The sequence below is a fragment of the Erwinia sp. S43 genome, assembly GCF_016624745.1.
GTDB classification, from domain to species: Bacteria; Pseudomonadota; Gammaproteobacteria; order Enterobacterales; family Enterobacteriaceae; genus Erwinia; species Erwinia coffeiphila.
This window is the reverse complement of sequence record NZ_JACVTX010000030.1, coordinates 1-57,671: the sequence shown is the minus strand read 5'-3', so window position 1 is coordinate 57,671 and position 57,671 is coordinate 1. Positions and strand designations below refer to the sequence as shown.

The 57,671-nt window shown below is 55.2% G+C and carries 52 protein-coding genes (1 of these 52 running past the window's edge); 15 read left to right on the top strand and 37 right to left on the bottom strand.

All coding sequences use genetic code 11. From position 1 onward, the window contains the following. The 3 genes in view from narH to IBT47_RS23525 are tightly spaced (at most 37 nt apart) and all read right to left on the bottom strand, a layout consistent with a single transcriptional unit that may run on beyond the window. Positions 1-966, bottom strand: the 5' portion of a protein-coding gene (narH, locus tag IBT47_RS23535; protein WP_200563406.1) for a nitrate reductase subunit beta. It extends 579 nt beyond the left edge of the window; 966 of the gene's 1,545 nt are visible here — the first part of the coding sequence; its start codon is at positions 964-966; its stop codon lies beyond the left edge, outside the window. Further along, on the bottom strand, positions 963-4,724 hold the full coding sequence (locus IBT47_RS23530; protein WP_200563404.1) for a nitrate reductase subunit alpha: 3,762 nt from the start codon (positions 4,722-4,724) through the stop codon (positions 963-965). The genes narH and IBT47_RS23530 overlap by 4 nt, the downstream gene beginning before the upstream one ends. Positions 4,725-4,761: 37 nt before the next feature. Next, positions 4,762-6,150 carry a NarK family nitrate/nitrite MFS transporter gene (locus IBT47_RS23525; RefSeq protein ID WP_200563402.1) on the bottom strand — a complete coding sequence of 463 codons (1,389 nt, stop codon included), beginning with the start codon at positions 6,148-6,150 and terminating at the stop codon, positions 4,762-4,764. Positions 6,151-6,473: 323 nt separating this feature from the next. Here IBT47_RS23525 and narL point away from each other — a divergent pair, with 323 nt between their 5' ends. After that, complete coding sequence (gene narL, locus IBT47_RS23520) at positions 6,474-7,127, top strand: two-component system response regulator NarL (protein WP_105593957.1); 654 nt, start codon at positions 6,474-6,476, stop codon at positions 7,125-7,127. Positions 7,128-7,198: 71 nt separating this feature from the next. On the opposite strand, the gene rpoS is transcribed toward narL, so the two are convergent. From rpoS to cysG, 13 genes are all read right to left on the bottom strand, one after another. Beyond that, entirely contained in the window at positions 7,199-8,191 is a 993-nt protein-coding gene (gene rpoS, locus IBT47_RS23515) for an RNA polymerase sigma factor RpoS (protein WP_105593956.1), read from the bottom strand. Between the two features lie 49 nt (positions 8,192-8,240). Then, on the bottom strand, positions 8,241-9,332 hold the full coding sequence (gene nlpD / locus IBT47_RS23510) for a murein hydrolase activator NlpD (protein ID WP_200563400.1): 1,092 nt from the start codon (positions 9,330-9,332) through the stop codon (positions 8,241-8,243). Positions 9,333-9,488: 156 nt separating this feature from the next. Next, a complete protein-coding gene (locus tag IBT47_RS23505; protein ID WP_200563398.1) occupies positions 9,489-10,118 on the bottom strand; it encodes a protein-L-isoaspartate(D-aspartate) O-methyltransferase in 630 nt (209 codons plus the stop codon). Further along, positions 10,112-10,873 carry a 5'/3'-nucleotidase SurE gene (gene surE, locus IBT47_RS23500; RefSeq protein WP_200547026.1) on the bottom strand — a complete coding sequence of 254 codons (762 nt, stop codon included), beginning with the start codon at positions 10,871-10,873 and terminating at the stop codon, positions 10,112-10,114. Before surE ends, IBT47_RS23505 begins: the two co-directional genes overlap by 7 nt. A 206-nt stretch (positions 10,874-11,079) precedes the next feature. Continuing rightward, the gene (gene truD, locus IBT47_RS23495) at positions 11,080-12,129 is read right to left on the bottom strand and encodes a tRNA pseudouridine(13) synthase TruD (RefSeq protein WP_200563396.1); all 1,050 of its coding nucleotides are present in this window, start codon (positions 12,127-12,129) and stop codon (positions 11,080-11,082) included. 2 nt (positions 12,130-12,131) lie between these two features. Continuing rightward, the gene (gene ispF / locus IBT47_RS23490; RefSeq protein WP_105593951.1) at positions 12,132-12,605 is read right to left on the bottom strand and encodes a 2-C-methyl-D-erythritol 2,4-cyclodiphosphate synthase; all 474 of its coding nucleotides are present in this window, start codon (positions 12,603-12,605) and stop codon (positions 12,132-12,134) included. Beyond that, on the bottom strand, positions 12,605-13,321 hold the full coding sequence (ispD, locus tag IBT47_RS23485; protein WP_105593950.1) for a 2-C-methyl-D-erythritol 4-phosphate cytidylyltransferase: 717 nt from the start codon (positions 13,319-13,321) through the stop codon (positions 12,605-12,607). The genes ispF and ispD overlap by 1 nt, the downstream gene beginning before the upstream one ends. 8 nt (positions 13,322-13,329) lie before the next feature. Beyond that, positions 13,330-13,644: a cell division protein FtsB gene (ftsB, locus tag IBT47_RS23480; protein WP_105593949.1), complete on the bottom strand. Its 315-nt coding sequence runs from the start codon at positions 13,642-13,644 to the stop codon at positions 13,330-13,332. A gap of 193 nt (positions 13,645-13,837) precedes the next feature. Continuing rightward, the gene (locus IBT47_RS23475) at positions 13,838-14,158 is read right to left on the bottom strand and encodes a DUF3561 family protein (RefSeq protein WP_200563394.1); all 321 of its coding nucleotides are present in this window, start codon (positions 14,156-14,158) and stop codon (positions 13,838-13,840) included. A gap of 82 nt (positions 14,159-14,240) precedes the next feature. Continuing rightward, complete coding sequence (cysC, locus tag IBT47_RS23470; RefSeq protein ID WP_200563392.1) at positions 14,241-14,846, bottom strand: adenylyl-sulfate kinase; 606 nt, start codon at positions 14,844-14,846, stop codon at positions 14,241-14,243. Position 14,847: 1 nt separating this feature from the next. Next, the gene (gene cysN / locus IBT47_RS23465) at positions 14,848-16,275 is read right to left on the bottom strand and encodes a sulfate adenylyltransferase subunit CysN (RefSeq protein ID WP_105593946.1); all 1,428 of its coding nucleotides are present in this window, start codon (positions 16,273-16,275) and stop codon (positions 14,848-14,850) included. 9 nt (positions 16,276-16,284) lie between these two features. Continuing rightward, positions 16,285-17,193, bottom strand: a complete 909-nt coding sequence (gene cysD, locus IBT47_RS23460; protein WP_105593945.1) for a sulfate adenylyltransferase subunit CysD — start codon at positions 17,191-17,193, stop codon at positions 16,285-16,287. A gap of 9 nt (positions 17,194-17,202) precedes the next feature. Further along, the gene (cysG, locus tag IBT47_RS23455) at positions 17,203-18,618 is read right to left on the bottom strand and encodes a siroheme synthase CysG (RefSeq protein WP_200563389.1); all 1,416 of its coding nucleotides are present in this window, start codon (positions 18,616-18,618) and stop codon (positions 17,203-17,205) included. A gap of 256 nt (positions 18,619-18,874) precedes the next feature. On the opposite strand from cysG, the gene IBT47_RS23450 reads away from it, so the two are divergent. Both IBT47_RS23450 and IBT47_RS23445 read left to right on the top strand, forming a co-directional pair. Next, on the top strand, positions 18,875-19,864 hold the full coding sequence (locus tag IBT47_RS23450; RefSeq protein ID WP_200563387.1) for an aminopeptidase: 990 nt from the start codon (positions 18,875-18,877) through the stop codon (positions 19,862-19,864). Positions 19,865-19,880: 16 nt separating this feature from the next. Then, a complete protein-coding gene (locus IBT47_RS23445) occupies positions 19,881-20,165 on the top strand; it encodes a YciI family protein (protein WP_105593942.1) in 285 nt (94 codons plus the stop codon). Positions 20,166-20,338: 173 nt separating this feature from the next. On the opposite strand, the gene IBT47_RS23440 is transcribed toward IBT47_RS23445, so the two are convergent. From IBT47_RS23440 to cysJ, 3 genes are read right to left on the bottom strand one after another with little or no spacing between them, the layout of a single operon-like run. Then, positions 20,339-21,070, bottom strand: coding sequence for a phosphoadenylyl-sulfate reductase (locus tag IBT47_RS23440; RefSeq protein ID WP_200563385.1), 732 nt, complete (start codon positions 21,068-21,070; stop codon positions 20,339-20,341). A 12-nt stretch (positions 21,071-21,082) separates the two neighbouring features. Beyond that, positions 21,083-22,798, bottom strand: coding sequence for an assimilatory sulfite reductase (NADPH) hemoprotein subunit (gene cysI / locus IBT47_RS23435; RefSeq protein WP_105593940.1), 1,716 nt, complete (start codon positions 22,796-22,798; stop codon positions 21,083-21,085). Further along, positions 22,798-24,600, bottom strand: a complete 1,803-nt coding sequence (cysJ, locus tag IBT47_RS23430; RefSeq protein WP_200563383.1) for an NADPH-dependent assimilatory sulfite reductase flavoprotein subunit — start codon at positions 24,598-24,600, stop codon at positions 22,798-22,800. Before cysJ ends, cysI begins: the two co-directional genes overlap by 1 nt. A 288-nt stretch (positions 24,601-24,888) precedes the next feature. Here cysJ and queD point away from each other — a divergent pair, with 288 nt between their 5' ends. From queD to IBT47_RS23405, 5 genes are all read left to right on the top strand, one after another. Further along, positions 24,889-25,248, top strand: coding sequence for a 6-carboxytetrahydropterin synthase QueD (gene queD, locus IBT47_RS23425; RefSeq protein WP_105593938.1), 360 nt, complete (start codon positions 24,889-24,891; stop codon positions 25,246-25,248). Positions 25,249-25,663: 415 nt separating this feature from the next. Continuing rightward, positions 25,664-26,362 (top strand): amino acid ABC transporter permease, encoded by a 699-nt coding sequence (locus IBT47_RS23420; RefSeq protein WP_200563381.1) that lies wholly within the window; start codon positions 25,664-25,666, stop codon positions 26,360-26,362. Further along, the gene (locus IBT47_RS23415; RefSeq protein ID WP_200563379.1) at positions 26,340-27,107 is read left to right on the top strand and encodes an amino acid ABC transporter ATP-binding protein; all 768 of its coding nucleotides are present in this window, start codon (positions 26,340-26,342) and stop codon (positions 27,105-27,107) included. The genes IBT47_RS23420 and IBT47_RS23415 overlap by 23 nt, the downstream gene beginning before the upstream one ends. 41 nt (positions 27,108-27,148) lie before the next feature. Next, the gene (locus tag IBT47_RS23410) at positions 27,149-27,922 is read left to right on the top strand and encodes an amino acid ABC transporter substrate-binding protein (RefSeq protein WP_105593935.1); all 774 of its coding nucleotides are present in this window, start codon (positions 27,149-27,151) and stop codon (positions 27,920-27,922) included. Between the two features lie 154 nt (positions 27,923-28,076). Then, the gene (locus IBT47_RS23405) at positions 28,077-28,682 is read left to right on the top strand and encodes an inorganic diphosphatase (protein WP_200563377.1); all 606 of its coding nucleotides are present in this window, start codon (positions 28,077-28,079) and stop codon (positions 28,680-28,682) included. Between the two features lie 43 nt (positions 28,683-28,725). On the opposite strand, the gene queE is transcribed toward IBT47_RS23405, so the two are convergent. Then, positions 28,726-29,397 carry a 7-carboxy-7-deazaguanine synthase QueE gene (gene queE / locus IBT47_RS23400; protein WP_200547037.1) on the bottom strand — a complete coding sequence of 224 codons (672 nt, stop codon included), beginning with the start codon at positions 29,395-29,397 and terminating at the stop codon, positions 28,726-28,728. 106 nt (positions 29,398-29,503) lie between these two features. Then, on the bottom strand, positions 29,504-30,418 hold the full coding sequence (locus tag IBT47_RS23395) for a LysR family transcriptional regulator (protein ID WP_200563412.1): 915 nt from the start codon (positions 30,416-30,418) through the stop codon (positions 29,504-29,506). A gap of 99 nt (positions 30,419-30,517) precedes the next feature. On the opposite strand from IBT47_RS23395, the gene IBT47_RS23390 reads away from it, so the two are divergent. Continuing rightward, positions 30,518-31,390 (top strand): MBL fold metallo-hydrolase, encoded by an 873-nt coding sequence (locus IBT47_RS23390; RefSeq protein WP_200563375.1) that lies wholly within the window; start codon positions 30,518-30,520, stop codon positions 31,388-31,390. Between the two features lie 121 nt (positions 31,391-31,511). Here the strand turns inward: IBT47_RS23390 and eno are convergent, their stop codons facing one another. From eno to rlmD, 5 genes are all read right to left on the bottom strand, one after another. Further along, positions 31,512-32,807 (bottom strand): phosphopyruvate hydratase, encoded by a 1,296-nt coding sequence (eno, locus tag IBT47_RS23385; RefSeq protein WP_105593931.1) that lies wholly within the window; start codon positions 32,805-32,807, stop codon positions 31,512-31,514. An 80-nt stretch (positions 32,808-32,887) separates the two neighbouring features. Beyond that, positions 32,888-34,525 carry a glutamine hydrolyzing CTP synthase gene (gene pyrG / locus IBT47_RS23380; protein WP_105593930.1) on the bottom strand — a complete coding sequence of 546 codons (1,638 nt, stop codon included), beginning with the start codon at positions 34,523-34,525 and terminating at the stop codon, positions 32,888-32,890. A gap of 200 nt (positions 34,526-34,725) precedes the next feature. Continuing rightward, entirely contained in the window at positions 34,726-35,508 is a 783-nt protein-coding gene (gene mazG, locus IBT47_RS23375) for a nucleoside triphosphate pyrophosphohydrolase (protein ID WP_200563373.1), read from the bottom strand. 993 nt (positions 35,509-36,501) lie between these two features. Continuing rightward, the gene (relA, locus tag IBT47_RS23370) at positions 36,502-38,736 is read right to left on the bottom strand and encodes a GTP diphosphokinase (RefSeq protein WP_200563371.1); all 2,235 of its coding nucleotides are present in this window, start codon (positions 38,734-38,736) and stop codon (positions 36,502-36,504) included. 30 nt (positions 38,737-38,766) lie between these two features. Continuing rightward, positions 38,767-40,083 (bottom strand): 23S rRNA (uracil(1939)-C(5))-methyltransferase RlmD, encoded by a 1,317-nt coding sequence (gene rlmD, locus IBT47_RS23365; RefSeq protein ID WP_200563369.1) that lies wholly within the window; start codon positions 40,081-40,083, stop codon positions 38,767-38,769. A 131-nt stretch (positions 40,084-40,214) separates the two neighbouring features. Between rlmD and barA the strand changes: the two genes are divergently transcribed. After that, positions 40,215-42,944: a two-component sensor histidine kinase BarA gene (gene barA / locus IBT47_RS23360; RefSeq protein WP_200563367.1), complete on the top strand. Its 2,730-nt coding sequence runs from the start codon at positions 40,215-40,217 to the stop codon at positions 42,942-42,944. A 42-nt stretch (positions 42,945-42,986) separates the two neighbouring features. On the opposite strand, the gene IBT47_RS23355 is transcribed toward barA, so the two are convergent. From IBT47_RS23355 to syd, 5 genes are all read right to left on the bottom strand, one after another. Then, complete coding sequence (locus IBT47_RS23355; RefSeq protein WP_200563365.1) at positions 42,987-44,135, bottom strand: glycerate kinase; 1,149 nt, start codon at positions 44,133-44,135, stop codon at positions 42,987-42,989. A 61-nt stretch (positions 44,136-44,196) separates the two neighbouring features. After that, entirely contained in the window at positions 44,197-44,646 is a 450-nt protein-coding gene (locus IBT47_RS23350; protein WP_105593924.1) for a flavodoxin, read from the bottom strand. 15 nt (positions 44,647-44,661) lie between these two features. Then, positions 44,662-45,441, bottom strand: a complete 780-nt coding sequence (gene truC, locus IBT47_RS23345; protein WP_200563363.1) for a tRNA pseudouridine(65) synthase TruC — start codon at positions 45,439-45,441, stop codon at positions 44,662-44,664. Further along, entirely contained in the window at positions 45,441-45,767 is a 327-nt protein-coding gene (locus IBT47_RS23340; protein ID WP_200563361.1) for a YqcC family protein, read from the bottom strand. Before IBT47_RS23340 ends, truC begins: the two co-directional genes overlap by 1 nt. Before the next feature lie 647 nt (positions 45,768-46,414). Then, positions 46,415-46,969, bottom strand: coding sequence for a SecY-interacting protein (gene syd / locus IBT47_RS23335; RefSeq protein ID WP_200563360.1), 555 nt, complete (start codon positions 46,967-46,969; stop codon positions 46,415-46,417). A 120-nt stretch (positions 46,970-47,089) separates the two neighbouring features. Between syd and queF the strand changes: the two genes are divergently transcribed. The 3 genes from queF to xni all read left to right on the top strand — a co-directional run bounded on the left by queF (position 47,090) and on the right by xni (position 50,267). Beyond that, entirely contained in the window at positions 47,090-47,935 is an 846-nt protein-coding gene (queF, locus tag IBT47_RS23330; protein WP_200563358.1) for an NADPH-dependent 7-cyano-7-deazaguanine reductase QueF, read from the top strand. Positions 47,936-48,101: 166 nt separating this feature from the next. After that, positions 48,102-49,466, top strand: a complete 1,365-nt coding sequence (gene ppnN / locus IBT47_RS23325) for a nucleotide 5'-monophosphate nucleosidase PpnN (RefSeq protein WP_200563355.1) — start codon at positions 48,102-48,104, stop codon at positions 49,464-49,466. A 39-nt stretch (positions 49,467-49,505) separates the two neighbouring features. Further along, the gene (xni, locus tag IBT47_RS23320; protein WP_200563353.1) at positions 49,506-50,267 is read left to right on the top strand and encodes a flap endonuclease Xni; all 762 of its coding nucleotides are present in this window, start codon (positions 49,506-49,508) and stop codon (positions 50,265-50,267) included. 159 nt (positions 50,268-50,426) lie between these two features. Here the strand turns inward: xni and rlmM are convergent, their stop codons facing one another. The 4 genes from rlmM to IBT47_RS23300 all read right to left on the bottom strand — a co-directional run bounded on the left by rlmM (position 50,427) and on the right by IBT47_RS23300 (position 53,456). Next, positions 50,427-51,527, bottom strand: a complete 1,101-nt coding sequence (rlmM, locus tag IBT47_RS23315) for a 23S rRNA (cytidine(2498)-2'-O)-methyltransferase RlmM (RefSeq protein ID WP_200563351.1) — start codon at positions 51,525-51,527, stop codon at positions 50,427-50,429. Further along, positions 51,520-51,915, bottom strand: coding sequence for a DUF423 domain-containing protein (locus IBT47_RS23310; RefSeq protein ID WP_105593916.1), 396 nt, complete (start codon positions 51,913-51,915; stop codon positions 51,520-51,522). Before IBT47_RS23310 ends, rlmM begins: the two co-directional genes overlap by 8 nt. A gap of 48 nt (positions 51,916-51,963) precedes the next feature. Then, positions 51,964-52,881: a transcriptional regulator GcvA gene (locus tag IBT47_RS23305; protein ID WP_105593915.1), complete on the bottom strand. Its 918-nt coding sequence runs from the start codon at positions 52,879-52,881 to the stop codon at positions 51,964-51,966. Between the two features lie 350 nt (positions 52,882-53,231). Then, positions 53,232-53,456: a YgdI/YgdR family lipoprotein gene (locus IBT47_RS23300; RefSeq protein WP_200547051.1), complete on the bottom strand. Its 225-nt coding sequence runs from the start codon at positions 53,454-53,456 to the stop codon at positions 53,232-53,234. Between the two features lie 225 nt (positions 53,457-53,681). Between IBT47_RS23300 and csdA the strand changes: the two genes are divergently transcribed. Both csdA and csdE read left to right on the top strand, forming a co-directional pair. Further along, positions 53,682-54,887 carry a cysteine desulfurase CsdA gene (gene csdA, locus IBT47_RS23295; protein ID WP_200563349.1) on the top strand — a complete coding sequence of 402 codons (1,206 nt, stop codon included), beginning with the start codon at positions 53,682-53,684 and terminating at the stop codon, positions 54,885-54,887. A 3-nt stretch (positions 54,888-54,890) separates the two neighbouring features. Continuing rightward, positions 54,891-55,331 carry a cysteine desulfurase sulfur acceptor subunit CsdE gene (csdE, locus tag IBT47_RS23290; RefSeq protein ID WP_200563347.1) on the top strand — a complete coding sequence of 147 codons (441 nt, stop codon included), beginning with the start codon at positions 54,891-54,893 and terminating at the stop codon, positions 55,329-55,331. 85 nt (positions 55,332-55,416) lie between these two features. Here the strand turns inward: csdE and tcdA are convergent, their stop codons facing one another. Together tcdA and mltA are read right to left on the bottom strand one after the other, a co-directional pair. Continuing rightward, entirely contained in the window at positions 55,417-56,220 is an 804-nt protein-coding gene (gene tcdA, locus IBT47_RS23285; RefSeq protein ID WP_200547054.1) for a tRNA cyclic N6-threonylcarbamoyladenosine(37) synthase TcdA, read from the bottom strand. Positions 56,221-56,271: 51 nt separating this feature from the next. Beyond that, a complete protein-coding gene (gene mltA, locus IBT47_RS23280) occupies positions 56,272-57,420 on the bottom strand; it encodes a murein transglycosylase A (protein WP_200563345.1) in 1,149 nt (382 codons plus the stop codon). Between the last annotated feature and the right edge of the window lie 251 nt (positions 57,421-57,671).

The window sequence follows — 57,671 nt, the reverse complement described above, 5'->3', positions numbered from 1 at the left end:
GTCGATCACACTCTGCGGCACGCCGTCTTTCAGTGCCTGCTCAATAACCGCCGGATCGTTCGGGTCGAGGAAAACATCCAGCTGACTCTGGTAGAGATCTTTTTCATTCTCCACCGAAGCGGCCTGCTCAATACGGTCGGCGTCATACAGCAGTACACCGAGGTAGCGGATACGGCCCACGCAGGTTTCTGAACATACGGTCGGCGCGCCCGATTCGATGCGCGGATAGCAGAAAATACATTTTTCCGACTTGCCGCTTTTCCAGTTGAAGTAGATCTTCTTATAAGGGCAGCCGGTCAGGCACATGCGCCAGCCGCGGCATTTGTCCTGATCGATCAGCACAATGCCATCTTCGCCGCGCTTGTAGATCGCACCGCTAGGACAGGTCGCCACGCACGCCGGGTTCAGGCAGTGTTCGCACAGGCGCGGCAGATACATCATGAAGGTGTTTTCGAACTGGCCGTACATCTCCTTCTGGATATGCGCAAAGTTGGCATCTTTCGAACGCTTGCTGAACTCGCCGCCGAGAATTTCTTCCCAGTTAGGACCGTTCTCAATTTTCTTCATCCGTTCGCCGGTGATCAGCGAGCGCGGACGGGCAATCGGCTGGTGCTTACCGGCCGGTGCGTTATGCAGATGCTGATAGTCGAAATCAAACGGCTCATAGTAATCGTCCAGTTCCGGTACGTGCGGGTTGGCAAAGATTTTCGACAGCACGCCAACGCGGCTCCCCATACGGGGCTCCAGCTTGCCGTTAATTTTACGGATCCAGCCGCCCTTCCACTTCTCCTGATCTTCCCACGCATGAGGGAAGCCTACGCCCGGTTTGCTTTCAACGTTATTGAACCAGGCGTACTCCATCCCTTCCCGGCTGGTCCAGACGTTTTTACAGGTTACTGAGCAGGTATGGCAGCCGATGCATTTGTCGAGATTCAATACCATCCCGACCTGTGAACGAATTTTCATTTAGCGACCTCCTGCTGGCTGCCCTGGCAATCGTCGTTGCCTTCGCCATCTAACCAGTTAATATTATTCATTTTTCTGACTATGACGAACTCATCGCGGTTAGAGCCGACGGTACCGTAATAGTTAAAGCCGTAGGACTGATGCGCGTAGCCGCCAATCATGTGCGTCGGTTTCGGGCAGACGCGCGTTACCGAGTTATGAATACCGCCACGCTGCTTCGTCGTTTCCGCACCAGGAATATTCACGATACGTTCCTGAGCGTGGTACATCATGGTCATGCCCGCAGGCACGCGCTGGCTGACCACGGCTCTGGCGGTCAGTGCACCGTTGGCGTTGAAGGCCTCGATCCAGTCGTTATCCTCAATACCTAACTGCTTAGCATCGTCCTCGCTCAGCCAGACAATCGGGCCACCGCGCGACAGCGTCAGCATCAACAGGTTTTCACTGTAGGTTGAGTGAATACCCCACTTCTGGTGCGGCGTGATGAAGTTCAGCGCCATTTCAGGATTACCGTTAGGCTTGCGGTTTATCAGCGGCTGTACGGTGCGCGTATCGATCGGCGGACGGTAGACCAGCAGGCTTTCGCCAAAGTCACGCATCCACTGATGATCCTGATACAGCTGCTGACGGCCGGTCAGCGTACGCCATGGGATCAGCTCGTGAACGTTGGTATAACCGGCGTTGTAAGACACATGCTCATCTTCCAGACCTGACCAGGTCGGGCTGGAGATAATTTTGCGCGGCTGTGCCTGGATATCGCGGAAGCGGATTTTTTCATCCTCTTTATTCAGCGCCAAATGGGTATGATCGCGCCCGGTAAATTCACCCAGCGCCTGCCAGGCCTTAACCGCAACCTGACCGTTGGTTTCCGGTGCCAGCGACAGAATGACTTCAGCCGCATCAATGGCACTGTCGATATTGGGTCGGCCCGCTGCCGGACCATCGGCCTTGACGTAGTTAAGCTTTTTGAGGAAATCGACTTCGGTCTGAGTATTCCAGCTGATGCCCTTACCGCCGTTGCCCAGCTTATCGAGCAGCGGTCCGAGGGAGGTAAAACGCTCATAGGTTGATGGGTAATCACGCTCCACCACCATCAGATGCGGGGCGGTTTTACCCGGGATCAGGTCGCATTCGCCTTTGTGCCAATCCTGCACGCCCAGCGGCTGTGCCAGCTCGGCGGCGGAGTCGTGCTGCATCGGCAGGGTCACCACGTCGGTTTCCACGCCAAGGTGGCCGACGCACAGCTCAGAGAAACGCTTCGCGATGCCCTTGTAAATTTCCCAGTCGCTGCGGGACTCCCAGGCCGGATCGACGGCGGCAGACAGCGGATGAATAAACGGATGCATATCCGAGGTATTCATATCGTCTTTTTCATACCAGGTTGCGGTTGGCAGTACGATATCGGAGTAGAGGCAGGTGCTCGACATACGGAAATCGAGCGTAACCACCAGGTCAAGCTTGCCCTTGCCAGGATTATCACGCCATTCCACTTCTTCCGGTTTCGCCGCACCCATTTCACCCAGATCGTCACCCAGCACGCCGCTATCGGTCCCCAGCAGGTACTTCAGCAGATACTCATGCCCCTTACCGGAAGAACCCAGCAGGTTAGAACGCCAGACAAAGAGGTTGCGTGGGAAGTTCTGCGGGTTGTCAGGCTGCTCGGCGGCAAAACGCACGGAACCATCCTTCAAACCGGCAACGGTGTAATCAACCGGGGAAACACCTGCTGCTTTTGCTTTTGCCGCAAGATGCAGTGGGTTAACGTTCAGCTGCGGAGCCGACGGCAGCCAGCCCATGCGCTCAGATCGCACGTTGAAGTCGATCAGGCTGCCGGTGTAGCGTGATTTATCCGCCAGCGGTGACAGCAGTTCCTCGGTTTGCAAGCTCTCATAGCGCCACTGGCTGGAGTGATTGTAGAAGAACGAGGTGCCGTTCATATGGCGCGGCGGGCGCTGCCAGTCAAGGCCAAAGGCCAGCGGCAGCCAGCCGGTCTGCGGACGCAGTTTTTCCTGACCAACATAGTGTGCCCAACCGCCGCCGCTCTGCCCGACGCAGCCGCAGAAGATCAGCATATTGATCAGGCCACGGTAGTTCATGTCCATGTGATACCAGTGGTTCAGACCGGCACCGACGATAATCATGGAGCGTCCACGCGTTTTTTCAGCGGTCTCGGCAAACTCACGCGCAATACGAATGGTATTCTGACCCGGTACGCCAGTGATCTGCTCAGCCCATGCCGGACTGTAGGCCTTCACCTCATCATAGGTTGCCGCACAGTTAGCATCATTCATGCCGCGCTCAACGCCGTAGTTCGCCAGCGTCAAATCGTAGACGCTGGTCACCAGTGCGGTACTACCGTCAGCCAGCTGCAGGCGCTTAACCGGCAGTTTGTGCAGCAGGATTTCATCCAGCGCGACGGTGTTAAAGTCCTGAACTTCGGTACCGCCAAAGTAAGGGAAACCGACATCAACGATGTCATCGTGCTTGTCCAGCAGGCTCAGCTGCAGCTCGACTTCCTGCTGATCTTTACCTTCGCGCTGTTCGAGGTTCCACTTGCCCTTCTCGCCCCAGCGGTAGCCAATCGATCCCTGCGGTGCAACCAGCTCACCGTTGGCTTCATTGATGGCAATGGTTTTCCACTGCGGGTTATTTTCCTGGCCCAGGCCATCAACCAGATCGCTGGCACGCAGCATACGTCCGGCAGCGTAATAGCCACCGTCGCGCGGCTCCAGCATCACCAGCATCGGCATATCGGTGTAGGTGCGAACATAGTTACGGAAGTATTCCACCTGGCGCTGCTGGTGGAACTCGGTCAGCATAACGTGGCCCATCGCCATCGCCAGCGCGCTGTCGGTGCCCTGCTTAGGCGCAAGCCACTGATCGCAAAGCTTGGCGATTTCGGCATAGTCCGGCGTAATGGCGACGGTTTTGGTACCTTTGTAGCGGACTTCAGTGAAGAAGTGCGCATCCGGCGTACGGGTCTGCGGAACGTTGCTGCCCCACGCCATGATGTAGGAAGAGTTATACCAGTCGGCGGACTCGGGAACGTCTGTCTGCTCACCCCAGGTCATTGGCGATGCCGGAGGCAGGTCACAGTACCAGTCATAGAAGCTCAGACAGGTGCCGCCAATCAGTGACAGGTAACGCGAACCCGAGGCGTAGGAAACCATCGACATCGCCGGAATAGGCGAAAAACCAATAATACGGTCAGGCCCGAAGGTTTTCGCGGTATAGACGTTAGCCGCAGCAATCAGTTCATTGACCTCCTGCCAGCTTGAACGCACGAAACCACCGCGCCCGCGTGCCGCTTTATAGCTGGTAGCCTGCTCAGCATCTTCCACGATCGACTGCCATGCCAGTACCGGATCGCTATGGCGGGCTTTCGCTTTGCGCCAGAGCGTAATCAGGCTCTTACGCATCAGGGGGTACTTCAAGCGGTTAGCGCTGTATAAATACCAGGAATAGCTGGCTCCGCGGGGACAGCCGCGAGGCTCGTGGTTAGGCAAATCCGGGCGGGTGCGCGGATAGTCGGTCTGCTGGGTTTCCCAGGTGACCAGGCCATTTTTCACATAGATTTTCCAGCTGCATGAACCGGTACAGTTAACTCCGTGCGTGGAGCGAACGATTTTGTCATGCTGCCAGCGGCTGCGATAACCATCCTCCCAGTCACGGTTGGTGTTCAGGGTTTGCCCGTGATCGCCGGAGAAGGGTTCTGCCAGCTGTTTAAAATAGCGTAAACGATCCAGAAATTTGCTCATACGACATGCTCCAAAAAGGAATTATTTTTTATCGCGCTTAGTTATTTTTTTTACGGCCGTAAACCAGCCAGGTAATCGCGATACAAGCCAGGTAAAACACTAAAAACACTTTCATTGCACCGGCTGGCGATCCGCTCATGCTCAGCGAAATGCCGAAGGTTTGTGGAATAAAGAAGCCGCCCAGCGCACCAATTGCCGAGATAAAGCCTAATGCGGCACTGGTTTCGGTCACCGCCTCACGCTGCGCGGTTTCATCGCTACCGCCGGCGGCTTTGACACGATCGATAGTCAGTTTGCGGAAGACCACGGCGATCATCTGGAAGGTCGATCCGCTGCCTAATCCGGCAGCGAAGAACAGCACCATAAACACACCGTAGAAGGCGATAAACGAGCCAGAGCTTGTTTCATTCGGCAGAGTAAGGAAGACCAGAGCGGTGAATATCGCCATCAGGATGAAGGTAAACAGCGAAACGCGAACGCCGCCCAGACGGTCAGAAATAATGCCGCCGGCAGAACGCGCCAGCGCGCCAATAAACGGACCGAAGAAGGCATATTTCATGATGGCGACATCGGGGAACTGGGTTTTGGACAGCATGGCAAAACCAGCAGAAAAACCGATGAAAGAGCCGAACGCGGCCAGATAGAGCAGTGAGAGCATCCACAAATGACCACGTTTAAGCACCGGTAGCTGCTCGCTCAGCGAGGATTTTGCTGCAGCCAGATCGTTCATGCCGAACCAGGCAGCAATCGTGGCGATAAACAGCAGCGGCACCCAAATCCAGGCCGCATTTTCCAGCCAGATCCCGCTGTTACCAGTTGAACCACCGTCGTTGAAAAAACCAAAGATAGCCATCGAAATTGCCAGCGGAGCCAGCAGCTGCATGACGCTAACACCCAGGTTGCCCAATCCGCCGTTGACGCCGAGCGCGCCGCCCTGCATTGATTTCGGGAAGAAGAAGCTGATATTCCCCATACTTGACGCAAAGTTAGCGCCGGCAAAGCCGCACAGCAGAGAAATAATCACAAAAATAGTAAACGGCGTTTCAGGGTTCTGCACCGCAAAGCCCAGCCAGATGCAGGGAAGCAGTAAAAAGCAGGTGCTGAAAGTCGTCCAGCGACGGCCGCCAAAAAGAGGGATCACAAAGGAGTAAGGCACGCGCAGGATGGCACCGGACACGGAAGGCAGTGCAGTCAGCAGAAAAAGCTGGTCGGTGGTAAAGTTAAAGCCAACCTTATTCAGGTTCACGGCGACGGCGCTGAACAGCATCCAGACGCAGAAAGAGAGCATCAGGCAGAAGACTGAGATCCACAGGTTACGGTTGGCAATTCGCTTTCCCGTGGCCGCCCAGAACTGGGCATTTTCGGGCTGCCAGTTCTCAATGACTGCACTACCTTTCTTTCCTGGTGAAGGGGATGATTGGGACATATTCTTCTCTGTGGTGTTGTTTATGATGGCACCATCCTGAGTAGTAATGCCCCAGATCGAATTGACGTATATCAACGAGCCTGCAGGTGGCGACACGCCGAGGCACAGGATTACCTCTAAAGAGGGGTAGAGAAAACAAAAAATAAAAACAATAAAATCAATTAGTTATTCAAAAATCAAAGTGATTACCTGGCGTTATCATATAATCAAGATATTAAGTATTACCTCAAAAGAGGTATGGGTATTCTCTCTTCAATGAAAGACAATAGTATCAACCACTGTATATTCAGCCGTTTTACACAATTAACCCCCCGGAATAATGGATGACTAAAAACCCTGCTCCCGCGACCGTTCTGCTGATTGACGATCACCCGATGATTCGTACCGGACTGAAACAACTGATCGGCATGGACGATCGTCTGAAGGTGATTGGCGAGGCAGGCAATGGTGCGGAAGGTGTACTGCTGGCGGAAAAAAATGACTACGATCTGATCCTGCTGGATCTGCATATGCCAGGAATGAATGGTCTGGAAACGCTGGAACAACTGCGCGCGATAGACGCCCGCGGCCGCATCGTGGTATTTAGCGTTTCAGATTATGAAGATGATGTCGTACGCGCACTCAAGCGGGGTGCCGATGGTTATCTGCTCAAGGATATGGAGCCCGAAGCGTTGCTGAACTCGCTGCACCGCGCTGCCGCCGGGGAAATGGTGCTGAGCGAGACATTACCACCGCTGTTGGCTGCCAGCCTCCGCCAGCAGCGACCAAAAGAAGTGCCGGATATTGAACAGCTTACCGCCCGCGAACGCGATATCCTTAAACTGATTGCAATGGGAATGAGTAATAAACTGATAGCGCGCCGCCTGTGCATCAGTGAAAGCACAGTGAAGGTACACGTTAAGCATTTGCTGAAGAAACTACAGATGAAATCGCGGGTTGAGGCGGCAGTCTGGTCGTTGCAAAACGGCTATAGCTAAAAAGAAGGCAATAAAAAAGCGACGATCGGAGATCGTCGCTTTTCGCATTAACTCAGTCAGCAGTTTCGCGATTATTCGCGGAACAGCGCTTCAATATTCAGTCCCTGTGCCTGCAGAATTTCGCGCAGACGACGAAGACCTTCAACCTGAATCTGGCGAACACGCTCGCGGGTCAGACCAATTTCGCGACCCACATCTTCCAGCGTGGCCGCTTCATAGCCTAACAGGCCGAAACGACGTGCCAGCACTTCACGCTGCTTGGCGTTCAGTTCGAACAGCCATTTGACGATGCTTTGCTTCATATCATCGTCCTGGGTGGTATCTTCCGGACCGTTATCTTTCTCGTCGGCCAGAATATCCAGCAGCGCTTTCTCAGAATCTCCGCCCAGCGGCGTATCAACTGAGGTAATGCGTTCGTTGAGGCGCAGCATCCGGCTTACGTCATCAACAGGTTTGTCTAACTGCTCGGCAATCTCTTCCGCACTGGGCTCATGATCGAGCTTATGGGAAAGTTCACGCGCGGTGCGCAGATAAACGTTCAGCTCTTTCACGATGTGAATCGGCAGGCGGATGGTACGGGTTTGATTCATGATCGCCCGTTCAATCGTCTGACGAATCCACCAGGTGGCATACGTGGAGAAACGGAACCCTCTTTCCGGGTCAAACTTCTCAACGGCGCGGATCAAACCGAGGTTACCTTCTTCAATCAGATCCAGCAGCGCCAGACCACGATTGCTGTAACGACGGGCGATTTTCACCACCAGACGCAGATTGCTTTCAATCATTCGGCGACGTGAAGGAATGTCGCCACGAAGCGCCCGGCGGGCAAAGAAAACTTCTTCTTCCGCCGTTAACAGTGGGGAATAACCAATCTCCCCAAGATAGAGCTGTGTTGCATCGAGCACACGCTGTGTGGCCCCCTGCGACAGCAGTTCTTCTTCTGCTAAATCGTTATCACCAGGTTCATTTCCGACAAGAGCCTTCTCATCAAAAACCTCAGCTCCGTTTTCGTCGAATTCCGCATCTTCATTTAACTCATTAACTTTCAGCGTATTCTGGCTCATAAGCGGCTCCTACCCGTGATTCCAGGGCAGAACACCAAGGTTCTGCCGGTTATCGCTGCGGTAAATAACGCAACGGGTTTACGGATTTCCCCTTGTAACGAATTTCAAAGTGCAATCTAACCGAACTCGTGCCGGTACTGCCCATGGTGGCTATTTTCTGACCCGCTTTAACCTCTTGTTGTTCACGGACCAGCATAGTGTCGTTATGGGCATAAGCACTCAGGTAGTCATCATTATGTTTGATGATTATCAGATTACCGTAACCGCGCAGCGCATTCCCGGCATATACCACCCTGCCTGAAGCGGTGGATACAACGGACTGACCACGTGAACCCGCGATATCGATACCTTTATTGCCTCCTTCGGAAGCAGAGAAGTTATCAATGATCTTACCATCTGTCGGCCAACGCCAGCTTCCCACTGGGGTTGCGCTGTCCGTTGTACTGCTGACGGTCGGGGCGGTAACCGGCGCTGTTGTCGTTGCAACAGTTGTGCCGGATGAAGGCAGCATTTTGCCTCCACTTCCTCCACTTGGAGTACCTGAATCCTCAGAATACGTAATAACCGGTTGCCGTGCAACAGGTGTTGGCTTCATTTGTGTACTGGAAGGAGGAGTCGTTACGCCACCCGCAGTCGCATCGGCAACCGTGATTGCATTACCACCGGTAATCGGCGTACCGCCGCCGTTGCCAACCTGAATTTGCTGGCCAACGTTGAGCCCGTAAGGGGCAGGGATATTATTGCGCTGCGCCAAATCGCGGAAATCATTGCCGGTAATCCACGCAATATAGAACAGAGTATCGCCACGCTTAACGGTATAAGTATCACCGCTATAGCTCCCTTTCGGAATGTTCCCATAACTGCGGTTGTAAACAATGCGCCCGTTTTCCGTCACCACGTTCGGTGAAGAAGAAGAGGAGGAGGAGGAAAGCATTCCACCATTTGAAGACGACGGCGGGCGCGCGGGAATAAAACCACCGCCGCCCCCGCCACCTGAATTACTCAGCATGCCTGAATCATTACCGCCAACTGAACTGATGGGAGCCTGCGTATTATCGCTGGAACAACCTGCCAGCCAAAAACCTATCAATGAAACGGCCGCAATACGGCGCAACTTAAAAACCGGGCTTCCAGTGCTCATTCTTCCCCCATTACGGCAATGCTTATTAAAGACAGAACTGCGGCCGGGCTGTTGGTTTACAGCATCTTGTGTCAGCCCGCGCGAATTATTCAGATACTAGCAATATCAACCACAACGTGCCATGCCAGTTGTATTAATCTTTATTAGCGACTCACTTCAGGCCAGATCGCCCTGCACCAGGGGAACAAAGCGAACCGGTTCGATGGTTTCAACCACAAACTCACCTCCCCGGCGGCGAATGCGCTGTAAAACCTGCTGCTCTTCCCCCACGGGTAGAACCATAATGCCCCCCTCGTCCAGCTGCGCCAGTAAAGCATCCGGTATTTCCGGCGGAGCAGCCGTCACAATAATCGCGTCGAAGGGCCCGCGAGAACGCCAGCCAAGCCAGCCGTCGCCATGGCGGGTCGAAACATTATGCAAATCAAGCTGCTTCAGTCGGCGCTTGGCCTGCCACTGCAAACCTTTTATGCGCTCGACAGAACACACATGCTCCACCAGATGCGCCAGAATCGCCGTCTGATAGCCGGAACCGGTACCGATTTCCAGCACGCGCGACTGCGGGGTGAGCTCCAGCAGCTCGGTCATTCTGGCCACCATGTAGGGCTGAGAAATAGTCTGTCCGGAACCAATAGGCAGCGCCATATTGTCCCAGGCTTTATGCTCAAAGGCCTCATCAATGAAACGTTCGCGCGGCACATCTTCTATCGCCTGCAGCAATCGTTCATCGTTAATACCCTGCTTTCTCAGCAGTGTAAGCAGCGTATCGATCCGGCCGCCGCTTACCATTGTTGGTCAACCTCAACGCGTGACAGCCAGGAAGATACAACCTCCTGCGCCGCATGGGCGGTCAAGTCGACATGAAGAGCGGTCACCGAAACATAGCCCTCATCAACCGCAGCAAAATCGGTACCCGGGCCTGCATCCAGCTTGTCGCCCGGAGGCCCAATCCAGTACATGGTATTGCCTCTTGGGTCCTGTTGCTGAATCGCCCTGTCGCTGGGATGGCGGCTGCCGCAGCGCGTCACCCGGATACCTTTAATCTGCTCCAGCGGCAAATCGGGAACATTAATATTAAGAATGCGGCCCGTGCGCAGCGGTTCACGCTCCAGCGCACGTAGAATTGAGCAGGTCACCGCCGCTGCGGTTTCATAATGCTGGTGCCCGTCCAGCGACACCGCCAAAGCAGGAAGTCCCAGATGACGCCCTTCCATCGCCGCCGCAACGGTTCCTGAGTAAATAACATCATCACCGAGGTTCGGCCCGGCGTTGATTCCGGAGACCACAATATCCGGCTTGGGGCGCATCAGGGTATTGACCCCGAGGTAAACACAGTCAGTCGGCGTTCCCATCTGCACGGCAATATCACCGTTGGGATAATCAAATGTGCGCAGTGGTGTTTCCAGCGTCAGCGAGTTTGACGCCCCGCTGCGGTTACGATCGGGAGCAACAACCTGGACCTCAGCAAACTGGCGCAGCGCCTTTGCCAGCGCCTGAATACCTGGCGCATGGATACCATCGTCGTTACTCAGCAAAATTCGCATTTAACACCTAACCTGTTGATAATTTTTGTTCGCCCGATTCCGACAGCAGGGATAACTGACCGCTGTGCGTATGAAAAATACGCGGAATAAAGGGCGTGGCTGGAAGCCATTTTAGCTGGATGATTCGGGTTGTGGTAGGTGTAAGTTTCTGGTTTCAATCGACTAGAAGCTGCCGCCGAAGCGGCAGTGAAAAACAGGTCCGCGCGCTATTCATCAACCTCGTCGGCACTGCCCTGCGGCAGAAGCAATTCACGCACCACGCTGGTGGCGAAGCTTCCCGCCGGCAGCCAGAAGTTCATCGCCAGCGTGGCATCATCCAGCCAGACCCAGCGCAGATCGCGGGGGATCACCAGCATCGCGCGGCGTGCGGCTTCCACCTTTTCACGCGTCATCAGCTCGATTAAGGCCGTTTCCGATGCCAAAGAAGCCTGCTCCAGCGCCAGAGCCTCATCGCGGGTGCCCCACTCACCGCTGCCCGGAAGCGGTGCGGTAACACGCAGTTCGTTTTCGTCAACGCGCTGTTGCAGGGTGTCCAGCTCTTCTGCTGTGGCAACAAACCAACTGCCGCGACCGGTCAGCTGCAGCGCATCGCCGTTCAATACCTTCGTCAGCGTGCCCTGCTGTGCCAGACGATCGCTGACGACCTGATTAAACATCGCGCTTCGCGCCGCCGAGAGCAGGAAACTGCGTTTATTACGCTCACGCACGCTGATTTCATCTGCCGCCCAGCGCTGCGCCATCAGCAGGTTGTTACCGTTATGGCCAAAACGCTGGCTGCCAAAGTAGTTGGGGACGCCACCCAGAGCAATCTGCTGCAGGCGCTGCTCTACGGCATCACGATCGGTCACCTGCCGCAGCACCAGCCGGAAATCATTGCCCTGCAGCGCCCCGGTACGCAGCTTGCGGCGGTGCCGGGCACTTTCCAGCACCTCAACCCCTTCCAGCGCAAATTTGCGCATATCCGGCGTCTCTTTACCCGGCAGTCGCAGGCAGAACCACTGTTCGGTAACGGCGTGACGATCCTTCATACCGGCAAAGCTGGCGTCGCGCGGATGAATACCAACGAATTTTGCCAGCGCTTCAGCCACGAAACGGGTGTTACAGCCGGTTTTACGAATACGCACCAGCAGCTGTTCACCGTCGCCGTCCGGTGCGTAGCCCAGATCTTCAATCACAACGAAATCTTCCGCCGTGGCCTTCAGCACGCCTTCGGCGGTCGGCTTACCGTACAGCCAGTTCTGCTTTGCTAAATCCATCTTCAGGCCTTAATCAGCAGCGCAACGGCTTCACAGGCAATGCCTTCACCGCGGCCGGTAAAGCCCAGCTTTTCGGTGGTGGTGGCTTTCACGTTGACTTCATCCATGTGGATACCCAGATCTTCGGCAATATTGATGCGCATTTGCGGCGTGTGCGGCAGCATTTTCGGCGCCTGTGCGATGATCGTGACGTCAACGTTGCCCACGCGGTAGCCTTTTTTCTCAATCTGGCGCCACGCTTCGCGCAGCAGCTCGCGGCTGTCCGCACCTTTATAGGCGGCGTCGGTGTCCGGGAAGAGTTTACCGATATCGCCCAGCGCAGCCGCACCCAGCAGTGCATCGGTCAGCGCATGCAGCGCCACGTCACCGTCGGAATGGGCCAGTAATCCTTTCTCATAAGGGATACGCACGCCGCCAATAATCAGCGGGCCTTCGCCGCCAAAAGCGTGTACATCAAAACCATGACCAATACGCATTATGCGTTCTCCTTATTATAAATTTGGGTCAGATAGAACTCGGCCAGCGCCAGATCTTCCGGCCGGGTTACTTTAAGATTATCACTGCGTCCGCTGACTAATTCCGGGTGATAGCCGCAGTACTCGAGGGCAGAAGCCTCATCGGTAATGCTGGCACCTTCACGCAGGGCGCGCTCCAGACAGTTTCGCAGCAGCGCCAGCGGGAACAACTGCGGCGTCAGCGCGTGCCACAGGGCTTCACGCTCCACCGTATGGGCAATCGTTTCGGCACCGCCGGTTGCCCGCTTCATGGTATCGCGTACCGGTGCGGCAAGAATACCGCCGACCTCACTGCGCTGGGTCAGCTCCAGCAGGCGGGTAAGATCGTTGAGATGCAGACAGGGGCGAGCGGCGTCATGTACCAGCACCCACTGCGCATTTTCAGCCGCTTTTAATCCGGCCAGCACCGAGTCGGCACGCTGGTTACCGCCCACCACCTGAATAATACGCGGGTCGTTCGCCACCGGCAGTCGTGAAAAATAGACATCATCCGGGCTGAGAGCCACAATCGCCTTAGTCACCGCCGGGTGCGCCAGCAGCGCATCCAGGCTGTGTTCAAGAATCGTTTTGTTGCCGATGGAAAGATACTGTTTGGGGCACTCGGACAGCATACGGCTGCCAATCCCCGCTGCGGGCACAACGGCGATCACGTGCGGACAGGAGTCTGCGATGTTCATGGTTATCGTTACTGATTGGCTGGTTGGCTTTGCTGCGCGTTTCGTTTGCTTTGATCCGGCACAAGGCGATAGAAGATCTCACCGGGTTTGATCATTCCCAGCTCGTTACGTGCGCGTTCCTCGATCGCTTCCGAACCGCCGTTAAGATCGTCGATTTCGGCAAAAAGCTGATCGTTGCGCGCTTTAAGCTTGGCGTTATTGGTCTGCTGCACCGCAACATCCTCATTAACGCGCGTATAGTCATGTATGCCATTCTTGCCCAGCCAGAGCGAATATTGCAGCCAGCCCAGCAGAACAAGTAACAGCAGCGTAAGTTTTCCCATCCCCGCCCCCTGAAAAACGGCTCAATCATCCCATAACTTTTACTACGACTCCACTCTGCCAGTGAAATAGAGCTGTTTTCTCGGACTAAGCCGCGCAAACGCGGCAAAAAACACCAAATGAGAGATAATTTCTGGCGCAGGTTAACGAAAAATTTTGTAACGCAGCGATGCGTTTACACATCAGGCGTGAAGGTCACCAACCGGTTAACTGGCTAAACAGCAGCCAGAACAGACAAATAACCACCATCACCGTTGCAATCGTAGTCCAGATCAGATGCCCGCGCAGCAGCACGCTGATCGCAATACCGACCAGCACGGAAACCGGCAGCAGTGCAAGGAAGAACGGCCAGGTGTAAAGGAAGAAAAACAGGGTGTTAGAACCGTACAGTACAAACGTTGTAGCGAGGGCTACCCACCATGAAGCGAAGCCCACCACGCCGCCAGGAAATGGCCAGGAAGCCTCATCTTGATCGCTTTTGTCTTTTCTTGCCAGCAGTGGGGTGACGTTTTGCATAGATATCCCATTAACGCTTGAGCGGCGCACCGAAACGATGCCCGCCTGAGTAACGCCCGCGAGGGCGTTAACAGTCGCTGTATCAGGGTTTGATAATATCGCGCTGGCGCAGCAGGTCTAATATCTGGGCGGTTAAATGTGTTACCAATTGTTCACCGTCCAGGTGGAGGTCAGCCCGTTCCGGGGCCTCGTAAACCGAGTCAATACCGGTGAAATTACGCAGCTCTCCTGCCCTGGCTTTTTTGTACAATCCTTTCGGATCGCGCACTTCACAAATGGCCAGCGGCGTATCGACAAACACCTCAATAAAACGCCCTTCTCCCAGCATCTCGCGCACCATATCGCGCTCGGCACGGTGCGGCGAAATAAATGCAGTGAGTACCAGCAGACCCGCATCCACCATCAGCTTCGCCACTTCTCCCACCCGGCGGATATTCTCCCGGCGGTCGTCATCGCTGAAGCCGAGATCGCGGCACAGGCCGTGGCGCACATTATCGCCATCCAGCAGATAGGTACTGGCACCCAGACGATGCAGTACCTGCTCCAGCGCACCGGCTACGGTGGATTTACCGGAGCCGGAAAGCCCGGTAAACCACAGTACCGCGCCCTGATGACCGTGCTGCCCTTCACGATCTTCCCGGCTGACCGGGTGATCGTGCCAGACGACATTCTCGTCATGCAGGGCCATGTTAATTACCGCCCAGCAGGTCGCGCGCATTCCAGTGCGGGAAGTGACGACGCACCAGCGCGTTCAGCTCCAGCTCAAAGGCGCTGTAGTTACCTGCCGCTTGCTGCGTTTCCGCCAGCGCTTCAAGGATCATACCGGCCCCAACGGTGACGTTGCTCAGACGATCGATAAAGATCATCCCGCCGGTTACCGGGTTTTGCTGATACGGATCAAGCACCATTGGCTCATCAAAAGTCAGATCCACCAGGCCAATCCCGTTCAGCGGCAGCTCCTGCGCTTCATGACGGGTCAGGTTATTGATCTCAACCTGATACTGAATTTTCTCTACGCGCGCGCGGGTCTTCTTACCGGCAATTTTCACGTCAAAGCTCTGGCCCGGCACCAGCGGCTGCTCGGCCATCCACACCACATTGACCGACGCGCCCTGTACCGGTTTGAGATCGGCATCAGCGGCCACCAGCAGATCGCCACGGCTGATGTCGATTTCATCTTTCAGCACCAGGGTAATCGCTTCGCCCGCGCTGGCCTGCTGCAAATCACCATCAAAGGTGACGATGCGGGCAATGGCCGACTCAACGCCGGACGGCAGCACTTTTACCCGCTGACCGACCTGTACCACGCCGGACGCCAGCGTACCGGCGTAGCCACGAAAGTCGAGGTTCGGGCGGTTAACGTACTGCACCGGGAAACGCATCGGCTGCTGCTCTACCACGCGCTGCACCTCAACGGTTTCCAGCACGTCGAGCAGCGTCGGGCCGCTGTACCAGTTCATTGCGGCGCTCGGTGCCGCCACGTTCTCGCCTTCCAGCGCGGAGAGCGGCACAAAGCGGATATCCAGATCGCCCGGCAGCTGTTCGGCAAAGTCGAGGTAGCTCTGTTTGATCTCTTCAAAGGTCTGCTGGCTGTAGTCCACCAGATCCATTTTATTGACCGCCACCACCAGGTGTTTAATGCCCAGCAGCGTAGAGATAAAGCTGTGGCGACGGGTTTGATCGAGCACGCCTTTGCGGGCATCGATCAGCAAAATCGCCAGATCGCAAGTTGAAGCACCGGTCGCCATGTTGCGGGTGTACTGCTCGTGTCCCGGGGTATCGGCGATAATGAATTTACGCTTCTCGGTAGAGAAATAGCGGTAGGCAACATCGATGGTGATGCCCTGTTCGCGCTCGGCCTGCAGGCCATCCACCAGCAGCGCCAGGTCCAGCTTCTCACCCTGTGTACCATGACGCTTGCTGTCATTGTGAAGCGTGGAGAGCTGGTCTTCATAAATCTGTCGGGTGTCGTGCAGCAGGCGGCCAATCAGCGTACTTTTGCCATCGTCAACGCTGCCGCAGGTCAGAAAACGCAGCAGGCTTTTATGCTGCTGAGCGTGCAGCCAGGCTTCCACCCCGCCCTGATCGGCGATCTGTTGTGCAATAATGGTATTCATGGCGGCTCCTTAGAAATAACCCTGGCGTTTCTTCAGCTCCATCGAGCCAGACTGATCGCGGTCAATCACCCGCCCCTGACGCTCGCTGGTGGTGGAAACCAGCATCTCTTCGATAATCTCCGGCAGCGTTTGCGCTTCAGACTCTACCGCGCCGGTCAGCGGCCAGCAGCCGAGGGTACGGAAACGTACCATGCGCTGTTCGATTTTCTCGCCGGGCTGCAGGTTAATGCGCTCGTCGTCGATCATCATCAGCATGCCGTCACGCTCCAGAACCGGGCGCTCAGCGGCCAGATAAAGCGGAACGATTTCGATATTTTCCAGGAAGATATACTGCCAGATATCCAGCTCGGTCCAGTTAGAGAGCGGGAACACGCGAATACTTTCGCCTTTGTTAATCTGGCCGTTGTAGTTATGCCACAGCTCCGGGCGCTGATTTTTCGGGTCCCAGCGGTGGAAGCGGTCGCGGAAAGAGTAGATACGCTCTTTCGCGCGGGATTTCTCCTCGTCACGACGTGCGCCGCCAAAGGCCGCATCAAAACCGTATTTGTTCAGCGCCTGCTTCAACCCTTCGGTTTTCATGATATCGGTATGCTTGGCGCTGCCGTGGACAAACGGGCTGATGCCCATTGCCACGCCTTCCGGGTTGCGGTGAACCAGCAGCTCGGCACCGATGTTTTTTACCGTACGGTCGCGGAATTCGTACATTTCACGGAATTTCCAGCCGGTATCAACATGCAGCAGCGGGAACGGCAGCGTTCCCGGATAGAAGGCCTTACGCGCCAGGTGCAGCATCACCGATGAGTCTTTACCGATGGAGTACATCATCACCGGATTGGCGAACTCTGCCGCCACTTCGCGGATAATATGGATACTCTCCGCCTCCAGTTGACGCAGATGAGTCAGACGTTTTTGATCCATAACTTTTCCTCAAGCCAAATTCACAACGGCGGACTCGCGTCCGTCCTGCTGCGCAGAATGTTGATACCACGCCAGCTGCTGATGCAGATTGACCACTTCGCCAATCACCAACAGCGCCGGGGTTGGGGCGTTGCGTGCCAGCTCGTCCAGCTGATCCAGCGTGCCGGTCAGCACCTTTTGATCCTGCCGGGTGCCACGGCCAATCACCGCCGCCGGAGTTTTAGGGTCGCGCCCGTGGGCGATAAGCTGGCTGGCGATGTCGCCTGCGTTTGCCGATCCCATATAAATTGCCAGCGTCTGCCGCGCACGCGCCAGCGACGGCCAGTCTGTACCGCTGCTGTCGGCCCGGCACTGGCCGGTGACAAACAGCACGCTCTGGGCGTGATCGCGGTGGGTCAGCGGTATCCCGGCATAGGCAGTTGCGCCTGCTGCTGCGGTCACACCCGGCACCACCTGGAAGGGAATACCCGCCTCCACTGCCGCCTGAAGTTCTTCACCTCCGCGACCGAAGATAAACGGATCGCCACCCTTCAGACGCACCACGCGCTTACCCTGTTTGGCCAGCTCAACCAGCAGGCGATTGGTTTCTTCCTGTGGCACGCTGTGGGCGTTGGCACGCTTGCCAACACAGATACGGTCGGCGTCGCGGCGGACTAAATCCAGAATTTCATCGCTGACCAGATAGTCATACAGCACCACATCGGCCAGCTGCATGACCTGCAACCCGCGCAGCGTCAGCAGACCGCTGTCGCCCGGCCCCGCTCCCACAAGGATAATCTCTCCCTGTGCGGCTTCCGGTTCATCCAGCTGCTTATCCAGCGTGAGGCGAGCGCCATCAACGTTGCCCGACCCCACCTGGCTGGCAAACAGCCCGTTAAAGGCTTTCTCCCAGAAGCGGCGGCGATCGGACATTTTACTAAAGCGGGCTTTGACCTTGCCGCGCCACTGACCGGCAATCTCTGCCATCTGGCCCAGCGTGGCGGGCAGCAGGGTTTCAATTTTTTCACGCAGCAGGCGCGCCAGCACCGGCGCAGTACCGCCGGAAGAGATAGCCACCACCAGCGGCGAGCGATCGACGATGGAAGGGAAAATAAAGGAGCATTTCGGCTGGTCATCCACCACGTTGGCCAGCAGGAAACGATCGGTGGCGTCCTGAAACACCCGGCCGTTGAGGTCGCCATCATCGGTGGCAGCGATCACAAAAAATACGCGGTCAAGCTGGCTGGCATCATAGGCCTTCGCCAGCCATTCGATTTCGCCCTGGGTTTCCAGTTCGGCCAGTTCGTCGCAGAGTTCGCGTGATACCACCAGTACCCGCGCACCGGCGCGTCGAAGCAGTTCGATTTTGCGCGCGGCCACATCGCCGCCGCCCACTACCAGCACCGGTTTGTGTCTGATATCAGCAAATAGAGGAAGGTAATCCACGTAAACCCTGTCGCTTATCACATAAAGTTAACAGGACTATACGTCCCCGCATTAAGGCTTATGAAATTACTAATTGGAATGAGTAGTTACCTAATGGAATAACGTACTGGTAAAGCAGCGAACAAAATGTGCTTAACGGATGATATTTCGGGTATTTCAGAGCGAATGAAATTGTGCAACCCGCGTCACAATTTCATACTAGCGGGGCAAAATTTTTCGCCCGATTTAACACGGGATAACGACTAAGGAATTTCGAATGTTCACCTTACTGCGTCTGGGGGCGCTGGCAGCGTTGATCGGCTGCGGAATAAGTCTGCCGGCAGGCGCAACAACGGAAAAAGTGGGCAGCATTGCCGAACAGCAGCTGCGACATATTGCCACCTATTTTCCCGGACGCATGGCAGGCAGCCCGGCAGAGATGCTTACAGCCGACTACCTGCAGCAGCAGTTCAGCGCACTGGGCTATAAAAGCGATACGCGCCGTTTTAATACCCGCTATCCCTGGCACCATCAGGACGGCGAGGACACGTGGCGTAATATTAATGCCACCTCGGTGATTGCTGCCCGCGAAGGCGAAGTCCCACAGCAGATCCTGATTATTGCCCACACCGACAGCACTTCGCCGCAGAGCGATGCCGACGTACAGAAAAACCTCGGCGGGCTGAGCGCTCAGGCGGCGGACAATAACGCCTCCGGTTTGGGGGTAATGCTGGAACTGGCGGAGCGTTTGAGCAAGGAGCACCTGCACTACAGCCTGCGATTTGTCGCGCTTAGCGGAGAAGAGATCGGCCAGCGCGGTAGCGAAGATTACCTGGCGCGAATGAAGCCGGAAGAGAAACAAAATACGCTGCTGGTGATTAACCTCAACAGCCTGATCGTCGGTAATCATCTCACCTTCAGCAGCGGGAATAACACGCCGCTGGCCGTGATGCGCCAGACGCGTGACCGGGCGCTGACGCTGGCCAGGCGCAGCGGAATTTATGCCGTCGGTAAAAAAGAAAAAAATGCCAGCGACAGCCCCTTCGACCGCGCCGGTTTTCCGTTAATGACGGTCAGCACCAGCGACGGCCCGTCCGGCAAAATGCCCGCAGTACTGAAACAGCATTTCCCCGTCGGGCTACGCAATCAGGCACAACGTGATAATCTGGCCTATATCGACCACTGGCTTCCGGGCCGCATCACCAGCCGAACCCACAGTACCGTGGCCGTGCTGCTGCCGCTGATCCGCGAGCTGGCCAATCCCTGATCCTGTTGGAGCCATCATGTATATTGTCTTTCTCAGCTATACCCGCCCGATGCAAGAAGTTGAAGCCGTACTGGAGCCGCACGTAGCGTGGATTAACCGTTACTTTGCCGAAGGTGTGTTTATCAGCGCCGGGCGCAAAGATCCGCGCACAGGGGGGATGATCATGGTGAAGGATATCGATCGGGCGCGGCTGGATGCGATTTTGGCGGAAGACCCGTTCCAGGCCGTCGCCAGCTATGACGTGACGAAAGTGAATATTACCCGTTCGGCGGAGGAATTTGCCGGGCTGACCGGGATCTGAACCAGGTTTACGGTTCAGCATGGGCACGTTTACGCGACTGCTCGTCATAAACAAATGCGCGACAACAGAAGCTTAACGCCAACGATAAGCCTCTGTTCTTGAGCCCGCGTATTTGCTCTGCTAAGCCAGCGGCAGCCCGGTACCTTGCACAGGGCTGCTACCCACTCAGCTTATCACTCGTGCAGGCCGCACTCGCGCTTCAGGCCAAAGAAGCGCGTCTCTTCCTCAGCCATACCCGGTTCCCATTTACGGGTGGTGTGGGTGTCGCCAACGGAGAGGTAGCCCTGCTCCCACAGCGGGTGATAATCCAGACCGTTCTGCTGCAGGTACTGATAAACCTGGCGGTTATCCCAGTCGATAATTGGCAGCAGCTTGAATACGCCTTTCTTGATCGCCAGCACCGGCAGATGCGCCCGACTGCCGGACTGATCGCGGCGCAGACCGGCGAACCACGTTTGCGCATTCAGGCTTTCCAGCGCGCGGTTCATCGGCTCAACCTTATTGATTTGGTTATAGCGTTCAATGCCTTCAACGCCCTGCTCCCACAGCTTGCCGTAGCGTGCTTCCTGCCAGGCCGCGCTGTGTTCGGCGCGGAACACCTTCAGGTTCAGATCCAGCTGCTCGGTCAGCTTATCAATAAACTGATAGGTTTCCGGGAACAGATAGCCGGTATCGGTGAGGATCACCGGGATATCCGGCTTCTGGCGGGTGACCAGATGCAGGCTCACCGCCGCCTGAATGCCGAAGCTGGAGGTCAACACCGCTTCGCCCGGCAGATTCTCCAATCCCCAGATCACCCGATCTTCGGCTGAAAGCTTATCCAGCCGGTTATTGATCTCGGCGAGCGCCATCACGCGCTCCACCTTGGGTAGTGCATTCAGTTCAGAGAGATCGAGTACCGCCATCTTACACCTCCATCATTCCCAGAAATCACGGGCCGGATCGAGCACCGGTCTGACAATGCCGGTGCGGATCGTAAAGTCACCGAAGCCTTCATCCGCTTCGCGCTCTTTCGACCAACGGCCGATCAACTCATCAAGCGTAGCCAGGATTTCCGTTTCATTAATGTTTTCGCGATACATGCGCGGAATACGGGTTCCCATGCGGTTACCGCCCAGGTGCAGGTTATAGCGCCCCGGTGCCTTGCCCACCAGGCCGATCTCGGCCAGCAGCGCACGACCGCAGCCGTTCGGGCAGCCGGTGACACGCAGCACGATATGCTCATCGCCCACCCCGTGCGCGGTCATGATCCCCTCCACGCGGGTAACAAATTCCGGCAGGAAGCGTTCGGCTTCCGCCATTGCCAGTGGACAGGTCGGGAACGCCACGCAGGCCATTGAGTTTTCGCGCTGGTGGCTGACGTTTTCCATCAGGCCGTGCTGCTTGGCAATCTGCTCAATTTTCTCTTTTTCCGATTCCGGCACACCGGCCACAATCAGATTCTGATTAGCGGTTAAGCGGAAGTCGCCCTGGTGAATCTTAGCGATCTCCACCAGACCGGTCTTTAGCGGGCGGCCCGGGTAGTCGAGCAGGCGGCCGTTTTCCACAAACAGCGTCAGGTGCCATTTGTTATCGATGCCTTTTACCCAGCCAAAACGATCGCCACGGGTGGTAAATTCATACGGACGGATCGGCTCGAAGGTGACGCCAGCGCGGCGCTCAACTTCAGCTTTGAAGACGTCCGGCCCCACGCGCTCCAGCGTATATTTGGTTTTAGCGTTCTTACGATCGGTGCGGTTACCCCAGTCGCGCTGGGTAGTCACCACAGCAGCCGCTACATCCAGGATTTTTTCCACCGGGAAATAGCCAAACTCGCTGGCGGTACGCGCATAGGTGGCTTTGTTACCGTGGTCGATGGACAGACCGCCGCCCACCAGCAGGTTAAAGCCGATCAGCTTGCCGTTTTCGGCAATCGCAATAAAGTTCAGGTCGTTGGCGTGCAGATCCACGTCGTTATGCGGCGGCACCACCACGGTAGTTTTAAACTTACGTGGCAGATAGGTTTCACCCAGAATCGGCTCAACGTCGGTGGTGGCAACCTTCTCCTGATCCAGCCAGATTTCCGCATAGGCGCGGGTCTGCGGCAGCAGGTGTTCGGACAGCTTCTTCGCCCATTCGTACGCTTCCTGATGCAGTTCAGACTCGATCGGGTTCGAGCTGCACAGCACGTTACGGTTTACGTCATTGGCGGTGGCCAGCGCGTCCAGCCCGACTTCATGCAGCATCTGGTGGGCAGGTTTAACGTTGCCCTTCAGAATACCGTGGAACTGGAAGGTCTGGCGGTTAGTCAGACGGATGCTGCCATAAATGGTATTATTCGTGGCGAATTTATCAATCGCCAGCCACTGCTGCGGCGTCATGATGCCGCCCGGCAGGCGGCAGCGCAGCATCATCGCATGGCGCGCGTCCAGCTTCTGCTCGGCACGCTCGGCACGAATATCGCGGTCATCCTGCTGATACATACCGTGGAAACGGATCATCAGGAAGTTGTCGCCGTTAAAACCGCCGGTCAGGCCGTCGTGCAGGTCTGCAGCAATACTTCCACGCAGGAAGTTGCTCTGTTTTTTCATCCGCTCGGCGTCGACCAGCTTACCTTCGACAACCAGAGGACCAGGGTATCTTTCATTGCTCATTAGTACACATCTCGCTGATAACGGCGCTCAATGCGCAGATCGCTTAAGAATTCATCTGCCGTTTCGATGTCCATGCCACCGTATTCGGCTACCACTTCCAGTAATGCTTGCTCAACGTCTTTAGCCATGCGATTGGCATCGCCGCAGACATAAATGTGTGCGCCTTCCTGAATCCAGCTCCACACTTCCGCCCCTTTCGCGCGGATTTTATCTTGTACGTATATTTTATGTTTCTGGTCGCGTGACCAGGCTAAATCAATATTGGTCAGCAGGCCGTCTTTGACGTAGCGCTGCCATTCAACCTGATAGAGGAAGTCTTCGGTAAAATGCGGATTGCCGAAGAACAGCCAGTTTTTGCCGCCGGCACCTTCGCTATCGCGCTGCTGCATAAAGGCGCGGAACGGCGCAATACCGGTGCCCGGGCCAATCATAATCACCGGGGTTTCCGGGTTGGCAGGCAGGCGGAAGTTATCGTTGTGCTCAATGAACACGCGGATTTCATCGTCCTCCACCAGACGGTCGCCCAGATAGCTGGAGGCACCGCCCGCACGGGCGCGGCCTTCAATTTCATAGCGCACCACGCCAACAGTGATATGCACTTCCGTTTCGTTCTCAGCCTGGGAAGAGGCGATCGAATAGAGGCGCGGCGTCAGAGGGCGCAACAGCCCGGTCAGCTGTTCGGCGTTCAGTTCGGTCGGTGCAAAGCGTGCCATATCAACGATCGGCGTGTTCTGCGCATACTGCTGCAGGCTGGCCTTATCGGTGATCTGCGCCAGCAGCGCTTCATTATGGGAAAGTTTGGCATACTGCTCAACGATCTGCGGGGTATTAACCGTCAGCTCGTAGTGTTTTTGCAGCGCTTCCGCCAGCGGCAGCGTTTCACCGTGCACGCTGACCGGCTCGTCACCCTTCAGCCACAGCAGCTCCAGCAGCTCTTTCACCAGTGCGGGATCGTTCTCAAACCACACGCCCAGCGCATCGCCCGGCTTGTAGCGCAGTCCTGATTCACCCAGATCGATTTCGATATGGCGCACGTCTTTATCGGAATCGCGGCCGGTGATTTTCTGATTTACCGCAAAGCTGGCGGTCAGCGGCGCTTCTTTGGTGTAAGGGCTGCTGTGGATCTCATTGACGCTACCTGCAGCCGTGGCTGCCGCCGCCGCAGGAGCTTCTTTCGGCACGCGCGCCTGTAAAATTTCTACCAGCTGTTTACGCCAGGCTTCGGCCGCCGCAGCGTACTCAACGTCGGCATCCACGCGGTCCAGCAGGCGTGTTGCGCCCAGCTCGGCCAGCCGGTTGTCGAAATCTTTACCCGCCTGACTGAAGAATTCATAAGAGGTATCGCCCAGGCCGAACACCGCAAAGGCGCTGGCGTCCATTTTTGGCGCTTTCTTCGACATCAGGAACTTATGCAGCGCCACGCCCTCTTCTGGCGGTTCACCCTCGCCCTGGGTGGAGGTGACCACCACCAGCAGTTTTTCCTGGGCAATCTGCTTGAACTTATAGTCACCGGCATTCACCAGGTTGACGTTTAGTTTCGCCGCAAGCAGGTCATCACGCAGCTGCTCTGACAGGCGGCGGGCATTGCCGGTCTGCGAGGCAGAAAGGATGGTGATGGTTGGCACCTCGACCGGAGCAGGTGCTGCTGCAACCACCGCCCCCGGAGCCTGATTGACCATGCCCCAGAAGTAACCGGACAGCCACGCCAGCTGGGTTGGGGTGTAATCCCCGGTCGCTGCCTGTAAGCGGGCAAGCTGATCGGGATTCAGCGGAAGCATATTTAGAGGTGCCTGAGTCGTCATTGCGTCGATAATTCCAGTGTCGGAGATCTGATTACTGACAGGGTAAGGGCAAGCAGAATAACCCTTAAATAAGGGTTGGCAATAATTAATAACCAAAATGACTAAATGGTTTTTCAGGTAAGGCTTATTGGCAAAACAGGTTGATAATGTTTTTATTTATCAGCCAGTTAAAACAGAAGGCATTTGGTTTACACTTTGACAGGGCGCCGTTACCGGGAAACGGGTGCGAAAAAAGCTGTTTTCCGGTATCCTGCGGCGGTTTTCACCATCAAGACTGAGACTGTAACCATGGCGACCACGCTGTTTAAAGATTTTCAATTCGAAGCCGCACACCATCTGCCGAATGTGCCTGCCGGGCATAAATGCGGCCGACTGCACGGGCACTCTTTTATGGTGCGTCTGGAGATTACCGGCGAGGTGGATGCGCATACCGGTTGGGTAATCGACTTTTCCGAGATTAAAGCGGCATTTAAGCCGGTTTACGATCGTCTCGACCACTATTATCTGAACGATATTCCTGGCCTCGAAAATCCGACCAGTGAAGTACTGGCGGCCTGGATCTGGCAGCAGATGAAGCCGGTACTGCCGCTGCTGAGCGCGGTGATGGTGAAAGAGACCTGCACCGCTGGCTGCGTTTATCGCGGCTAATCGGCCCCGTTGCCGGTCACCGCTGGCAACGTAGAGCGATCCTCATTCCGTTGCCTGATAGTCGGTGTCCGGGATGAGGTCAGTCCGAGCACACCGGAACGGCAAAAGACGCTCCCTGCGAGCCTCGGCACACGGCATCCCTGCCGTGTGACGTCCGGTTTACCTCAGACTAACCTCATCCCCATCAGTATCATTCTCTCTGCCCTCACACTGATATATCTCGGTAAAATGAAAATAAACCTGAAAAATCAACCTCAATTTCTTATGCGAAATTCGGCATAGCTTTGTTCATATTTATATATTCTTATCGAATATATAATAGCAAATCACGATATATGGTCGTTTTTTTAGTTCGTGATAGTCTCTCGCCATAAGTTCAGATCAATAATAATAACTTATTAAGAGAAGGTGTCACGTGCCCGCATGGCTTAATTTAGCAATCGATTCATTCTGGCCCATGCTTTATGCCGGACTGACATTTACCATCCCATTAACCTTAATTTCATTTATTCTTGGCTTATCCCTTGGCTTTATTGCTGCACTGGTCCGTTTATATGGACCAGAGCCGTTAAAAAAAATTGTTCGCTTTTACGTCTGGCTTATTCGCGGTACGCCTCTGCTGGTGCAGCTGTTCCTGATTTTCTATGCTCTGCCCAGCGCCGGTATTACGCTGGACGCGTTTCCCGCAGCGATAATCGGCTTTACGCTGAATATCGGTGCCTATACGTCAGAGGTCATTCGCGCCACCCTGCTTTCCGTGCCGAAAGGCCAGTGGGAGGCGGCGCACTCTATCGGTATGAATTGGGCACAGGCACTGCGCCGGGTGATTATTCCTCAAGCTGCACGCATTGCCGTGCCGCCGCTGTCGAATACCTTTATTTCACTGGTCAAGGATACGTCGCTGGCCTCGGTCATTACTGTGCCTGAGTTGTTCCTTGCCGCGCAGCGAATTGCGGCAGTAACCTATCAGCCATTAATATTATATACCGAAGCAGCGATCGTTTATTTAATTATCAGTTCAGTGCTCTCTTCTCTACAGACCCGTCTGGAGAAAAAGCTGGAAAATACAGGCGCAGTGAAGGAGAAAGAGAATGATAACGCTGTCCGGAATTGAAAAAAGATTCGACGACAACCCCGTATTAAAAAATATTAACCTGACGATTAAAGAAGGCAGCGTGACGACGTTAATTGGTCCGTCGGGCAGCGGGAAAAGCACCCTGCTGCGCTGCGTTAATCTGCTGGAGGTTCCACAGGCCGGGGAATTAACCCTCGGAAAAGAAAAACTTGTGTTTAACGGCAGCGGGCGGGCCAGCAGAAAAGATGTTTATCGCATCTGCCAGCAGACCGGCATGGTATTTCAAAGCTTCCAGCTGTTCCCCCATCTGCGGGTGATTGAAAACATTACCGAAGGGTTGGTTACCGTGCATAAACAGCCGCTCAAACAGGCGCGCGAGCGGGCCGAAGAACTGCTGGCCAAAGTGGGGCTGCTGCACAAGCGCGATGCCTGGCCAGCCAATCTTTCCGGTGGTCAGCAGCAGCGCGTGGCCATTGCCCGCGCGCTGGCCCCCTCACCAAAGGTGCTGCTGTGCGACGAGCCGACTTCCGCGCTGGACCCGGAACTCTCGCTTGAAGTGGTGGCGGTATTACGACAGCTGGCCAAAGAAGGGATGACCATGCTGATGGCCACTCATGACCTGCGGCTGGCGGCCAATATTGCCCAGCAGGTGGTATTCCTGGAAGCCGGTGAAATTGTTGAAACCGGCACCTCACAGGACATTTTTACCCGGGCGCAAAAAGCCCGGACCAAAGCCTTTATCTCGACCCTTACCGAAACCCTGCCCGATTCATGGGAAATTTGAAGTTAAGACGGCATCACCCAACCCATTCAGGAGTTATGACTATGAAAACTATCGCAACGCTGCTGCTGGCAGGCATGGTACAAATCGGTTTTTCTGGCGCAGCGCTGGCGGAAACCGATCTGGCAAAAATCCAGTCGGCTGGCGTCTTTAAAATCGGTACCGAAGGGACCTATCCTCCGTTTACCTTCCACGATGCTTCCGGCGCATTAACCGGTTTTGACGTTGATATTGGCCGCGAAGTGGCGAAACGCCTGAAGGTGAAAGCTGAATTCGTTGAGGGGAAATGGGATGGCCTGATCGCGGGTCTGGACGCCAAACGCTATGAGGCGGTGATCAATCAGGTATCGATCACCCCAGAGCGCCAGGCGAAATATGATTTCTCTACCCCGTACCTTTCTTCGAAAGCGGCGCTGATTGTGCGCGATGATAATAAGACAATCAAAACGTTCGAGGACCTGAAAGGTAAAAAATCTGCGCACACCCTGACCAGTAACTATGCCCAGCTGGCGCGCGGCTACGGTGCGGAAATCGTCGCTACCGACGGTTTTAACCAGTCGGTTGATCTGGTGGCCCAGGGCCGTGCTGATGCCACCATTAACGACAACCTGTCGTTCCTCGACTTCAAAAAGCATAAACCGGATGCGCCGGTGAAAATCGTCGCCAGCCGTTCCGATGCCGAACAGGTCGGTATTCTGATTGAAAAAGGCAATCCGCAGCTGAAAGAAGCGATTGATAAAGCGCTGGCCGATATCAAGAGCGACGGCACCTGGCAGCGTATTTCAGTGAAATACTTCGGCACCGACGTGTCCAAATAAATCCGCAGCGGGCTTCTCGTAAGCCCGTTTTGCGTCCGCGATTGCTATCCCTCCCCCACGCCCGTTCGCGGGCGTGTTTTGAAACATTTTGTCATACTCCTGTCACGCCCGCTCTCTAGTCTGTCGCTCTCCAACAAAGATCGAGAGAATCTCAATGAAGCTTTTCAGCAAACTTTCCGTTATCGCTCTGGTTTTTTCCGCCTGCGCCCAGGCCAGCACCATTAACATCCTCGACTTCCCTCAGCCGGATAACAACCCGGAAGAGTTCTACGCACTGACCGAGATCCCGGCGGGCGGCATCATCAAGTATGAAACCGACGCCAAAACCGGCTTTATCGTTGCCGACCGCTTCCAGTCTATGCCGGTAGCCTATCCGGCCAACTACGGCTCACTGACCCAGTCGCTGGGCGGTGACGGCGATCCGCTGGATGTGATCTTCTACACCCGCGCACCGATGGCACCGGGTACGCTGATCAAACTGCGCCCGATCGGCGTACTGAAGATGATCGACGGCGGCGAATCCGACGACAAGATCGTGGCGGTTCCGGCCAGCAAGATCGATCCAACCTACGATGACATTAAATCGATGAGCGACCTGCCTAAGATCGAGCAGGAACGACTGGAAGCGTTTTTCCGCGTCTACAAACAGCTGCCGGACGGACGTAAAAAAGTTGAGCTGAACGGTTTCGGTGATACCGCGGCGGCGAAGACGGAAATTAAGTCGGCGTACGACGCCTGGAAAGCGAAATCAGGTAAGTAAGCGATAAGGGGGACGCTGACCGTTTCGGCCGTCCCCCCTTTCGTCAGGCGATGTTCAGGTATTTATGCGTCTGCATCGACAGCCGCCAGTTGCGGGCAATACAGGTATCAATGCACAGCTGGGTGGCATCCGCTTTCTGGCTAATCGGCTGTAGAGCAATAATCCGCGCTTTATCGTCATCCAGTGTGGCCAGCAGCGCATCGAGGGCATCAACATCACGCTGACGCGCCACCGGATGCTTCACCTCATCCGCACGCACCAGCGCCTGATTCAGCACGTCGTAGCCTCCGCGCATATTGACCTTCGGCGATACCGTCACCCAGGTCTGCGGCGTACAGCGCACCGTATGCGTGCCGCTGGTTTCAATCTGGCAGCTGAAGCCCTGCTGTTGCAGGCTTGCGGTCAGCGGAGTCAAATCGTGAATGCACGGCTCGCCGCCGGTGATCACAATATGGTTTGCCGTCCAGCCGTTGCCGCGGATCACGCCAATCAGCGCCTCGGCATCCGCCGCGCCCCAGGCATCGGTTTCCACCGTCTTCAGCAGAATATCCCCCAGCGAGGTTTCCCGATCGGCCAGCTTATCCCAGGTGTGTTTGGTATCACACCAGCTGCAGCCCACCGGGCAGCCCTGTAAGCGGATAAAAATTGCCGGTACGCCGGTATAAATACCTTCGCCCTGCAACGTCTGGAACATTTCATTTATCGGGTACTGCATCGACTTCTCGGCTGATGGTTAAATTACGGGCGCAGATTATGGCAGATTGTCGCCCCGGGACCAACCAAAGCCTGCGCTGCAATTGGTAAGAAAATTCTGCGGGTACTTATAGCAGCCCCTGCAAACGCCTGGCGGCCTCTTCTCCGGCAAACCATTCCACCAGGAAATCGAGCAGTGCGCGCAGCTGGCGGGACTGATGCTGGCGCGAAGTATAGATGGCAAAAATCCCCAGGCTGTCGAGCTGAAACTCCGGCAGCAGCGCAACCAGCCTGCCGCTCTCCAGCAGTGCCCCCACGCTGTGCAGCGGCTGCATAGAAATGCCCGCCCCGGCCAGCGTGGCGCTCAGCAGTATCAGCGAGTCATTGGCGCTGATACTGCCGCTGACCGCGACCGTGTCGTGCTCCTCCCCCCGACTGAAGTTCCACAGGCTTTTGCCAAAGTGAGAATAGGTCAGGCAGTTGTGGTGCACCAGCTGCTCAGGGTGCTGCGGTGTGCCCTCCCGGGCCAGATAAGCTGGGGTGGCGCAAATCACCGACTCGCAGGCGCTAAGCGGGCGGGCAATCAGGTTAGGCTCCAGCTGGCCGGTAATACGCAGCGCCAGATCGATACGCTCCTCCACCAGATTCACCAGCTGGTTGCTGGAGTGAAGATCGATGCGAATGCGCGGATAACGCTGCTGAAAGGCGGTTATCGCCGCGGCCAGCACGCTGTTGCCCAGCGATAGCGAACAGGAAATCCGCAGCAGCCCGGCGAGCGCTTCCCCTTCAGGCTGGTTGCTCTGTTCTATTTCACCTGCCAGCTGTAGCAGCTGCCGACATCGCACCAGCGCGTGCTCGCCGACCGGAGTCAGGCTCAGCCGACGGGTGCTGCGGTGCAACAGTCGCGCGCCGGACCACGTTTCCATTTCGCTCAGATAACGGGTGATCATCGCCCGCGACATGCCGAGTACATCCGCCGCTGCCGTCAGGCTGCCGCGCTGAACAATGGTGATAAATACATTTGCCGCCGTGAGTCTGTCCATCATATGCCCGTTTTATGCAACAATCTGTTGCCTGATAGTCGGTTTATTCCGCGGGATATGCAACCTACACTGGTTATTTTCCGGTTAAGGTCATTCCAAATGAAAACTCGTTTCGCCCTGCTGCTGGCTTTTGCCGCCAGCCCGTCACTGTATGCTGCCCAATCGCTCAATCTTGACATCTACAATCCGGGAGAAAACAGCATTTTTGCCGTTTCATCGGAGATCATCACCGGCCCGACCGAAGCCGTATTGATCGATGCTCAGTTCCAGCGCAACGATGCCGAAGAGCTGGTGAAGCGCATCAAAGCCAGCGGTAAGCGCCTGACCACCATCTTTATCAGCCAGTCGGACCCGGACTATTATTTCGGTCTGGACACCCTGCACCGCGCCTTCCCCGACGCGAAAATCGTCGCCACCGCACCGACCGTTGAGCTGATCAAGCAGACTAAAGACGGCAAGCTGGCCTTCTGGGGTCCGAAGATGGCCGACAACGCGCCGCAGTCGCTGATTGTGCCCGAGGTGATTCAGGGCGACAGCTTTAAGGTTGATGGCGAGACGGTAGAGATTAAAGGCCTCAAGGGGCCGCAGCCGCACGACAGCTATCTGTGGGTTCCGGCGCTAAAAACCGTGCTGGGTGGCGTAGTGGTGTCCGGCAATAATATTCACGTCTGGCTGGCGGATGCGCAGAGCAAAGCAGAACGCTCGGCGTGGCAGCAGAAGCTGGAAGATATCAAGGCGCTGAAGCCGACCCACGTGATACCGGGGCACTTCCTGCCTGGGGCTGAACAGAATCTAACCTCAGTGAATTTCACCCTGCGCTATCTGCAAACGGCTGAAGCGGAGCTGGCAAAAACCAAAGACTCGCAGGCATTTATCAAAGCGATGAAGCAGCACTATCCGCAGCTGAAAGATGAGTCTTCACTGGAACTGAGTGCGAAGGTGCTGAAAGGCGAAATGAAGTGGCCGCAGTAGTCGGTTAAGTGCACAAATTATCGCCTGGCCATCGCGCCAGCCGGACGTAAAAAAGCCCCGTCATGACGGGGCTTTTTTCAATCTGTCCGCAGCCGCGCAGGCCGCTGCGAACCGTCAGTCATTACTGACCTTTAACTTCTTTCAGACCGTTGAATGGTGCACGGTTGCCCAGCGCTTCTTCAATACGCAGCAGCTGGTTGTACTTAGCAACACGGTCAGAACGGCTCATAGAACCGGTTTTGATCTGGCCCGCTGCAGTACCTACCGCCAGGTCAGCGATGGTTGCATCTTCGGTTTCGCCTGAACGGTGAGAGATAACCGCAGTGTAGCCAGCATCTTTCGCCATTTTGATCGCAGCCAGAGTTTCGGTCAGAGAACCGATCTGGTTGAATTTGATCAGGATGGAGTTAGCGATGCCTTTCTCGATGCCTTCTTTCAGGATCTTGGTGTTGGTTACGAACAGATCGTCACCAACCAGCTGGATTTTGTCGCCCAGCACTTTGGTCTGGTATGCGAAACCAGCCCAGTCAGATTCGTCCAGACCGTCTTCGATAGAAACGATTGGGTACTGTTTGGTCAGATCTTCCAGGAAGTGAGTGAACTCTTCAGAAGTGAAGGCTTTGTTGCCTTCGCCAGCCAGTACGTATTTACCGTCTTTGTAGAACTCAGACGCTGCACAGTCCATCGCCAGGGTAACATCTTTACCCAGCTCGTAACCTGCTGCTTTAACCGCTTCAGCGATAACAGCCAGTGCTTCTGCGTTAGAACCCAGGTTAGGCGCGTAGCCACCTTCATCACCCACAGCGGTGTTCAGGCCTTTCGCTTTCAGTACTTTAGCCAGGTTGTGGAAAACTTCAGAACCGATACGGATCGCTTCTTTGATAGTTTTCGCGCCAACAGGCTGAATCATGAATTCCTGGATGTCGACGTTGTTGTCGGCGTGCTCACCACCATTGATGATGTTCATCATTGGCAGTGGCATAGAGAATTTGCCCGGGGTGCCGTTCAGTTCAGCAATGTGCTCGTACAGTGGCTGACCTTTAGAGGCAGCTGCGGCTTTAGCAGCAGCCAGAGAAACAGCCAGGATGGCGTTAGCACCAAACTTGGATTTGTTCTCGGTACCGTCCAGATCGATCATAATCTTGTCGATGTTTGCCTGGTCTTTTGCATCTTTACCGGTTACCGCTTCAGCGATAGGACCGTTAACGGCTGCAACAGCTTTAGTTACGCCTTTACCCAGGAAACGAGATTTGTCACCGTCACGCAGTTCCAGGGCTTCACGGGAACCGGTAGAAGCGCCTGATGGAGCTGCTGCCAGACCAACGAAACCGCCTTCCAGATGCACTTCGGCTTCAACGGTCGGGTTTCCACGGGAGTCGATGATTTCGCGACCGATGACTTTAACGATTTTGGACATTAGTTTTTCCTCAGTACAAGTTAGCTTAAACTTAGACACACCACCTGAAACCCTGCGGCATCAGGTGGTTATGAAAATACTTATTTTGCCAAACGCTTTTGGTACTCGCTGGCGGCTTTTACAAAGCCACTGAACAGCGGGTGTCCGTCACGAGGTGTTGAGGTGAATTCCGGATGGAACTGACACGCAACAAACCATGGGTGGTTAGGGATTTCAATAATCTCAACCAGCTGGTCATCCCCGGAGCGGCCTGCAACACGTAATCCCGCTGCTTCAATCTGCTTCAATAGCATATTGTTGACTTCATAACGATGACGGTGACGCTCAACGATGGTGTCGCTGCCGTACAGCTTGCGCACCAGGCTGTCGTCGGTCAGCTGACACTGCTGGCTGCCCAGGCGCATGGTGCCGCCCAGATCGCTCTGCTCGGTACGCTGCTCAACGTTGCCTTCTTCATCACGCCATTCGGTGATCAGCGCAACAACCGGATACTTACAGTCAGGTACGAACTCGGTAGAGTTAGCGCCTTCCATATGGGCTACGTTACGAGCGAACTCCATCAGCGCAACCTGCATACCCAGGCAGATACCCAGGTAAGGGATGTTGTTTTCGCGAGCGTACTGCGCGGTCATCAGTTTGCCTTCCACACCGCGATAGCCGAAGCCACCAGGGATAAGAATAGCATCCAGACCTTTCAGCACTTCCACACCGCGTGTTTCAACATCTTGCGAATCGATCAGTTTGATGTTGACGGTGACTCGGTTTTTCAGGCCGCCGTGCTTCAGCGCTTCGATTACGGATTTGTAAGCGTCAGGCAGTTCGACATATTTGCCGACCATACCGATGTTCACTTCGCCACCCGGATTGGCTTCTTCGTAAATCACCTGCTCCCACTCGGCCAGGTTGGCTTCCGGTGCGTTCAGGTTGAAGCGTTTACAGATGTAATCATCCAGGCCCTGAGACTTCAGCATGCCTGGGATTTTGTAGATTGAATCAACATCTTTCAGTGAGATAACCGCTTTTTCCGGAACATTACAGAACAGGGCGATTTTCGCACGTTCGTTAGCCGGTACGGCGCGATCTGAACGGCAGATCAGCACATCAGGCTGAATACCGATAGACAGCAGTTCTTTCACTGAATGCTGAGTAGGTTTGGTTTTCACCTCACCCGCTGCCGCCATATACGGCACCAGAGTCAGGTGCATATACATGGTGTGTTCACGGCCGACGTCTACCGCCATCTGGCGGATCGCTTCGAGGAACGGCAGGGATTCGATGTCGCCCACAGTACCGCCAATTTCCACCAGCACGACATCGTGGCCTTCGCCACCTTCAATGATGCGTTCTTTAATGGCATTGGTGATATGCGGGATAACCTGAATGGTCGCACCCAGATAGTCGCCGCGACGCTCTTTGCGCAGGACTTCAGAGTAAATACGGCCAGTCGTGAAGTTGTTACGACGGCTCATCTTGGTACGGATGAAGCGCTCGTAGTGACCGAGATCCAGATCGGTTTCCGCGCCGTCATCAGTGACGAACACTTCGCCGTGCTGAGTTGGGCTCATGGTACCTGGGTCCACGTTGATGTACGGGTCCAGCTTCATGATGGTCACGTTAAGACCACGCGCTTCGAGGATGGCGGCCAGGGAGGCTGCGGCAATGCCTTTACCCAGAGAGGAAACGACCCCGCCGGTCACAAAAATATAGTTCGTTGTCATGCTGAACCTGAGAATGTAGGTTTAAAGACGATGGAATGAATAACCAGGACGGGAAAATAGTATACCCGAAACCCCTGTTGCCGACAATTAATCGTTTCCATGTTGTGACTATTCCACCGCTTTTACCACTCTGAGACTACCTGATTTCTTAATTCAGGATGTTGATGTGCGTCACATTTTTGTTGAATCGTGTCAGCCAATTATTCCTTGAATTTGACCTGTTGCCACGCGGCTTCCATCTGTTCCAGCGTCGCCTGCTGCATTTCCAGGCCCTGTTCGGCGATAATTTGCTCAACCTGACGGAATCGACGCTCAAACTTGATATTGGCCTTTTGCAGCGCGGTTTCCGCCTTTTTTCCCAGATGGCGCGATAGATTCACCGTGGCAAACAGCAGGTCGCCGATCTCCTCTTCCAGCTTGTCCTGGTCGACAACCGCCTGTTGAGCCTCGTGCATCACTTCATCGATCTCTTCGTACACTTTACCCAGCACCGGTCCCAGCGTATCCCAGTCAAAGCCAACGCTGTTGCAGCGTTTCTGGATTTTATGCGCACGCATCAGCGCGGGCAGCGCATGTGGGATATCGTCCAGCACCGAGTGCTGTGCTTTTTCCGCGCGCTCATCGCTTTTGATTTTTTCCCAGTTCACCAGCACTTCGCCGCTGTCGGCCACTGTCGCACCGGCAAAGATATGTGGATGGCGGCGTTCCAGCTTGTCGCTGATGGCGTTGCAGATATCGTCGAAGTTGAAACGCCCTTCTTCCTGCGCCATCTGGGCGTAAAACACCACCTGGAACAGCAGGTCGCCAAGTTCACCGCGCAGGTCGTCGAAGTCGGCGCGGTCAATAGCGTCGATAACTTCATAGGTTTCTTCCAGGGTATAGGGGGCGATGGTGGCATAGGTTTGCTGGCGATCCCACGGGCAGCCGTGTTCCGGATCGCGCAGGGTTTTCATGATGCCCAGCAGGCGATCGAGAGCGTTCATAGTGGTGAGTCCTTGTTGTAGGAATAATCAATGGAATGAGGATAACCGTTATTGAGCTTTCGAGATGCTTCCGGTCTCGTGCTCGGGCGACCGTTATGGGGCAGAACGCCGAGCCGCCGTTAACACGTCCGTGTGGGCTTGGCTGCGGCCTCCCTGCCGCAGACACTCGGCTTTTCTGCCCCATAACGTTCACCTTCATATCATCGTGTTGCGGCGATATAAAAACGAAATTGGTGAACAATTTTGGGATTGTAGCAAAAAGCTGAGCGATATTGATGTCATAACCCGGGGCCAATCTTATCAGCCCCGCAAAATTCAGCTTGCAAGTAACAACGCAGGAAAAATCAACAAAGTGGTGCTAATTGGCAATTACGGGATTCTGGCAAAAAGAGTGGGATAATATTGATTTCATTACTTTTGCGAAGATCTAACTTATTCGGCCTGTACGTTCACCATACGGATGAACGTGTCGCGATAATCTTCCGATCGCGCTCGCTGTAAAGAACTCATACTGCTCTCAGGAACACAGGTTTCTTCTTCCAGCTTTGGTTCTGGTCGCAATCGCAGAGCAATTCCAGCTCCAGCTCCAGCATCATACGGGACATCGATATAGCGACAACACTCAACCAGCCAACCAGCAATAGGTTCACTGCAACAACATACTTTCCAGGAGACACAAGACCAACAGAGAGAATTCGGTTTAACTCACAGCAACACAAAAGTCGTTAAGCAATCGGTGCAGGCGGGCTTCGCGGACCGTCGGGCGCATGGACGCGCCCGTCGAGCCTATAGGGACATATTCACGGCGAGTCCGCGAAGCCCGCCTGCACCGATAGGCCAACCGCCGATCGCGCCGCAACAATCCCGCCCGTTGAACCTACAAGGACATATCCACGGCGAGTCCGCGAAGCCCGCCTGCACCGATAGGCCAACCGCAGATCATGCAGCGACGAAACACCCAGCCACGACGCAACCAGCAGCCATCACCAACTATCAGTGCAAACGCTTCGCATCAATAATATCCGGCACCTGATTCAACCGCGCCAGCACCCGGCTCAGCACCTGCTGATTGTAAATCTCAATATCCATATCAATCGTTGCCAGCTGCTTACGAGTATCGCTGTGGCTGGACACGCCCAGCACGTTAACCTTCTCGTTGGCCAGAATCGTGGTGATATCACGCAGCAAACCGCTGCGATCGTTGGCCGTCACCCGCACCACCAGCGAATAACCGCTGGAATAGGTTTCCCCCCACACCGCATCCACAATACGCTCCGGCGCATGCGACATCAGATCGGCCAACTGATCGCAGTCGGCGCGGTGAATGGAAATACCGCGGCCCTGAGTAATAAATCCGGTAATGTCATCGCCCGGGATCGGCTGGCAGCAGCGGGCAATATGGTGCATCAGATTGCCAACCCCCTCGACAACCACCCTGCCGCTCTCTTTACTGCGCGGCACGCTGTTCGAGGTTTTCTGCGTCAGCTGGCGCAGCGCTTCGCGATCTTCTTCTTCCGCACTCGGCTTATTCAGCTTCGACTGCAGATAGTTGCTCATCTGATTGAGGCGCACATCGCCACCGCCAATAGCCGCCAGCAGTTCATCGAGCGTGTTAAAGTTGTAGCGCGGCAGCAGCAGTTTCTCTGCATCCTTGAGATTGATATCCAGGTGATCCAGTTCGTTATCCAGGATCTGCCGACCGGCAATAATATTCTTGTCACGATCCTGCTTGCGGAACCAGGCATGGATCTTCGAACGCCCGCGGCTGGTCGTCACGTAGCCCAGATTGGGGTTCAACCAGTCGCGGCTCGGATTCGGCTGCTTCTGGGTGATAATATCGATCTGATCGCCCATCTGCAGCTGATAGGTGAACGGCACAATGCGGCCACCGATTTTGGCACCGATGCAGCGGTGGCCGATATCGCTGTGAATATGGTAAGCGAAGTCCAGCGGCGTGGAACCGGCGGGCAGATCCACCACATCGCCTTTTGGGGTAAATACATAGACCCGATCGTCGAACACCTGGCTGCGTACTTCGTCGAGCATTTCGCCGGAATCGGCCATCTCTTCCTGCCAGGTAATCAGCTTACGCAGCCAGGCAATACGCTCTTCATGGCCGGACGCACCCCGCACGCTGCCGCCCGTTCCGCCCTCTTTATACTTCCAGTGTGCCGCTACGCCCAGCTCGGCATCTTCATGCATCTGACGGGTACGGATTTGAATTTCAACGGTTTTGCCTTTCGGCCCCAGCACCACGGTATGGATCGACTGGTAGCCGTTCGGTTTTGGGTTAGCGACATAGTCATCAAATTCGCTGGGAAGATGGCGATACAAGGTATGCACAATCCCTAGCGCGCCGTAGCAGTCCTGCAGGCGTTCGGCTACGATGCGCACCGCACGTACGTCGAACAGCTCATCGAAGGCCAGCGATTTTTTCTGCATCTTACGCCAGATGCTGTAGATGTGTTTCGGGCGACCATACACCTCGGCCTTAACACCCTCTTTGACGATTTCGTCACGCAGCGACTGTACGAACGTATCAATATAATCTTCGCGATCGATACGGCGTTCATGCAGCAGTTTAGCAATACGTTTGTATTCATCAGGATGCAGGTAGCGGAAACAGAAATCTTCCAGTTCCCACTTCAACTGGCCAATCCCCAGCCGGTTAGCCAGCGGAGCATAGATATTGGTACACTCTTTCGCCGCCAGTACGCGCTCATCTTCCGGCGCATCCTTGACCTCGCGCAGGTGCGCAATACGTTCGGCCAGCTTAATTACCACGCAGCGGAAATCTTCCACCATCGCCAGCAGCATGCGGCGAACGTTATCGACCTGCTCGGAGGCCATGGAGTCATTATGGGTGGCTTTCAGCTGGCGAATCGCATCCATATCGCGCACGCCGTGGACCAGCGATACGATGGGCTTGCCGAAATGTTCTTCCAGCACGGCTTCCGGCACCACATTAGCATCGGCCAGCGGGAACAGCAGTGCCGCCCGCAGCGTCTCGTTGTCCATGCTGAGCATGGAGAGGATTTCCACCATTTCAACACCGCGCCACAGCAGAAGCGCGGCATCAGGATGCCCTTGGGTTGCGGTTTCACAATAGCGCCACGTTTCGGCCAGGCGTTCACATGACTGCGGGTTGGCGATCCCCAGACTGGTGATCCATTGGTCGAGGGCAAACTCGCCAGCCGTATTCAGATGTGCACTTCTTACCGCAACCATATCCTCTCCTGGCATAGCCCCGTTCGGGGCTTATTTTCGGCTAAACAGCACCATGGATTCCAGATGCCCGGTATGTGGGAACATATCGAGCATTGTCACCCGCTCCAATTGGTAGCCGGACTTCAGCAGTACCTGACTGTCCCTGGCCAGTGTTGTCGGGTTACAGGAAACATAGACCACGAGTTCCGGCGCAAGTTTAACAATATGCTCCATCACCCCGGCGGCTCCGGCGCGCGCCGGGTCCAGTAACACCTTATTGAATCCTTCGCCAGCCCAGGGCTGACTTGTCACGTCTTCTTCAAGGTTATGTTGGTAAAACGCGACATTGTTCAGATTATTTAATGCTGCATTATACGCAGCCTTTGCCACTAATGCTGCAACACCCTCCACACCCACGACATTTTCAGCCAAATTTCCCATAGGCAGGGTAAAATTGCCCATTCCGCAGAACAGATCCAGCACCCGATCGTGCGGTTGCAGGTCCAGCCACGCCAGCGCACGGGCCACCATCTGCTGATTAACCTCATCGTTAACCTGGATAAAATCTCGCGGGCTGAAGGTCAAACCTAACGGACCGGAATGGATAACCGGCATTTCACCGTTAAGCTGCTCCAGAGTGTCACTATCCGGCGCAAGAAACAGCGACAGTTGATGTTTATGCGAAAACTGTTCCAGTTTTTGACGATCGGCCGCGCTCAGGGCATCAAGATGTCGCAAAACCAGCAGCGGACCGTTATCTGCCAGCACCAGTTCAACGTGGCCAAGTCGCCTGACGGCCTGTAGCCCGCTTAACAATAGATGGAGCGGCTGAATTAACGCATTAAGTTCGGGCTTCAAAATGGGGCACTGGGTGATACTGACCAAATCACTGGAGGCCTGCTCGCGAAAGCCCATCTGCAGAGTCTGTGTTTTTAACTGATAATTCAGGCTCAGACGCGCGCGCCGCCGATAGCCCCATGACTGGCCGGAAATAATATCATCCACCGCGACAGGTGAACCGCTCTCCTTTGAAAGCATATGTGCCAGCGCGCTGGCTTTACTTTGCTGCTGTAGCTCAACCGGCACATGCTGCTGCTGGCAGCCGCCGCAGCGACTATAATGCGGACAGCGGGGCTGAACACGCTGTGGACTAGCCGCCAGAATTCGCTTGACCGAACCCCGGGAGTACTGGCGCTTATCTTCACTGATTTCAACTTCAACCTGTTCACCAGGCAGTGCTCCCTGCACAAAAAGCGCTTTGCCATTATGGCGTGCCACACCCTGACCAAATGCATCAAGATCGTTAACGACAACTGTTATTTTTTGGCGGGTCGTCACGCGCCGTTTTGCAGAGTAGAATTGCGCCATTATTTCATTGCTTCTCAAACGTAGTGCCGAAAAAAATCGGCGTAGCCTACCCTGGCGAGTGATGGAATTCGACCTGTACAGGATAAAATGTCGCAGGAAAGTGGAGCAAGCCGTTTCTCACAGGGAATACTATGACCAAATACAGCCTGCGGGCGCGAATGATGATTCTGATCCTGGCGCCAACGCTGATGATCGGACTGCTGCTCTCAACTTTTTTTGTGGTCAACCGCTATAACGAATTACAGAGCCAGCTCACCGACGCCGGGATCAACATTATTGAACCACTGGCGGTATCCAGTGAATATGGCATGACCTTCCGCAGCCGCGAGTCGGTCCGCCAGCTGGTCAGCCTGCTTCATCGGCGTCACTCAGATATCGTTCGGGCAATTTCCGTCTTTGACGATCACAACAGGCTGTTTGTGACCTCGAACTATCTGCAAAATCCCGATCTGCTGCGTATGCCAGACAATACGCCTCTCACTGCCCGCTATCTGAAGGAGCGTCACGGTAATTCGGTGATCCTGCGAACGCCGATCCTGTCGGAAAGTTACTACCCGGACGAATCACCAGGCTGGGATGCCAAACCAACCGGTAATCCGCTGGGCTACGTTGCGATTGAACTCGATCTGCAATCCGTCAGGCTACAGCAGTATAAAGAGGTGTTTATCTCCACTCTGCTGGTGCTGCTCTGCCTGTGCATTGCCATGCTGTTTGCCTATCGCCTGATGCGGGATGTGACGGGGCCCATTCGCAATATGGTCAGTACCGTAGACCGCATTCGCCGCGGCCAGCTCGACAGCCGAATGGAAGGCTACATGCTCGGCGAGCTGGATGTACTGAAAAACGGCATTAACTCAATGGCCATGTCGCTGACGGCCTATCATGAAGAGATGCAGCAGAATATCGATCAGGCCACCTCCGACCTGCGTGAAACGCTTGAGCAGATGGAAATTCAAAACGTTGAGCTGGATCTGGCCAAAAAACGTGCGCAGGAAGCGGCGCGAATTAAATCTGAATTCCTTGCCAATATGTCTCACGAACTGCGAACACCGCTTAACGGGGTGATCGGTTTTACCCGCCAGACGCTGAAAACCACGCTCAACTCAACCCAACGCGACTATCTGAATACCATCGAGCGGTCGGCCAATAACTTGCTGAGCATCATCAATGATGTGCTGGACTTCTCTAAGCTGGAGGCCGGCAAACTGGTTCTGGAAACCATCCCGTTCCCGCTGCGCGCCACGCTGGATGAAGTGGTGGTGCTGCTGGCGCAGTCGGCGCATGAGAAAGGGCTGGAGCTGACGCTGAATATTCAAAGCGACGTGCCGGATAACGCCATCGGTGACCCATTGCGTATGCAGCAGATTATTGTGAACCTGCTCGGTAATGCGATTAAATTTACCGAGCGCGGCAATATCGATATCCGCGTGGAGAAGCGCGCACTAAGCAACAATCGCATGGAACTGGAAGTGCAAATCCATGATACCGGCATCGGTATTTCTGAAAAGCAGCAGTCGCAGCTGTTCCAGGCCTTCCGCCAGGCGGATGCCAGCATTTCCCGCCGCCACGGGGGCACAGGTCTGGGGCTGGTCATTACGCAAAAGCTGGTGAATGAAATGGGTGGGGAAATTTCCTTCCACAGCCGCCTGAATCATGGCTCCACCTTCTGGTTCCACGTTAATCTGGCGCTGAACCCGAATGCCGCCAGCGATCCCCACATGCTCGACTGCCTTACCGGCCAGCATCTGGCCTATGTTGAATCCAATACCGCCGCGGCTCAGGCGATGCTGGATATGCTGAGCGCCACGCCGATGAAAGTCAGTTACAGTCCGTCGCTCGCCGGTTTGCAAGAAACGCATTACGATGTACTGCTGCTCGGGTTGCCGATTGATGTACATAACACCCAGGAAATTACCGGAGAACAGCTGTCGCCGATGCTACAGCGCGCCAATAGCCTGATCCTTGCGCTGCCTTTCCAGATGCAAATCTATGCTGAACAGCTGAAAGCACGTGGCGTAACCGCCTGTCTGATTAAGCCCCTTTCCATGGCCCGCCTGTTGCCGATCCTGGTGGATCACCACACGCGCGATATTCCCCCTCAGTCCTGCAGCTCACGCCTGTCGATCCGCGTCATGGCCGTAGATGATAATCCGGCTAATCTGAAGCTAATCGGCGCACTGCTGGAGGAGCTGGTTGAACATATTGTCCTGTGCGACAGTGGAGAATCGGCTATTCAACAGGCAAGGCAGCAGAATCTGGACATTATTCTGATGGATATTCAGATGCCGGATATCGACGGTATCCGTGCGAGTGAAGTCATACGCGAACTCCCCCAGCATCAGAACACGCCGATTGTCGCCGTTACGGCACACGCACTGGAAGGGGAACGCGAAAAGCTGGCTAAAGCCGGCATGAATGACTACCTGGCCAAACCGATTGATGAGCAAAAACTGAGTCATCTGCTGGCGCGTTATCTGCCTGCCAGGAAAGAAACCCTGCTTCTGCCGCAGAGTGGCCCTATATCACTGGACTGGGCTCTGGCGTTACGCCAGGCTGCGAATAAGCCCGATCTGGCACGCGATCTGCTGCAAATGCTGGTCGATTTCCTGCCGGAGGTCCGTACGCTGGTGGAACAGTTTATGGAAACCAATAATCCAACAGGTTTGCGTGACATCATTCATAAACTGCACGGCAGCGCCAGCTACAGCGGCGTGCCGCATATGAAAAAGCTTTGCCAGGAACTGGAGCAGAGTTTAATGAAACATGAGGATATCGCCGCCATTGAGCCTGAATTGCTTGAGCTACTGGATGAGATGGATAACGTGGCGCAGCTGGCCAGAGAACAGTTGAAAACATCCTGAATCTGAGCCCGCTAAGCGCAGCGGGCTCAGAAGACACACCGATCAGTTGTCGGTAATTATCCGTCCGGCCAGCAGCGTTGCCGCGACATTGCGTGCGGTCAAACGCACGTTTTCTGCCGCTTCCTGTAACGCTTCTTCAAGGCTGCAAATTCTATAGATCACACTGAATACGGCATCAAGGCCGTGCTGGTGTACGACGCCAACATCACTCGTCAGACTGCCGGCAATAGCAATCACCGGCTTATTGTAACGTTTGGCAATGCGCGCCACGCCGACCGGCACCTTGCCATGAATAGTTTGACTATCAATGCGCCCTTCACCGGTGATCACCAGCGTGGCATCCCGCACCAGCTCATCCAGCCCGAGGGCATCGGTAACAATTTCAATGCCCGGGCGCAGCGTGGCCTGGCAAAAAGCATACAGCCCCGCCCCCATGCCGCCCGCAGCACCGCCGCCGGGAACGTTAAGTACATCCACCGCCAGATCGCGCTGGATTATCGCGGCGAAATGCGCCAGCGCTGCATCCAACTGGCGGACCTGCTGCGGAGTTGCGCCCTTTTGCGGACCAAATACCGCCGAAGCCCCCTGCTCACCCGTCAACGGGTTAGTCACATCACAGGCAACTTCTATACGGCAGCGGGCAATACGCGGGTCTAACCCGCTGACATCAATATTAGCCAGCTGGGCCAGTGCCGCACCGCCGGGGCCAATTTCCTCGCCCTGATGATTCAGCAATTTTACGCCAAGCGCCTGTACCATGCCGGCACCACCGTCGTTGGTCGCGCTGCCGCCAATACCGATAATCACATGCTCAATACCGCTGTCCAGAGCATGGCGGATCAGCTCACCGGTTCCCCAGCTGGTAGCATGCAGGACATCACGACTGGCGGGTGGAACCTGTTCCAGCCCACTTGCCGCCGCCATTTCAATAATTGCGCAGCACCCGTCACCGGAAAGGCCGTAGAAAGCATCAACGGGATTGCCCAGCGGACCGGTAACGCGGAGCGGGATGATTTTCCCTCCCGTTGCGGCAACCATCGCTTCCACCGTCCCTTCACCGCCATCGGCAACCGGCAGTTTGACATAGTGAGCATGGGGAAATATTTCGCGAAAACCTTTTTCAATCTGCGAGGCAACATCCAATGCAGAGAGGCTTTCTTTGTAAGAATCTGGGGCGATAACAATTTTCACAGGCTATCCCATCAGCGGATGAAAGCAGGGCGACCCGGCAGGGCCGCCCGATGAGCATTGACTAGCTAATCAGCTTAGCCCACTGCTCCACCCACGGCGAGGTTACTTCTTCCGGCTCCGGGTTTTCACCGGCATCCACCAGCAGAACATCACCCACGCGGACGGCACTTTGTTCCTGCAGCAGTGCGTCAAATTTCTTGCCCGCGCCGCAGAAATCGTCATAGCTGCTGTCACCCAGCGCAATAACGCCGTAGCGCAGGGTTGGCTGGTAGCCGAGGCTGTCTTTAATACCATGGAATAAGGATGCGATACTGTCCGGCAAATCACCCTGCCCGGTTGTGGAGGTAATCACCAGCGCGACCTGTCCTTCATAGCGCTTCCAGTCATCCAGCTTAGGATCTTCAAAAATCTTCACCTGGTGACCGGCTTCCGCCAGCAGCGGCTCTGCTTCTTCAGCCACCAACAGCGCGTTTCCGTATACCGTACCAACAAAAATGCCTACCTCAGCCATCATTCTCTCCGGATGCTAAATTTGCCCACTATCCTGCGGGGTTTCCTCGTTTAACTCAACCCTGGGAACCTCAGGGAGACAATTCTGCCAGCCAAACTGCTGTATTGCCCGCTGCCAGACTCCGTCCAACCCGGCACGCAGTTCAAGCGGCTCACCGGTGACTGGATGAGCTAACTCTAGTTTGCTGGCATGCAGCATCAGCCGGTTCATACCAAAATGCTGCGCCGCGCTGCGGTTTTGCTTTAAGTCACCGTGCGCACTGTCGCCAATAATCGGGTGTCGCAGATGAGTCATATGGCGACGAAGCTGGTGTTTACGGCCGGTCTGCGGCAGCATTTCCACCAGTGAATAGCGCGAGCTGGGATAGCGGCTGACCGGTACCGGCTGTTCGGTGGTTGCTACGCCGCGCCAGTGCGTTGTGGCAGGCTGCGGCGCTTTATCCGGCTGGCTAAATTTATCGGCAATTTTATCCAGCTCTTCGGTCAGGGGATAATCCAGCAGTTCATCCCCTTCCAGCCAGCCGCGCACCACGGCATGATAGGTTTTCTGGATTTGATGCTGTTCAAACTGCTGCGACAGCAGGCGGGCCGTTTCGCTCGACAGTGCCATCAACAGAACACCGGAGGTCGGGCGATCCAGCCGATGAACGGTGTAAACGTGCTGACCAATTTGATCGCGCACCGTCTGCATCACAAATACCGTTTCGTGGCGATCCAGCCAGCTACGGTGCACCAGCCAGCCTGAAGGCTTATTGACGGCCACCAGCCAGCTGTCCTGATAGATAATTTCCAGCATTAGTTCGGTGACTCAAACAGCTGGTCAATGGCATTCAGACAGTGCAGCAGCTTAGCGCGCTGTGGAATGTCGCCTTCCAGTGCCACTTCATAATAAGGTGCGATCGCCAGCGTTACCGGCAGAGGCGCTCCTGCATCCAGCAGTGCCTGCATGCGCGGCAGGAAAATCCATTGCAGCCACTGCGGTGGGGTCATGGTATCCACACAGAAGGGTTCTACGCTGGCAAAAGCCTCGCTATTAGGGGCAAATGACTGCCAAAGGTCACAGGACTTAAGCTGCTGCTCAATAGCCTGCAAACGTTCCTGAACTTCGAGTTCACGGCTCATGATTCACCTCTTAAAAATGTGCCAGGAAAAGGGCGCAAAGCATATACCTATCGCGGTCAGAGCCGCAACTCCCGCCATCACGTTAAGATTAGACGCTTCCCCCTGAAAAACAGGCATAAAAAAAGGGAGCACTGTAAAAACAGTGCTCCCGGTTCGTTTGCAGCTATCCTGCTACCTTAATGCTCCCTGCTCATCCTTGAAAACTTTTCCCTGCGCTATCCTGAGCGAATGCCTTCCTGGCAATAATCCTTTCATATCCTTAACCACCGCCATCCTGTGCGGCTCACATTCTCCGTCCTGGAGGTGTCCCTTACCTCATCCTGAGGTGTCCTCGCTTCATCTGTGAAGCCTTTCCCTGCATCATCATCCCGATGGGTCCCACTCGTTCCATGAGCACATCATCCTGACGTTAATCTCGATGTTCTGAGTGTCCTTCGTGATGGCGATAAGTTTGCCAGACTGAGATAAGCAAACAAGATACCTGTGAGCCCTTTTTCATCGCTTGAATGGAGAAACCTCAAGGGGAAATTCATAACCTAATGATACGTATGAATTTTGATTTTATGTTGCATGAAATGTCTGGGCGATCCATAGCGATCTCTTACATCTTATGTAAGACATCTCTCACAAAACAGATCGCTACAGTCTTAATCGGCTGAAGTAAGGGGTTGTAAATAAGTAAGAAAACTCTCAATGGAAGACGCTATTACCTGCTTTTTCTGTGTGCCTAACTGCTCAATGATGACCTCACCGCTAAGGTTACATACCGAGACCACTTCCAGCTCAGATTCGGTGGTAGCGATAAATAAAGTCGGCGAATGCTTCAGACGACGCTTCATCACCAGATGACCAATCAGGTTTTCCTGAACGCGGGTAAAGTCATCTTCGCTCCATACCTGAATTAAAGACAGTGCCTTTCCGTCATAAGTTCCGGCCATATCACCAGCAAATTGTGCGGTATAGAACGCCGCCACATCGGGCTGAAGTTGAATATCCAGCGCGCGCTCAACCGCATCCAGATTTTTTGCCAGCGTGAAGGGCTGGGGCAACCACCACACGTCATCTTCATGGGTCGCCACAATGCACGGCGAAGGGATACCGTAGAGTTCGCCGCTGGCTGGCGCATGGCCAGTCTGCTGCTGCCACTGCTCACAGTAGCGTCGGGTAAAATCGTTTAATGCCTTGGTGGTTTGTTCAATCATTCTTTTTTCACTCTTTCCTGGCTAAGGTACACTAGCGCCCACTATTGCCCGGAGTACCTCCGGACGGATGACCGACGAATTCGCAACAGCGCCTGCCAGTACGGGCGATAAGGTAACACGATGTCTAGCTACAACAATCATCAGGCACTTGAGGGCCTGACGCTGGGTAAACCAACAGAATACCACGACAGCTACCAGCCTGCGCTGCTGCAGGCGGTTCCGCGCAGCCTGAATCGTGAACCTCTGGGGTTATATCCTGATAACCTGCCTTTTAGCGGCGCAGATATCTGGACGCTGTATGAATTGTCCTGGCTAAACAGCAAGGGCCTGCCGCAGGTTGCCGTCGGGGAAGTTTCACTGTCTGCAGACAGTGTAAATCTGATCGAATCCAAGAGCTTCAAACTGTACCTTAACAGCTTTAACCAGACTCAGTTCAGCGACTGGGGAGAAGTCCGCCGTACGCTGGAGCGCGATCTCAGCGCCTGCGCCGAGGGCGAAGTCAGCGTGGCGCTATTCCGACTGCAGGAAATTGAAGGCCAGCCAATCGGCCACTTTGACGGCCACTGTATTGATGAGCAGGACATCGTCATCGACAGCTATGAATTTAACGCCGACTACCTGCGTGATGCCACCGATGGTGAGATTGTTGAAGAACAGCTGGTCAGCCATCTGCTGAAATCAAACTGCCTGATCACCAACCAGCCGGACTGGGGATCGGTACAAATCAGCTATCGTGGTCCACGCATTCAGCGGGAAGCACTGCTGCGCTACCTGGTCTCCTTCCGCCACCACAATGAGTTTCACGAACAGTGCGTTGAGCGCATTTTCAGCGATATTCTGCGCTTCTGCCAGCCGGAAGCGCTGAGCGTTTATGCTCGCTATACCCGGCGCGGTGGATTGGATATCAACCCATGGCGAACCAATGCCGATTTTAAGCCTGGTCGGTCACGGCTGGTGCGGCAGTAATTGTGAAGTTGAGCACGTATCCTGTTGTTAAACATCATCAGACAGGGCTAATCTGAAGGGAGGCAGCAGCTTAGCTGCCCAGGATTATGACCAGGGTGGCCGTGATGTATCCTGTCGCGGCTGCCGTGGAGTTACCGCTCACCCTGGCGGGTGTAAAGGAGTTCAATTGATTACACAAATCAGCCCACTCGGCTCAATGGATCTGCTTTCCCAACTGGAAGTCGATATGCTGAAGCGCACGGCCAGCAGCGATCTCTACCAGCTGTTCCGTAACTGCTCTCTTGCCGTACTTAACTCCGGAAGCCAGACCGACAGCAGCCAGGAGTTACTCGCCCGTTTTGAAAGTTTCGATATCAACGTGCTGCGCCGCGAGCGCGGTGTAAAGCTGGAACTGATTAATCCCCCTGAAGATGCCTTCGTTGACGGGCGACTAATCCGCTCACTGCAGGCCAACCTGTTTGCCGTGCTGCGCGATATTCTTTTTGTTAACGGACAAATTGATAATGCCGGGCGTTCGCAGCAGCTGAACACGGAAAACTCCGTGCATATCACCAATCTGGTGTTCTCAATTCTGCGCAACGCGCGTGCGTTGCACGTCGGGGAAGAGCCTAATACCGTGGTGTGCTGGGGCGGCCATTCGATCAACGCCGTGGAATATCAGTACTGCCGCAGCGTCGGTGCCCAGCTTGGTCTGCGCGAGTTAAATATCTGTACCGGCTGCGGGCCTGGCGTGATGGAAGCCCCCATGAAGGGCGCCGCGGTCGGCCATGCGCAGCAGCGCTATAAAGAAGGCCGCTTTATCGGTATGACCGAGCCGTCGATTATTGCCGCCGAGCCGCCAAACCCGCTGGTTAACGAGTTGATTATTATGCCGGATATCGAAAAACGCCTGGAAGCGTTTGTCCGTATCGCGCACGGTATCCTGATCTTCCCGGGCGGGGTAGGAACAGCGGAAGAGCTGCTTTACCTGCTGGGTATTCTGATGAATCCGCACAACCACGATCAGGTGCTGCCGCTGATCCTGACCGGGCCTAAAGAGAGCGCAGATTACTTCCGCGTGCTGGATGAATTTATCGTCACCACGCTGGGCGAGCTGGCGCGCAAGCACTACAGCATCATCATTGATGATGCGGCTGAAGTCGCACGGCAGATGAAAAAAGCAATGCCAAAGGTGAAAGAGTATCGTCGTGAAACCGGTGATGCCTACAGCTTTAACTGGGCACTGCGCATTGCACCGGACCTTCAGATCCCGTTCGTACCCAGCCACGAAAACATGGCTAACCTGAACCTCTATCCCGATCAGCCCGCAGAGCAGCTTGCGGCCGCACTGCGCCGGGCTTTTTCCGGTATCGTTGCGGGCAACGTCAAGGATGTGGGGATTCGCGCAATTAAAGAGAACGGCCCGTATAAACTACACGGCGACCCGCAGCTTATGCACCGTATGGATGAACTACTGCAGGGCTTCGTTGCCCAGCAGCGCATGAAGCTACCGGGCAGCGCCTATGTCCCCTGCTACGAAATCATTAAGTAACCCTGCGAGCGGCCCGCGGGCCGCTCAGGACTCTTGTTTATGTCTGTTCACCTGTTAATTATTGATGCGCTGAATCTGATTCGGCGTATTCACGCGGTTCAGGGTTCGCCCTGCCAGGAAGCCTGCCTGAATGCGGTTCGCCAACTGCTGCTGCACAGTCAGCCCACCCACGCCGTAGCGGTGTTTGACGATGAAGATCGTCAGGAAAGCTGGCGGCATCAACTGCTGCCGGATTACAAAGCCGGGCGTTCACCGATGCCTGATTCACTGCGTGACGAGATGCCGCTACTGCGGGCCGCGTTTGCCAGCGTGGGCATTGCCAGCTGGCACTCTGCCGGAGATGAAGCCGACGATCTTGCCGCCACGCTGGCCAGCAAAATCGCCTCCGCCGGTCACCAGGCAACGATTGTTTCTACCGATAAAGGCTACTGCCAGCTGCTGGCACCGCAGATCATGATCCGTGACTACTTCCAGAAACGCTGGCTGGACGTGCCGTTTATTGCCGCCGAGTTTGGCGTGGCTCCCGCACAGCTTACCGACTACTGGGGGCTGGCAGGGATCGGCAGCAGTAAAATTCCGGGCGTTGCCGGGATCGGCGGGAAAAGTGCGACACAGCTGCTACAACAGTTCGGCAGCCTGGCAGAGATCTATCGGCAGATTGATGCCGTGCCCGATAAGTGGCGTAATAAATTGATTGAACATCAGGAAATGGCCGGGATTTGCAAGCAGGTAGCCACGCTGAGAACCGATTTGCAGCTGGAAGGTAACCTGAAAGAGCTAAGGCTACCCGTCAGAAATTAAGCGCTGGCTTACAGCTGGTTGGCTGCAAGCGCACCGGAAAGCATTTGTCCTGAAACAGCTGCGCTCCTGAGTTATGCACGTTTGAGACGGGTAAACTCAATGCCTGCCGGAGCGTTACGGCAGGCAAATTCGATACGATGGCTCAGGCTATAAAATCAATCAACGCTCGTCGCGGCGGCCCGGAATGGCGCTCCAGATACGACGAATATGTACCGTTACCTCTTCACGATCGTGATACAGCTGGCGTGCCTGAATCTGGGCATTGATCCCTTCAGCCTTCAGCTTTTCTTCAATCATTGCCAGATTCTGCGAGACTTCTTCATAGCGCTTTTTCATCGGCAGCTTGAGATTGAAAATGGCTTCCCGGCACCAGCCGTTCAACAGCCAGTCAACCATCAGATTGGCTACGCGCACCGGTTTTTCTACCATGTCGCAGACCAGCCAGTAGTTATTGTTACGAGTTGGACGGTACTTGAAACCGTCCTCACGCTGGTGGAAAACCTGGCCGGTCTCCATCAGGCTCGGTGCCATCGGGCCGTTATCCACCGCATTCACCATCATACTGCGTTTCACCAGCTGATAGGTCCAGCCGCCCGGGCAAGCGCCCAAATCGACCGCCCACATTCCACTGGCCAGGCGCTCATCCCATTCGTCAGCAGGAATAAAGACGTGGAAGGCTTCTTCCAGCTTCAGGGTAGAACGGCTTGGCGCATCCGACGGGAACTTAAGGCGCGGAATGCCCATAAAGAACGGTGAGTTGTTATGCGACAGCGAGTAACCAACGTAGCAATAGCCCGGCGCGATAAAGAACACGTGGACTACCGGGCGCTTAGCGCTCTCGTAGTTCAGCAGTACACCGGCCTTACGCAGGCTGGCGCGCAGCGGTACGGTGAATTTGCGGCAGAATTTCAGCAGTTCTTTACTGGCGTTGGTATCCGGCACCTCGACCCGCAGATCCCCGCCTTTTTGCACCGCGCCGGTCAGCATACCGACCACGGGAGTAATACGATCTTCCTGCGGCAGATCGCGCAGCAGCTCACCCACCACGATCATCTGGCGAGCGAAGATCAGCTGGCTGAACTGCAGCTCATTAATCAGCTTTTCCGCTTCGCCCTGCTGATAGCACTCAAACAGCACATAAGCGGAATCTTCTTTCACCCGGGCGAAGCCATACACTTCACACTCGGCGGCCTTTGCCGTGATTTCCGCGGCACACTCTTTCTCAAAACCCTGACGGCAATAGAGTAAAACTTTATTCATGGCGTTCTGCCTTTTTGTTCAGACGCAGTGCGCCAATCAACATCAAAATCCAACCGACCAGGAAGCAGGTGCCGCCAATCGGTGTAACGTATACCCAGACCTTCAGGTGTGACAGCGCCAGGCAATACAGGCTGCCGCTGAACAGCACCGTTCCCAGCGCCAAAAATGCACTGCTCCAGTAGAACCAGATATTGGCACGGCGCAGCATCGCAGCACCCATGCCGAGTATTGCCAGGGTATGAAACGCCTGGTATTCCAGGCCCGTTTTCATCCATGACATCTCTATCGCCCCCAGGGACTTACTTAATACGTGGGAACCAAACGCCCCAAGCGCGACGAAAAAGAGGCCACTAATCGCTGAAAAGATCAGCATTGCACGACTGGACATTCGGTAGTTCCTCACTCAAACCTGCGGTGATTGCCGCGTTCTGGCTGCTTATTGCTCATAGCGAAAACGAAATTTTTCCTGTTCGCTAGCTGCTTTCGCCAGTATCCATTGCCGGAAGGCGGCTATTTTACCCAGTTCTGCCTGACTGTCATGACAAACCAGATAAAAAGCATTTTTACTGACTAACACATCGTTAAACGGGCAAACCAGGCGGCCCGCTTCAATTTCACTCTGCGCCATCACGTTATTCGCCAGCGCTACGCCCTGTCCATGAATAGCGGCCTGAAGCACCATGGCGCTGTGACTAAAAATGGGACCCTGCTGCACGTTAATGGCATTCAACCCCAGCTGCCGCGTGTAGGCCTGCCAGTCCCGACGCGAGGCATCGTGCAGCAGTGTGTGATTGCTCAGTACGGCGGGTGACGTCAGCGGATGTTCACCGGTTAACAACTGCGGCGAACACACCGGCAGCAGATACTCCGCATACAGTTTTTCCACCCGCAGCCCAGGCCAATTGCCGCGACCGTAGAAAATCGCCACATCAACATCGTCGGCCAGTTTCTCTTCATCACGGTCCACCGCCTGGATACGCACATCAATTCCCGGATAAGCTGAGTTAAAGCTGGTCAGCCTCGGAACCAGCCACTGAATGGCGAAACTCGGTAACAGGCTGACGGTTAATGCACCTTTGGCACTGCGCGCCTGAAGCTTGCGGGTGGCATCATTCAGTGCGGTAAAAATCTCTTTAATATCGAGGTAATAGCTCTGCCCTTCTTCGGTCAGCAGCAGCGAACGGTTACGGCGGCGGAACAGCTTCAGCCCAAGAAAATCCTCTAAAGACTTAATTTGATGGCTAACGGCGGCCTGGGTAACAAACAGTTCTTCTGCGGCTTTGGTGAAGCTGAGATGACGCGCGGCAGCGTCAAAAACACGCAACGCATTAAGCGGTGGTAAACGTTTAGACATGGTAGATGGGCACTTTTGATTCACAGCCTGAGGTTACTTTGCAACACAGAGTAACGTATTAGTTTTTTTTATCCGAGACATTATAATTTGTCCGTTGAGGAACTACCAGCAAATACCTATAGTTGCCGCACTTCCTGAGCCGGAACGAAAAGTGTTTTGGAGTTTCGCGTTAACACGCTGAATTTTGAGGGCTTTTGGCTTGTGGTCGTGATGTTGTGTTTGCAATTGACCTGACTATTTTAAGGTCTGGTAGCTCCGCTACCGTTTATTCCTGTAGATTTACCCTGTCTGTCCATAGTGATTTTTACAGCACCGCAAATTGCGGTGCTTTTTTTATTGCAGGGCAAAAATTACTGCCCCATCTCGGCCATCTCTTTCACATCGGAGCGGTTGATCTGCTGCTTGTTGCCATTAGCATCTTTGTAGCTGATCATACCGGTATCGTCATCAACAGAGGGTTTACCCTCGGCGACAATCGTGCGTCCGTCATTGGTGTGCATCACATAGTTACTTGAACAAGCAGCCAGAGTGAATACCATTGCACCTGCGGCCAGAACTGCGGCTAATTTTTTCATCTTTATCTCCTTGCAGATTGTAATCCGAGAAACTACCCGCAGAACGACTTGTAAACCGACAAATGACGATAAAAAAAACTGACAAGACGGTTCTCTTATGCGGGTAATAGCTTAAAGCATGCAATATTCAGCATAACCCGCTTTCTCAGCTTTGCCAGGAAACCGCGATTTTTTTAAGCCTTATCCTAATTGAATCCACTAACCCGCAGGGTTAATGAGGAGTGTATGAAGTCATTTACCCCGCAGCAGTTCCGCCAGCAGTTTCCTGCGCTCAATGAAACCGGCTGCTACCTTGACAGCGCCGCCACTGCCCTGAAACCCCAGGCGGTTATTGCGGCAACGGAAGAGTTTTATCGCCTGAGCGCTGGTACCGTCCACCGCAGCCAGTTTGCCGCAGCACGGCGTTTGACCGAACGTTACGAAAATGCGCGGGGCCAGGTGGCTGGCCTGCTTAATGCAGCCGAAGCTAACAGCATCATCTGGACAAAAGGCACCACTGAAGCCATCAACCTCGTTGCTCAGAGCTATCTGCGCCCCCGACTGCAGCCGGGAGACGAGATCCTCGTCAGCGAGTCAGAGCATCATGCCAACCTTGTCCCCTGGCTGATGGTGGCAGAGCAGACCGGCGCAAAGGTGGTGAAGTGGCCAATTGGCGCGGACCGCCTGCCGGATATGGCGCAGCTTCCCGCACTGCTTAGCCCGCGCACTCGCCTGCTGGCCATCGGGCAGATGTCGAACGTGACCGGCGGCTGCCCGGACCTGGCGACAATCATTCCCCTCGCCCATGCGGTTGGAGCCAAAGTGATGGTCGACGGTGCACAGGGCGTCGTTCACTGTCCGCCGGATGTTCAGGCTCTTGATATTGATTTCTATGCGTTTTCCGGCCATAAGCTGTATGGCCCGATGGGCATCGGTGCGCTGTACGGAAAATCCGACCTGCTGGCGGAGATGTCCCCGTGGCAGGGCGGCGGCAAAATGCTCACCACCGTCAGCTTTGACGGCTTTACGCCGCAGGCCGTGCCCTGGCGTTTTGAACCCGGCACGCCAAACGTCGCCGGAGTCGTCGGCCTGAGTGCCGCGCTGGAGTGGCTGGACGGCATTGATGTTGCTGCGGCAGAGCGCTGGTCCTGCGATCTGGCTGATTTAGCGGAAGCACGGCTCGCTTCACTGCCGGGTTTTCGCAGCTTCCGCAGCAGCGGTTCCAGCCTGCTGGCTTTTGATATTGCTGGCGTGCACCACAGCGATGTGGTGACTCTGCTGGCGGAAAGCGGCATTGCCCTGCGGTCCGGCCAGCACTGTGCTCAGCCTTTACTGGCGGCGCTGGGCGTCAGTGGTACACTGCGCGCTTCATTTGCCCCCTATAATACGCTTTCCGATGTGGACGCGCTGACTGCGGCCATGACCACCGCCCTGACACTACTGGCAGACTGATTAATGAGTACAGAAACGCTTGCGCCACATCCTTTTGGCACCCAGATTACCGCCGCCTCCCTGCTTGAGCAGTTCTCCACCTTCAAACAGTGGGAAGATCGCTACCGTCAGCTGATTCTGTTAGGCAAGCAGCTCCCTGCTCTGCCGGAAGCCCTGAAAACCAGCAGCATTGAACTCAGCGGCTGTGAAAATCGCGTCTGGCTGGGGCATCAGCGCGCGGCCGACGGCAGGCTGCATTTTTACGGCGACAGTGAAGGCAGGATCGTGCGCGGTTTGCTGGCGGTGCTGCTTACCGCCGTGGAAGGAAAAACTCAGGAAGAACTGTTGCAGAACGATCCGCTTGAGCTGTTCAGCCAGCTGGGACTGAAGGATCAACTCAGTTCCTCACGCAGTGCCGGGCTTCAGGCACTGGCCGATGCAGTGATCGGCGCGGCGAAAGAATAAAGATAAAATGGGCTTTCCGGCGTCATCGGGTCGGACAGTATCGACTTTGGAACATCCCGCCCTCTGATCGATAGAGCCGGGCATGCTATTCAGCGCGTTCGGCCTTCGCCATCATTTTTTTCAGCGCGTGCGAGACCGCAACGAAGCCGAAAGTGGCCGTCACCATCGTCGCCGCACCAAACCCGGCAGAGCAGTCCATACGCTTTGGCCCCTCGGCGGTGGTGCGCGATGCACAGACCGAACCATCCGGCTGTGGATACTTCAGCGCTTCGGTGGAAAAAACACAGTCGATGCCAAGCTTGCCTTTACTGCCTTTGACGATGTTAAAGTCGCTTTTCAGCCGCTCACGCAGCTTGGCCGCCAGCGGGTCCTGAATGGTTTTCGCCAGATCGGCAACCTGGATCTGCGTTGGATCGATCTGCCCACCCGCGCCGCCGGTGGTCACCAGCGGCACTTTATTACGGCGGCACCAGGCCAGCAGCGCCGCTTTGGGCCTGACGCTGTCAATGGCATCAATCACATAGCTGAACCCCTGCCCCATCAACGCTGCGGTATTGTCCGGGGTAATAAAGTCATCAACACAGGTCACTCGACATTCCGGATTGATTTCCAGAATTCGTTCCGCCATCACCTCGGTTTTTGCCTTACCGACATTATCCTTTAGCGCGTGGATCTGACGATTGGTATTGGTCACGCACACATCATCCATATCAATCAGGGTAATCGCGCCGATACCGGTACGCGCCAGGGCTTCTGCCGCCCAGGAGCCAACGCCACCAATGCCGACCACGCACACATGGGCGTCGGCAAACAGCTGCAGCGCGGACTGGCCGTACAGGCGCGCCGTACCGCCAAAACGTTGCAGCCAGGCGTCAGATAAAGCAGTCATTTATTCATCCTCGATAAAAACGTCGGGCCGGCAATCCGGCCCGTGATGGGTTTACTGGCTAACCAGTAACGAACCCTGAGTGCGATTTTGCGTGGAGGCAGAAGAGAACAACGGCATACCGGTTCCCGGCGCGGCTTTCAGCACCCAGACGCGACCATAGTGATTATACCATCCCGCCATATGTCCGGCTTCCGGGCCAATGCCCTGGTACATATCAAAATGCTGCCCTTTAATTGCGCCGCCGACATCCAGCGACACCATCATACGCATCTCATATTTTCCGGTGAACTTACCGTTGTTGTCCAGCAGCGGGATCTCAGCCAGCAGTGCAGTACCCGGCGGGATCAGCGAACGGTCGGCCGCCACAGAGGCCTTCGCAATCAGCGGAACGGCGCTGGCTCCGCGGACTGGTGCAAAATTTTCCGGCTTAAAGAAGACAAAGGAAGGGTTCTGCTCCAGCAGCTCACGCACCTGCTCCGGACTGTGGTTTTCACCCCACTGGCGGATAGCCTGCATCGACATATCTTCACGCTTCACCTCACCGCGATCGATCAGCACCTTGCCGATACTGCGATAAGCGTGACCGTTCTTGCCGCCGTAGCCAAAGAACATCAGCGGACGGCCGTCACCGAAATCAACATAGCCGCTGCCCTGCACGTCCATAATAAAGTTATCCATCAGCGAATTACTCCAGGCCGCAATATAGCGATCCCCGAGCGCGCCACTGTAGATCTGTGCCCGGCTGGGCAGCTTACCCTTGCCGCGCGGCGGCATACGGTAAAGAGGATACTGGAATTCCCCCTGACGCGTATAACGAGCCTGGACGACCGGCGTGTAATAGCCGGTAAACTGCACATTGCCGTAGTTATCTGCCCCTTCCATCTGGTAGGCATCAAGGCCGAACTGGCGCAGCTGGCGAGTATCACCACCGGCCATCAGCCAGCTCTGAATCGCGCTGTAGGTGCCGGACTGGCGTGAATACATGCCGGAAGAGGTTGAGCGAATCTGTGAAACCTGGTCGGCAAAGTCTTTGCCGTTAACCGGGCGTCCTTTGGCATTGGGCTGGTTAACCAGAGCCAGCGGCTGATCCAGCTTACCGTCCTTATACTGCTGACCGCGATCGGTCGGTTTTGACGAACATCCAACCAGCAACGCCATCAGCGCACCGGTCACCAGATATTTAGCCCAATGTCCTTTCATCCTTTATCTACCTTTATGCAGAAACCCAGCGCGAAGATAGCAAAGCCACTGACATAATTAAATGCGCCATCGGCTGTAGCGCTCTGATTTGTGCAACATTTCACCATCCGGTTCAAATAATGAGTGGAAGGCACGTTTTTTCCCATTTATCGTAAAAAATGGGTTGCAAGAAAAACCATGCGGCGTATAGTGCGCATCCACGGACGCGGGATGGAGCAGCCTGGTAGCTCGTCGGGCTCATAACCCGAAGG

Bases quoted from the DNA above. Each gene is read 5' to 3' on its own strand.
- IBT47_RS23530 (WP_200563404.1), bottom strand. From the start codon at position 4,724: ATGAGCAAATTTCTGGATCGTTTACGCTATTTTAAACAGCTGGCAGAA.
- IBT47_RS23525 (WP_200563402.1), bottom strand. From the start codon at position 6,150: ATGTCCCAATCATCCCCTTCACCAGGAAAGAAAGGTAGTGCAGTCATT.
- narL (WP_105593957.1), top strand. From the start codon at position 6,474: ATGACTAAAAACCCTGCTCCCGCGACCGTTCTGCTGATTGACGATCAC.
- rpoS (WP_105593956.1), bottom strand. From the start codon at position 8,191: ATGAGCCAGAATACGCTGAAAGTTAATGAGTTAAATGAAGATGCGGAA.
- nlpD (WP_200563400.1), bottom strand. From the start codon at position 9,332: ATGAGCACTGGAAGCCCGGTTTTTAAGTTGCGCCGTATTGCGGCCGTT.
- IBT47_RS23505 (WP_200563398.1), bottom strand. From the start codon at position 10,118: ATGGTAAGCGGCGGCCGGATCGATACGCTGCTTACACTGCTGAGAAAG.
- surE (WP_200547026.1), bottom strand. From the start codon at position 10,873: ATGCGAATTTTGCTGAGTAACGACGATGGTATCCATGCGCCAGGTATT.
- truD (WP_200563396.1), bottom strand. From the start codon at position 12,129: ATGGATTTAGCAAAGCAGAACTGGCTGTACGGTAAGCCGACCGCCGAA.
- ispF (WP_105593951.1), bottom strand. From the start codon at position 12,605: ATGCGTATTGGTCATGGTTTTGATGTACACGCTTTTGGCGGCGAAGGC.
- ispD (WP_105593950.1), bottom strand. From the start codon at position 13,321: ATGAACATCGCAGACTCCTGTCCGCACGTGATCGCCGTTGTGCCCGCA.
- ftsB (WP_105593949.1), bottom strand. From the start codon at position 13,644: ATGGGAAAACTTACGCTGCTGTTACTTGTTCTGCTGGGCTGGCTGCAA.
- IBT47_RS23475 (WP_200563394.1), bottom strand. From the start codon at position 14,158: ATGCAAAACGTCACCCCACTGCTGGCAAGAAAAGACAAAAGCGATCAA.
- cysC (WP_200563392.1), bottom strand. From the start codon at position 14,846: ATGGCCCTGCATGACGAGAATGTCGTCTGGCACGATCACCCGGTCAGC.
- cysN (WP_105593946.1), bottom strand. From the start codon at position 16,275: ATGAATACCATTATTGCACAACAGATCGCCGATCAGGGCGGGGTGGAA.
- cysD (WP_105593945.1), bottom strand. From the start codon at position 17,193: ATGGATCAAAAACGTCTGACTCATCTGCGTCAACTGGAGGCGGAGAGT.
- IBT47_RS23450 (WP_200563387.1), top strand. From the start codon at position 18,875: ATGTTCACCTTACTGCGTCTGGGGGCGCTGGCAGCGTTGATCGGCTGC.
- IBT47_RS23445 (WP_105593942.1), top strand. From the start codon at position 19,881: ATGTATATTGTCTTTCTCAGCTATACCCGCCCGATGCAAGAAGTTGAA.
- IBT47_RS23440 (WP_200563385.1), bottom strand. From the start codon at position 21,070: ATGGCGGTACTCGATCTCTCTGAACTGAATGCACTACCCAAGGTGGAG.
- cysI (WP_105593940.1), bottom strand. From the start codon at position 22,798: ATGAGCAATGAAAGATACCCTGGTCCTCTGGTTGTCGAAGGTAAGCTG.
- cysJ (WP_200563383.1), bottom strand. From the start codon at position 24,600: ATGACGACTCAGGCACCTCTAAATATGCTTCCGCTGAATCCCGATCAG.
- queD (WP_105593938.1), top strand. From the start codon at position 24,889: ATGGCGACCACGCTGTTTAAAGATTTTCAATTCGAAGCCGCACACCAT.
- IBT47_RS23415 (WP_200563379.1), top strand. From the start codon at position 26,340: ATGATAACGCTGTCCGGAATTGAAAAAAGATTCGACGACAACCCCGTA.
- IBT47_RS23410 (WP_105593935.1), top strand. From the start codon at position 27,149: ATGAAAACTATCGCAACGCTGCTGCTGGCAGGCATGGTACAAATCGGT.
- IBT47_RS23405 (WP_200563377.1), top strand. From the start codon at position 28,077: ATGAAGCTTTTCAGCAAACTTTCCGTTATCGCTCTGGTTTTTTCCGCC.
- queE (WP_200547037.1), bottom strand. From the start codon at position 29,397: ATGCAGTACCCGATAAATGAAATGTTCCAGACGTTGCAGGGCGAAGGT.
- IBT47_RS23395 (WP_200563412.1), bottom strand. From the start codon at position 30,418: ATGGACAGACTCACGGCGGCAAATGTATTTATCACCATTGTTCAGCGC.
- IBT47_RS23390 (WP_200563375.1), top strand. From the start codon at position 30,518: ATGAAAACTCGTTTCGCCCTGCTGCTGGCTTTTGCCGCCAGCCCGTCA.
- eno (WP_105593931.1), bottom strand. From the start codon at position 32,807: ATGTCCAAAATCGTTAAAGTCATCGGTCGCGAAATCATCGACTCCCGT.
- pyrG (WP_105593930.1), bottom strand. From the start codon at position 34,525: ATGACAACGAACTATATTTTTGTGACCGGCGGGGTCGTTTCCTCTCTG.
- mazG (WP_200563373.1), bottom strand. From the start codon at position 35,508: ATGAACGCTCTCGATCGCCTGCTGGGCATCATGAAAACCCTGCGCGAT.
- relA (WP_200563371.1), bottom strand. From the start codon at position 38,736: ATGGTTGCGGTAAGAAGTGCACATCTGAATACGGCTGGCGAGTTTGCC.
- rlmD (WP_200563369.1), bottom strand. From the start codon at position 40,083: ATGGCGCAATTCTACTCTGCAAAACGGCGCGTGACGACCCGCCAAAAA.
- barA (WP_200563367.1), top strand. From the start codon at position 40,215: ATGACCAAATACAGCCTGCGGGCGCGAATGATGATTCTGATCCTGGCG.
- IBT47_RS23350 (WP_105593924.1), bottom strand. From the start codon at position 44,646: ATGGCTGAGGTAGGCATTTTTGTTGGTACGGTATACGGAAACGCGCTG.
- truC (WP_200563363.1), bottom strand. From the start codon at position 45,441: ATGCTGGAAATTATCTATCAGGACAGCTGGCTGGTGGCCGTCAATAAG.
- IBT47_RS23340 (WP_200563361.1), bottom strand. From the start codon at position 45,767: ATGAGCCGTGAACTCGAAGTTCAGGAACGTTTGCAGGCTATTGAGCAG.
- syd (WP_200563360.1), bottom strand. From the start codon at position 46,969: ATGATTGAACAAACCACCAAGGCATTAAACGATTTTACCCGACGCTAC.
- queF (WP_200563358.1), top strand. From the start codon at position 47,090: ATGTCTAGCTACAACAATCATCAGGCACTTGAGGGCCTGACGCTGGGT.
- xni (WP_200563353.1), top strand. From the start codon at position 49,506: ATGTCTGTTCACCTGTTAATTATTGATGCGCTGAATCTGATTCGGCGT.
- rlmM (WP_200563351.1), bottom strand. From the start codon at position 51,527: ATGAATAAAGTTTTACTCTATTGCCGTCAGGGTTTTGAGAAAGAGTGT.
- IBT47_RS23310 (WP_105593916.1), bottom strand. From the start codon at position 51,915: ATGTCCAGTCGTGCAATGCTGATCTTTTCAGCGATTAGTGGCCTCTTT.
- IBT47_RS23305 (WP_105593915.1), bottom strand. From the start codon at position 52,881: ATGTCTAAACGTTTACCACCGCTTAATGCGTTGCGTGTTTTTGACGCT.
- IBT47_RS23300 (WP_200547051.1), bottom strand. From the start codon at position 53,456: ATGAAAAAATTAGCCGCAGTTCTGGCCGCAGGTGCAATGGTATTCACT.
- csdA (WP_200563349.1), top strand. From the start codon at position 53,682: ATGAAGTCATTTACCCCGCAGCAGTTCCGCCAGCAGTTTCCTGCGCTC.
- csdE (WP_200563347.1), top strand. From the start codon at position 54,891: ATGAGTACAGAAACGCTTGCGCCACATCCTTTTGGCACCCAGATTACC.
- tcdA (WP_200547054.1), bottom strand. From the start codon at position 56,220: ATGACTGCTTTATCTGACGCCTGGCTGCAACGTTTTGGCGGTACGGCG.
- mltA (WP_200563345.1), bottom strand. From the start codon at position 57,420: ATGAAAGGACATTGGGCTAAATATCTGGTGACCGGTGCGCTGATGGCG.